At 75.9% G+C, this 57,481-nt stretch carries 51 protein-coding genes and 1 tRNA gene (1 of these 52 cut by a window edge); 18 read left to right on the top strand and 34 right to left on the bottom strand.

Annotated elements, in window-relative coordinates; all coding sequences use genetic code 11:
• From ACI798_RS12500 to ACI798_RS12490, 3 genes are all read left to right on the top strand, one after another.
• A protein-coding gene (locus tag ACI798_RS12500) for a hypothetical protein (RefSeq protein ID WP_457048046.1) crosses the window boundary here: on the top strand, positions 1-1,705 show its 3' portion. 1,118 nt of this gene lie to the left of the window's left edge; the window shows 1,705 of its 2,823 coding nt (coding positions 1,119-2,823); its start codon lies beyond the left edge, outside the window; it ends in the stop codon at positions 1,703-1,705.
• Complete coding sequence (locus tag ACI798_RS12495; protein WP_456942789.1) at positions 1,702-1,947, top strand: hypothetical protein; 246 nt, start codon at positions 1,702-1,704, stop codon at positions 1,945-1,947. The genes ACI798_RS12500 and ACI798_RS12495 overlap by 4 nt, the downstream gene beginning before the upstream one ends.
• 159 nt (positions 1,948-2,106) lie before the next feature.
• The gene (locus ACI798_RS12490) at positions 2,107-3,027 is read left to right on the top strand and encodes a hypothetical protein (RefSeq protein ID WP_457048045.1); all 921 of its coding nucleotides are present in this window, start codon (positions 2,107-2,109) and stop codon (positions 3,025-3,027) included.
• Positions 3,028-3,107: 80 nt separating this feature from the next.
• On the opposite strand, the gene ACI798_RS12485 is transcribed toward ACI798_RS12490, so the two are convergent.
• The 4 genes from ACI798_RS12485 to ACI798_RS12470 all read right to left on the bottom strand — a co-directional run bounded on the left by ACI798_RS12485 (position 3,108) and on the right by ACI798_RS12470 (position 6,971).
• On the bottom strand, positions 3,108-4,403 hold the full coding sequence (locus tag ACI798_RS12485; RefSeq protein ID WP_456942791.1) for a PhoH family protein: 1,296 nt from the start codon (positions 4,401-4,403) through the stop codon (positions 3,108-3,110).
• Between the two features lie 266 nt (positions 4,404-4,669).
• Positions 4,670-4,957 (bottom strand): hypothetical protein, encoded by a 288-nt coding sequence (locus tag ACI798_RS12480; RefSeq protein ID WP_456942792.1) that lies wholly within the window; start codon positions 4,955-4,957, stop codon positions 4,670-4,672.
• Between the two features lie 3 nt (positions 4,958-4,960).
• Complete coding sequence (locus ACI798_RS12475) at positions 4,961-6,178, bottom strand: DUF885 domain-containing protein (protein WP_456942793.1); 1,218 nt, start codon at positions 6,176-6,178, stop codon at positions 4,961-4,963.
• Between the two features lie 13 nt (positions 6,179-6,191).
• Positions 6,192-6,971, bottom strand: a complete 780-nt coding sequence (locus tag ACI798_RS12470; RefSeq protein ID WP_387987873.1) for an isoprenyl transferase — start codon at positions 6,969-6,971, stop codon at positions 6,192-6,194.
• Positions 6,972-7,109: 138 nt separating this feature from the next.
• Here ACI798_RS12470 and trhA point away from each other — a divergent pair, with 138 nt between their 5' ends.
• Positions 7,110-7,922, top strand: coding sequence for a PAQR family membrane homeostasis protein TrhA (trhA, locus tag ACI798_RS12465; RefSeq protein ID WP_456942794.1), 813 nt, complete (start codon positions 7,110-7,112; stop codon positions 7,920-7,922).
• Between the two features lie 89 nt (positions 7,923-8,011).
• Here the strand turns inward: trhA and ACI798_RS12460 are convergent, their stop codons facing one another.
• The 4 genes from ACI798_RS12460 to ACI798_RS12445 are packed head-to-tail and all read right to left on the bottom strand — an operon-like array spanning position 8,012 to position 12,630.
• Positions 8,012-9,262 carry a geranylgeranyl reductase family protein gene (locus ACI798_RS12460; RefSeq protein ID WP_457048044.1) on the bottom strand — a complete coding sequence of 417 codons (1,251 nt, stop codon included), beginning with the start codon at positions 9,260-9,262 and terminating at the stop codon, positions 8,012-8,014.
• Between the two features lie 30 nt (positions 9,263-9,292).
• Entirely contained in the window at positions 9,293-9,952 is a 660-nt protein-coding gene (locus tag ACI798_RS12455) for a maleylpyruvate isomerase N-terminal domain-containing protein (RefSeq protein WP_456942796.1), read from the bottom strand.
• Positions 9,953-9,972: 20 nt separating this feature from the next.
• Positions 9,973-10,575, bottom strand: coding sequence for a hypothetical protein (locus ACI798_RS12450; RefSeq protein ID WP_456942797.1), 603 nt, complete (start codon positions 10,573-10,575; stop codon positions 9,973-9,975).
• A 57-nt stretch (positions 10,576-10,632) separates the two neighbouring features.
• Positions 10,633-12,630, bottom strand: coding sequence for a thioredoxin domain-containing protein (locus ACI798_RS12445; RefSeq protein ID WP_457048043.1), 1,998 nt, complete (start codon positions 12,628-12,630; stop codon positions 10,633-10,635).
• Positions 12,631-12,833: 203 nt separating this feature from the next.
• On the opposite strand from ACI798_RS12445, the gene ACI798_RS12440 reads away from it, so the two are divergent.
• On the top strand, positions 12,834-13,388 hold the full coding sequence (locus ACI798_RS12440; RefSeq protein WP_456942799.1) for an AMIN-like domain-containing (lipo)protein: 555 nt from the start codon (positions 12,834-12,836) through the stop codon (positions 13,386-13,388).
• 48 nt (positions 13,389-13,436) lie between these two features.
• Here the strand turns inward: ACI798_RS12440 and ACI798_RS12435 are convergent, their stop codons facing one another.
• Together ACI798_RS12435 and mca are read right to left on the bottom strand one after the other, a co-directional pair.
• A complete protein-coding gene (locus ACI798_RS12435; protein WP_456942800.1) occupies positions 13,437-13,799 on the bottom strand; it encodes a hypothetical protein in 363 nt (120 codons plus the stop codon).
• Positions 13,796-14,683 carry a mycothiol conjugate amidase Mca gene (mca, locus tag ACI798_RS12430; protein WP_456942801.1) on the bottom strand — a complete coding sequence of 296 codons (888 nt, stop codon included), beginning with the start codon at positions 14,681-14,683 and terminating at the stop codon, positions 13,796-13,798. Before mca ends, ACI798_RS12435 begins: the two co-directional genes overlap by 4 nt.
• 219 nt (positions 14,684-14,902) lie before the next feature.
• Here mca and greA point away from each other — a divergent pair, with 219 nt between their 5' ends.
• Complete coding sequence (greA, locus tag ACI798_RS12425; protein WP_110907602.1) at positions 14,903-15,403, top strand: transcription elongation factor GreA; 501 nt, start codon at positions 14,903-14,905, stop codon at positions 15,401-15,403.
• A gap of 14 nt (positions 15,404-15,417) precedes the next feature.
• Complete coding sequence (locus ACI798_RS12420; protein WP_336032853.1) at positions 15,418-15,738, top strand: RNHCP domain-containing protein; 321 nt, start codon at positions 15,418-15,420, stop codon at positions 15,736-15,738.
• 85 nt (positions 15,739-15,823) lie between these two features.
• Here ACI798_RS12420 and ACI798_RS12415 read toward each other — a convergent pair whose 3' ends face one another.
• From ACI798_RS12415 to ilvA, 4 genes are all read right to left on the bottom strand, one after another.
• Positions 15,824-17,881 carry a M3 family metallopeptidase gene (locus tag ACI798_RS12415; RefSeq protein WP_457048042.1) on the bottom strand — a complete coding sequence of 686 codons (2,058 nt, stop codon included), beginning with the start codon at positions 17,879-17,881 and terminating at the stop codon, positions 15,824-15,826.
• A 91-nt stretch (positions 17,882-17,972) separates the two neighbouring features.
• Complete coding sequence (locus tag ACI798_RS12410) at positions 17,973-18,782, bottom strand: ABC transporter permease (RefSeq protein WP_456943292.1); 810 nt, start codon at positions 18,780-18,782, stop codon at positions 17,973-17,975.
• The gene (locus ACI798_RS12405; protein ID WP_456943293.1) at positions 18,779-19,783 is read right to left on the bottom strand and encodes an ATP-binding cassette domain-containing protein; all 1,005 of its coding nucleotides are present in this window, start codon (positions 19,781-19,783) and stop codon (positions 18,779-18,781) included. Before ACI798_RS12405 ends, ACI798_RS12410 begins: the two co-directional genes overlap by 4 nt.
• Before the next feature lie 147 nt (positions 19,784-19,930).
• On the bottom strand, positions 19,931-21,145 hold the full coding sequence (gene ilvA, locus ACI798_RS12400) for a threonine ammonia-lyase (RefSeq protein WP_456943294.1): 1,215 nt from the start codon (positions 21,143-21,145) through the stop codon (positions 19,931-19,933).
• A gap of 86 nt (positions 21,146-21,231) precedes the next feature.
• On the opposite strand from ilvA, the gene ACI798_RS12395 reads away from it, so the two are divergent.
• From ACI798_RS12395 to ACI798_RS12380, 4 genes are read left to right on the top strand one after another with little or no spacing between them, the layout of a single operon-like run.
• Positions 21,232-22,695 carry a sigma 54-interacting transcriptional regulator gene (locus ACI798_RS12395; protein ID WP_456943295.1) on the top strand — a complete coding sequence of 488 codons (1,464 nt, stop codon included), beginning with the start codon at positions 21,232-21,234 and terminating at the stop codon, positions 22,693-22,695.
• 2 nt (positions 22,696-22,697) lie between these two features.
• The gene (locus ACI798_RS12390) at positions 22,698-24,686 is read left to right on the top strand and encodes a VWA domain-containing protein (RefSeq protein WP_456943296.1); all 1,989 of its coding nucleotides are present in this window, start codon (positions 22,698-22,700) and stop codon (positions 24,684-24,686) included.
• Positions 24,687-24,744: 58 nt separating this feature from the next.
• The gene (locus ACI798_RS12385; protein ID WP_457048041.1) at positions 24,745-25,269 is read left to right on the top strand and encodes a hypothetical protein; all 525 of its coding nucleotides are present in this window, start codon (positions 24,745-24,747) and stop codon (positions 25,267-25,269) included.
• Positions 25,266-25,715, top strand: coding sequence for a GNAT family N-acetyltransferase (locus ACI798_RS12380; RefSeq protein WP_457048040.1), 450 nt, complete (start codon positions 25,266-25,268; stop codon positions 25,713-25,715). The genes ACI798_RS12385 and ACI798_RS12380 overlap by 4 nt, the downstream gene beginning before the upstream one ends.
• Positions 25,716-25,760: 45 nt before the next feature.
• Here ACI798_RS12380 and ACI798_RS12375 read toward each other — a convergent pair whose 3' ends face one another.
• Positions 25,761-27,134: a DUF2252 domain-containing protein gene (locus ACI798_RS12375; protein WP_456943299.1), complete on the bottom strand. Its 1,374-nt coding sequence runs from the start codon at positions 27,132-27,134 to the stop codon at positions 25,761-25,763.
• Positions 27,135-27,175: 41 nt separating this feature from the next.
• Between ACI798_RS12375 and ACI798_RS12370 the strand changes: the two genes are divergently transcribed.
• Together ACI798_RS12370 and ACI798_RS12365 are read left to right on the top strand one after the other, a co-directional pair.
• Positions 27,176-28,216 (top strand): SGNH/GDSL hydrolase family protein, encoded by a 1,041-nt coding sequence (locus tag ACI798_RS12370; RefSeq protein ID WP_457048039.1) that lies wholly within the window; start codon positions 27,176-27,178, stop codon positions 28,214-28,216.
• 134 nt (positions 28,217-28,350) lie between these two features.
• On the top strand, positions 28,351-29,571 hold the full coding sequence (locus ACI798_RS12365) for an acetyl-CoA C-acetyltransferase (RefSeq protein WP_457048038.1): 1,221 nt from the start codon (positions 28,351-28,353) through the stop codon (positions 29,569-29,571).
• A 73-nt stretch (positions 29,572-29,644) separates the two neighbouring features.
• Here the strand turns inward: ACI798_RS12365 and ACI798_RS12360 are convergent, their stop codons facing one another.
• The 5 genes from ACI798_RS12360 to ACI798_RS12340 form a co-directional block, all read right to left on the bottom strand.
• The gene (locus tag ACI798_RS12360; RefSeq protein ID WP_457048037.1) at positions 29,645-30,901 is read right to left on the bottom strand and encodes an epoxide hydrolase family protein; all 1,257 of its coding nucleotides are present in this window, start codon (positions 30,899-30,901) and stop codon (positions 29,645-29,647) included.
• A gap of 174 nt (positions 30,902-31,075) precedes the next feature.
• Positions 31,076-31,969 carry a Bax inhibitor-1/YccA family protein gene (locus tag ACI798_RS12355; protein WP_457048036.1) on the bottom strand — a complete coding sequence of 298 codons (894 nt, stop codon included), beginning with the start codon at positions 31,967-31,969 and terminating at the stop codon, positions 31,076-31,078.
• 186 nt (positions 31,970-32,155) lie between these two features.
• Complete coding sequence (locus tag ACI798_RS12350; protein WP_456943304.1) at positions 32,156-33,745, bottom strand: M28 family peptidase; 1,590 nt, start codon at positions 33,743-33,745, stop codon at positions 32,156-32,158.
• Positions 33,746-33,888: 143 nt separating this feature from the next.
• Positions 33,889-33,962, bottom strand: a tRNA-Leu gene (locus ACI798_RS12345).
• A 65-nt stretch (positions 33,963-34,027) separates the two neighbouring features.
• Positions 34,028-34,792, bottom strand: a complete 765-nt coding sequence (locus ACI798_RS12340; protein ID WP_456943305.1) for a uracil-DNA glycosylase — start codon at positions 34,790-34,792, stop codon at positions 34,028-34,030.
• A gap of 63 nt (positions 34,793-34,855) precedes the next feature.
• Between ACI798_RS12340 and ACI798_RS12335 the strand changes: the two genes are divergently transcribed.
• Positions 34,856-35,149: a DUF4235 domain-containing protein gene (locus ACI798_RS12335; RefSeq protein ID WP_456943306.1), complete on the top strand. Its 294-nt coding sequence runs from the start codon at positions 34,856-34,858 to the stop codon at positions 35,147-35,149.
• 3 nt (positions 35,150-35,152) lie between these two features.
• Here the strand turns inward: ACI798_RS12335 and ACI798_RS12330 are convergent, their stop codons facing one another.
• The 4 genes from ACI798_RS12330 to eno are packed head-to-tail and all read right to left on the bottom strand — an operon-like array spanning position 35,153 to position 38,499.
• Entirely contained in the window at positions 35,153-36,103 is a 951-nt protein-coding gene (locus ACI798_RS12330; RefSeq protein ID WP_456943307.1) for a Ppx/GppA phosphatase family protein, read from the bottom strand.
• A complete protein-coding gene (locus ACI798_RS12325; protein WP_456943308.1) occupies positions 36,100-36,630 on the bottom strand; it encodes a DUF501 domain-containing protein in 531 nt (176 codons plus the stop codon). The genes ACI798_RS12330 and ACI798_RS12325 overlap by 4 nt, the downstream gene beginning before the upstream one ends.
• A gap of 44 nt (positions 36,631-36,674) precedes the next feature.
• Positions 36,675-37,214, bottom strand: a complete 540-nt coding sequence (locus ACI798_RS12320) for an FtsB family cell division protein (RefSeq protein WP_457048035.1) — start codon at positions 37,212-37,214, stop codon at positions 36,675-36,677.
• A gap of 4 nt (positions 37,215-37,218) precedes the next feature.
• Positions 37,219-38,499, bottom strand: coding sequence for a phosphopyruvate hydratase (gene eno, locus ACI798_RS12315; protein WP_457048034.1), 1,281 nt, complete (start codon positions 38,497-38,499; stop codon positions 37,219-37,221).
• 163 nt (positions 38,500-38,662) lie between these two features.
• On the opposite strand from eno, the gene ACI798_RS12310 reads away from it, so the two are divergent.
• Entirely contained in the window at positions 38,663-39,343 is a 681-nt protein-coding gene (locus ACI798_RS12310) for a hypothetical protein (protein ID WP_456943311.1), read from the top strand.
• On the opposite strand, the gene ACI798_RS12305 is transcribed toward ACI798_RS12310, so the two are convergent.
• From ACI798_RS12305 to ACI798_RS12270, 8 genes are all read right to left on the bottom strand, one after another.
• On the bottom strand, positions 39,340-40,239 hold the full coding sequence (locus tag ACI798_RS12305; RefSeq protein WP_456943312.1) for a MazG family protein: 900 nt from the start codon (positions 40,237-40,239) through the stop codon (positions 39,340-39,342). The genes ACI798_RS12310 and ACI798_RS12305 overlap by 4 nt on opposite strands.
• Before the next feature lie 4 nt (positions 40,240-40,243).
• Entirely contained in the window at positions 40,244-41,242 is a 999-nt protein-coding gene (locus ACI798_RS12300; RefSeq protein WP_457048033.1) for a SurA N-terminal domain-containing protein, read from the bottom strand.
• Between the two features lie 47 nt (positions 41,243-41,289).
• Complete coding sequence (mfd, locus tag ACI798_RS12295) at positions 41,290-44,847, bottom strand: transcription-repair coupling factor (RefSeq protein ID WP_457048032.1); 3,558 nt, start codon at positions 44,845-44,847, stop codon at positions 41,290-41,292.
• A 69-nt stretch (positions 44,848-44,916) separates the two neighbouring features.
• Positions 44,917-46,299 carry a Gfo/Idh/MocA family protein gene (locus ACI798_RS12290; protein ID WP_456943315.1) on the bottom strand — a complete coding sequence of 461 codons (1,383 nt, stop codon included), beginning with the start codon at positions 46,297-46,299 and terminating at the stop codon, positions 44,917-44,919.
• Complete coding sequence (locus ACI798_RS12285) at positions 46,296-47,384, bottom strand: Gfo/Idh/MocA family oxidoreductase (protein WP_457048031.1); 1,089 nt, start codon at positions 47,382-47,384, stop codon at positions 46,296-46,298. The genes ACI798_RS12290 and ACI798_RS12285 overlap by 4 nt, the downstream gene beginning before the upstream one ends.
• Before the next feature lie 106 nt (positions 47,385-47,490).
• The gene (locus tag ACI798_RS12280) at positions 47,491-47,937 is read right to left on the bottom strand and encodes an adenylyltransferase/cytidyltransferase family protein (protein WP_456943317.1); all 447 of its coding nucleotides are present in this window, start codon (positions 47,935-47,937) and stop codon (positions 47,491-47,493) included.
• Positions 47,938-47,976: 39 nt separating this feature from the next.
• A complete protein-coding gene (locus ACI798_RS12275; protein ID WP_457048095.1) occupies positions 47,977-48,744 on the bottom strand; it encodes an arsenate reductase/protein-tyrosine-phosphatase family protein in 768 nt (255 codons plus the stop codon).
• A gap of 35 nt (positions 48,745-48,779) precedes the next feature.
• Entirely contained in the window at positions 48,780-50,189 is a 1,410-nt protein-coding gene (locus ACI798_RS12270) for a polysaccharide biosynthesis tyrosine autokinase (RefSeq protein WP_457048030.1), read from the bottom strand.
• Positions 50,190-50,457: 268 nt separating this feature from the next.
• Here ACI798_RS12270 and ACI798_RS12265 point away from each other — a divergent pair, with 268 nt between their 5' ends.
• The 3 genes from ACI798_RS12265 to ACI798_RS12255 are packed head-to-tail and all read left to right on the top strand — an operon-like array spanning position 50,458 to position 54,180.
• Positions 50,458-51,717, top strand: a complete 1,260-nt coding sequence (locus tag ACI798_RS12265) for an O-antigen ligase family protein (protein ID WP_457048029.1) — start codon at positions 50,458-50,460, stop codon at positions 51,715-51,717.
• Positions 51,714-52,700 (top strand): glycosyltransferase family 2 protein, encoded by a 987-nt coding sequence (locus ACI798_RS12260; RefSeq protein WP_457048028.1) that lies wholly within the window; start codon positions 51,714-51,716, stop codon positions 52,698-52,700. Before ACI798_RS12265 ends, ACI798_RS12260 begins: the two co-directional genes overlap by 4 nt.
• Positions 52,684-54,180 (top strand): lipopolysaccharide biosynthesis protein, encoded by a 1,497-nt coding sequence (locus ACI798_RS12255; protein WP_457048027.1) that lies wholly within the window; start codon positions 52,684-52,686, stop codon positions 54,178-54,180. The genes ACI798_RS12260 and ACI798_RS12255 overlap by 17 nt, the downstream gene beginning before the upstream one ends.
• Positions 54,181-54,195: 15 nt before the next feature.
• On the opposite strand, the gene ACI798_RS12250 is transcribed toward ACI798_RS12255, so the two are convergent.
• Positions 54,196-55,236: a glycosyltransferase family 2 protein gene (locus ACI798_RS12250; protein WP_456943323.1), complete on the bottom strand. Its 1,041-nt coding sequence runs from the start codon at positions 55,234-55,236 to the stop codon at positions 54,196-54,198.
• A gap of 36 nt (positions 55,237-55,272) precedes the next feature.
• Complete coding sequence (locus tag ACI798_RS12245; protein ID WP_457048026.1) at positions 55,273-57,336, bottom strand: glycosyltransferase; 2,064 nt, start codon at positions 57,334-57,336, stop codon at positions 55,273-55,275.
• Positions 57,337-57,481 lie beyond the last annotated feature (145 nt).

Here is a 57,481-nt window from a genome sequence, read left to right as displayed (position 1 = left end):
CGCCGCCGAGCCCGTCGCCGAGCCCGTCGCCGAGGTCGTCGCCGAGGCGGCCGCCGTCGAGGAGCCCGCCGTCGAGGAGCCCCCGGCGGCAGACGGGGACACCGAGGACCCTGCGGACACCGAGGACCCTGCGGACACCGAGGACCCTGCGGACACCGAGGACCCTGCGGACACCGAGGACCCTGCGGACACCGAGGACCCTGCGGAGACCGCGGACGAGGACTCCCTCCTCACCGAGCTGCTCGGCCCGGATCTGGACGAGAGCGCCGCCGACGAGGGCGCCGCCGAGGACGCCGCCGTCGAGGACGCCGCCGTCGAGGCGCCCGTCGCCCTCGCCCTCGCGGCGGAGGACGAGCCGGTCACCGACGTGCTGCCGGCCGTCGTCGCCGAGCCGATCGAGGTGCCGGCGCCCCAGCCGGTGGCCGCCTGGGCCGACCGGGACCTCACCGGCCCGGTCACCGGGCGCGAGGAGGCCATCGCCGAGGTGCTGCGCGCGGCCCTCGCCCACGACACCCCGGACGACGCGCTCACCGACATCCTCCGCGGCGTGCTCGCCGGCGCCTCCACCCAGGGCGGCGTGCACCGCGGCCGCCCGCCGGTCCCGGCGCCGTCGCAGCGCGTGGACCAGGAGCCGGGCTGGGTCGACGCCGCGGCCGAGTCCGACGAGTGGGAGGCCGGGGAGGCGGTGCTCGCGCCGACCGCCAGCGACCCCGCCCCGCTGCCGCTCGACTCCACCGCCGTCCTGCCCCCGCTGTCGCTGCTGCCGCCGCCCACCCCCGGCGCCGAGCTGGCCGTGCCGCGGCTGCTCGGGCGCCCGCCGGTGCCGCCGGCGCGCCGCCTGCCGCCGGTGCCCGGTCAGGCCGTCGCCCGCGTGGCCGCCCCCGCGCCGGGCCTGGCGACCGTCACCCGCCTGCCCGTCGACGCCCGCGCCGGCCGCGGCTGGACGCCGACCCGTGTCGTCGTGCCGTCGGTGCGCGAGGCCGGCGCGGTGCCGTCGGGCCGCGGCTGGGTCGACCCGCGGATGGTCGAGGCCGCCGGCACCGTCGCCCGGCTGCGCGCGCTCGGCGTGCCGGAGGACCTGCTCGGTGCGGGCTTCCCCGCCGAGGTCGCGCAGTCCGGCACCTACGCGGCGCTGACCCGGGCGCTCGGCGCGGCGCTGCCCGCGGCGCCGTCGGCCCCGGCCGGTGCCGGCGAGGTGCTGCTGGTCGTCGGGCCCGGCGTCGAGACGCTCGCCGCCGCGCGCTCGCTGGCCGCGACCATGCGGCTCGACGCCGACCGGCTGCAGTGGGCCACCCGCGGCGACCTCGCCGCGCTCGCGCCCCAGTCCAGCCGGATCACCTCGGTCGACACCGCGATCGCACGCAAGCAGGAGGCCGCCGCCGCGGGGACGCCGACCGTCGTCGCGGTGGACGCCCCGATGCGCGCCGGGGGCCGGACGTGGCTCGAGCAGGTCATGGCGATCTTCTCGCCGGTCGCGGTCTGGGCCGTCGTCGAGGCGACCCGCAAGCCCGAGGACGTGGGTCCGTGGCTGGACGCGCTGCCCCGCGTCGACGCGCTCGTCGTCCAGGACACCGACCTGACCGCCGACCCCGCGGCCGTGCTGGGTCGGACGACCGTGCCCGTGGCGCTCCTCGACGGCGTGCGGGCGACCGCGCACCGCTGGGCCTCGCTGCTGTGCGAGCGGCTGGAGACCGCTGAGGCATGAGCCCGCTGCGCTGGGACGTCCTCGCGGCGGGGCTCGTGCTGGCCCTGCCGGTGCTCGCGCTGTACCTGCGCGGCGACTTCACCCTCGACGACGTCGTCACCCGGCTGCCCTGGTGCCTGCTCGCCGGCTGGGGCGCCGTGGCGCTGCTGCGCTACGCCGCGACGCCGCGGACCCGCCCGGACCGGCAGCGCGCGTCCCGGACGCCGGCGCTCCCCGACGAGGGGCCCACCTCCGCCGCCTGACCCACTCCTGCTCCTGGGGCGTCGTCCGGACTCCCGGGGTCCTGCAGCACCCCGGCACCGCGAGGAACGCCCCAGGAGCGGCCGTCCACGACCCAGTGCGTCCTCCACCACCGGGAGCGGTGAACCCTGCCGGACGGGTGAGGACGCCACGGTCGCTCGGTGACCGACGTGCCGCCCCGCCTGCTCCTCCGCCGCGACGCGCTCGACGAGGGCTCCACCGACGACGAACTCGGCCGCCTGGCCCGGCGCCGTGAGTGGACCCGCCTGCGGCGCGGCGCCTACCTCGACGGCGCCGCGCCGGATGCCGCGACGACCCGCCACCGTCTCCTGGTGACGGCGACACTCGGACAGCTCCGGCGGCCGGCGGTCGTCAGCCACCAGTCGGCGGCGGTCCTGCTCGGCATGCCGCTTCGGGGCGTGCCGCTGAGCCGGGTGCACGTCACCCGGCGGCCGCCGGCGTGGAACGGCGCCGGTCGCGTCCTGTTCGTCCACGTCGGGCACCTGGACGACGACGAGGTCGTGGATGTCCGCGGCGTTCCCGTCACCTCGCCGGCCCGGACCGCCGTCGACCTCGCCCGGACGCTGCCTCTCGAGCCGGCCGTCGTCGTGCTCGACGCAGCGTTGCACACCGGACTCTGCACCGCGGCCGCGCTGGCCGACGCCCTGGGCCGGTGCCGCGGCCGGCCGGGCGCCCGGCCGGCCGCCCGCGCCGTCCGGTTCGCCGACGGCCGCAGCGAGAGCGTCAGGGACAGCCGCAGCAGGGTGGTGCTGCACGCCCTCGGTCCGGGCCCCAGCGGCCTGCAGTTCCCGGTGCGGACGGCGGAAGGCGTCCTCCTCGGCCGCACCGACTTCGCGTGGGAGCCCGAACGGCTGCTCGGGGAGTTCGACGGGCGGGTCGAGTTCGAGCGGCCGCTCCGGCCGGGTCAGGACCCGGGCGACGCCGTGTTCGAGGAGAAACGCCGCGAGGACGCCATCCGCGACGAGGGCTGGGGCGTCGTCCGCTGGACCTGGGAGGACGTGCAGGACCGGACCCGGCTGGGTGCACGCATCCGGCGAGCACTCGTCCGCGGCGGAGGGTGAGCCCTCCTGGGGTGTTCTCCGTGCTCGAGGGGTGTTGCCGGACCCCAGGAGGACGGAGAACACCCAGGAGGGGCCCGCCGTCAGAGCTCGAGGTCCTCCAGCATCTCGGTGACCAGGGCGGCGATCGGCGAGCGCTCGGACCGGGTCAGCGTCACGTGCGCGAACAGCGGGTGCCCCTTGAGCTGCTCGACCACCGCGGCGACGCCGTCGTGCCGGCCGACCCGCAGGTTGTCCCGCTGCGCGACGTCGTGGGTGAGCACCACCCGCGACCCGCTGCCCAGCCGCGACAGCACGGTCAGCAGCACGCCGCGCTCCAGCGACTGCGCCTCGTCGACGATCACGAACGAGTCGTGCAGCGAGCGGCCGCGGATGTGGGTCAGCGGCAGCACCTCGATGAGGTCGCGCGCGGCGATCTCGTCAAGGACCTCCGTGGACACCAGCGCGCCGAGGGTGTCGTAGACCGCCTGCGCCCAGGGCGACATCTTCTCGCCCTCGCTGCCGGGCAGGTACCCGAGCTCCTGCCCGCCGACGGCGTACAGCGGCCGGAAGATCACGACCTTCTTGTGCGCCCGCCGCTCCATCACCGACTCCAGCCCCGCGCACAGCGCCAGCGCCGACTTGCCGGTGCCCGCCCGCCCGCCGAGCGAGACGATCCCGATCTCGGGGTCCAGCAGCAGGTCCAGCGCCACCCGCTGCTCGGCCGAGCGCCCGTGCAGCCCGAACGCCTCGCGGTCGCCGCGCACCAGCCGCACCTGCTTGTCCGGGGTCACCCGCCCCAGCGCCGACCCGCGCGAGCTCAGCAGCACCAGACCGGTGTGCGCGGGCAGCTCCGCGGCGGCCGGCACGTACACCTCGCCGGTGTCGTAGAGGCCCGACAGCTCGGCGTCGTCCAGCGACAGCTCGGCCATGCCGGTCCAGCCCTCGTCGACGGCGTCCAGCGCGCGGTACTCGTCGGTCTCCAGGCCGACGGCCGCCGCCTTGACCCGCAGCGGCACGTCCTTGGTGACCAGGCAGACGTCGCGGCCCTCGGCCCGCAGGTTCAGCGCGACCACCATGATCCGGCTGTCGTTGCTGTCGTTGCGGAAGCCGGCCGGGAGCACCGCGGCGTCGCTGTGGTTGAGCTCGACGTGCAGCGTGCCGCCGTCCTCCCCCACCGGGACCGGTGCGTCGAGCCGGCCGTGGGTGACCCGCAGGTCGTCGAGCAGCCGCAGCGCCTGGCGGGCGAACCAGCCGAGCTCCGGGTGGTGCCGCTTGTCCTCGAGCTCCCCGATGACGACCAGCGGGAGCACCACGTCGGCATCGCCGAAGCGCAGCAGCGCGCGGGGGTCGGACAGGAGGACGGAGGTGTCGAGGACGTACGTGCGGCGAGTGGTCACGGGTCGTCTCCCCTGGGGCGCGAGACCGCGCCCCGGCTCGAAGGTGGCCGGGCCCCGGCACAGGGGCCGGGTACCGGCCCCCCTGGTCGACGAGAACGTCAGCACCAACCGGGCCTCCCGTGGACGGCGAGGCGGGCCCGTCGTCCACCCCGGACGGTAGAGCTCCGGACCGACAGGAGCGCGCGGTCGCAGCACGCCGAAACGCACTGTTCACCCGATGGGGTCCCACCCGTACCGCCCGTCCCAGGGACGACCGGGCCCACGGCTCAGTACGGCTCGCGCCCCCGCGCGTCCGGGGGCCGGGGCAGCGGGCGCGACACCGGCAGCTCCCACGTGGGCGGCGGGCCGCCGTGCCCGGGCACGTCCCAGGCCTCCTCCCGCCGTCCCCGGCGCGGCCGGACCGCCACCCCCGCCCACAGCACCGGGACCAGCAGCACCGGCCACTGGACGGCGAGGTCGCCGATCCACAGCAGCCCGGCGAGCAGGAGCACGAACAGCCAACCCGCCGTCCACAGGCCGAGGGCGCGGGCCTCCCGGGGGTCGCGGCGGGGCACCGGTCAGGCGTCCGAGAGCTCGGCGGTGACGACGGCGGGGGTCAGCGGCTCGTCGAGCAGGCGCACGAAGCGGTCGGCGACGTCCTGGCCGGCCGGGCGGGCGCCGAGCCAGCGGTGCAGCAGGTCGTAGCCCTCGACGTAGGTGGTGATGTAGGCCCGCCACAGCGGGTGGGTGAGGAACCGCAGCTGCTGGCGGGCGCGGTCGGAGCTGACCAGCGACCAGCGCTGGATGTAGGCGGCGACCTCGTCGGCGTCGGTGCCGCGGTCGTGCAGCAGCACGGCGGCGTCCTGGCGCACCCGGTTCAGGGGGGCTGCGGCCGCGGCGATCCGCTCGGCGAGGTGCCCGTCGAAGCGCAGCCCCAGGTCGCCGAGCACCTCGGCCGACCACGGCCCCCAGCCGTCGCCGACGGCGGCGTCGACGCCGAGGTCGGCCAGCCCCTCGGCCATCAGGCACTCGGGGGTGTTGACGAGGAACACCGTGTGCTCCAGGTGGCCGGCCCGCTCGACCAGCCCGCGCTCCTTGCGGCAGTGCTCGGTGTGGTGGCCGGGGTAGGACTCGTGCGCCACCAGGTGCACCAGCTGGCTGAGCCGGTGCGGCAGGTCGGCGTTGATCGCCACCCGCGAGCGGAAGTCGCCCTCGTAGTAGTTGAAGCCCGACCACGGCTTGTCAGTGACCACCTCGTAGCGCACCGTCTCGGCCTCGGGCAGCCCGTACCGGCCGCGGACCCGGTCGCGCAGCGCGCTGGACAGCGCGTGCACCGCGGCCTCCAGCCGCTGCGGCGGGCACTCCTCGCGGCGGCGGTGCGCGGCGTAGCGCTCCGCCAGCGACCCCTCGCCGGGCAGCAGGGCGTCGAGCTCGGCGTGCGCGGCGGCGTAGGCGGCCGGGTCGCCGAGGGTGAGGTCGACCTGGAAGTAGCTGCGCACCTCGTCGAGGAAGCCCACCGGCTCGCCGCTCATCTTCCGGGCGCTGCACTCCAGGCCGGTGAGCTGGCCGCGGAGGAACGCGGCGCGGTCGGCCGGGAGCACGGTCGAGTCCAGCTCCCGCAGCAGCGCCCGGGCCTGGTCGCGCAGGCCCTGCGGCGTCGGCGCCGGCTCGCTCTCCACCCCGGCGCGGATCCGCTTCTCGCCGGTGTAGGCGTCGACGAAGCCGGACTCCAGCCGGTCGAACCGCAGCCCCAGCCGCACGTACTCGAGGGGGACGTCGACCGCACCGGCTGCCATGGGCCCGAGTCTGTCACCCACCGAAACGGCGGTGCCGCGCCGCGTAGGCCCGCAGCGCGCGCAGGAAGTCCACCCGGCGGAAGTCGGGCCAGTAGACGTCGGTGAAGTAGAACTCCGAGTGCGCCGTCTGCCAGAGCAGGAAACCCGACAGGCGCTGCTCGCCGCTGGTGCGGATGACCAGGTCCGGGTCGGGCTGGCCGCGGGTGTAGAGGTGCTCGGCGATGTGCTCGACGTCGAGCACCTCGACCAGCTCGTCCAGCGACGTCCCGCGGCTCGCGTGCTCGGCCAGCAGCGAGCGGACGGCGTCGGCGATCTCCCGGCGGCCGCCGTAGCCGACGGCGAGGTTCACCGTCGCGCCCGGCCGGTCGCGGGTGGTCTCCTCGGCCTCCTTGAGCACGGTGACCGTCTCGGGCGGCAGCAGGCCCAGGGCGCCGACCGGGTGCAGCTGCCACCGGCGGTCCGGCGCCGACAGGTCCTCGACGACGCCCTCGATGATCCGCAGCAGCGGCGTCAGCTCCGGCTCGGGCCGGGACAGGTTGTCGGTGGAGAGCAGGAAGAGGGTGACCACCTCGACGCCGGCCTCGTCGCACCAGGCGAGGAAGGAGGCGATGCGGTCGGCGCCGCGGCGGTGCCCGGCGTTCGGGTCGAGCAGCCCGGTGGCCCGCGCCCAGCGGCGGTTGCCGTCGATGATCGCGCCCACGTGCCGGGGGACGTCGGCGCCCACCAGCTGCCGGGCCAGGCGACGCTCGTACATCTGCGTCAGGACGTCGCGGACCCACTGACGCGCCCCCACGGAGCCACACCCTAGGCGCCCCGGGACACCGTCGTTCCGCTGGCTCCCGGGCAGCGCGCCGCCCCTCCGGGAGGCTGCCCGGGGAACTCACGGGTCTCTGGCGGTGCAGGCGCACCTACGCCTCCGTAACCTCGGTGCGTGACCTCTGCTGCCGACGAACTGGAGCCGGTCCGGGTAGAGGCCGACGGAGCCGAGATCGAGGCCCCGCACGGCCCTGCCCTCGCCACCGTCCTCGAGGAGGGCGAGCGGGTCGAGCACACCTGGACCGCCGCGGACTTCGCCGACGGGGACTGGGAGCATCCCGACACCCGGCCGCGGCTGCGCGGCTGGCTGCACCTGTTCGCGTTCTTCGGCGCGATCGCCGCCGGCGCCGTCCTCGTGCCGCTGGGCTCGGTGCTCGGCGCCCGCGCCGGCTTCTCGGTCGCCGTCTACTGCCTGACCATCTGCGGCCTGTTCGGCATCAGCGCGCTCTACCACCGGCGCCGCTGGTCACCGCGCGGCTGGAAGGTCATGAAGCGGCTCGACCACTCGATGATCTTCCTGTTCATCGCGGGCACGTACACGCCGTTCTCGCTGCTCGCCGTCGACCAGCCGCTGGGCTACTGGGTCCTCGGCGGCGTCTGGGCAGGTGCGCTGGCCGGCGTCTGCCTCAAGCTCACCTGGCCGACGGCGCCGCGCTGGGTGGGCGTGCCGCTCTACGTGGGCCTGGGCTGGGTGGCCGTCTTCATCCTCACCGACATCCTGCACATCGCGGGCGTGACCTCGCTGGTGCTGCTGGCGGTGGGCGGCGTGCTCTACACCGTCGGCGGCGTGGCCTACGCGATCAAGAAGCCGAACCCGTGGCCGGGCGTCTTCGGGTACCACGAGGTCTTCCACGCGATGACCGTCGTGGCCGCCATCTGCCACTACATCGCCGTCTACTTCGCGATGTACAACTCCCCGTTCGTCTGACCTCCGGTCAGACACCGCGGCCAGGTGCCGTGCCCCTGTCGCGCTGAACCCTTCCCCGTCCGACGTCGGGGACCCCTCCGGGCCCCCGCTCAGGCGAACAGGGGGCGGTCGTCGAAGCGGCGTGAGACCCGGCCGGCCGCGCGCCAGGCCCGGGCGACGACGTCGCGGTCGGCGTCGGTGACCAGGTTGCCCATCACCCGCAGCGCCACGGTCATCAGCGCCCGCGAGCGCATGCCGACCGGCCCCGCCGCGGGCAGCAGCCGCGGCAACGTCAGCAGCCCGGCCAGGCGGCGGGCGACGGAGAACGCCTCGCCGTAGTGCCGGCGCAGGGTGACCGGCCAGGCCTCCGACCAGTCCTTCTCCTCCAACAGGCCGGCCAGCGTGCGCCCGGTCTCCAGGCCGTAGTCGATGCCCTCGCCGTTGAGCGGGTTGACGCAGCCGGCGGCGTCGCCGACCAGCGCCCAGTTCCGCCCCGCGACGCCGGACACCGCCCCGCCCATCGGCAGCAGCGCCGAGGCCGGCGCGTGCACCGGGCCGTCCAGCTGCCAGTCCTCGCGGCGGGCGGTGGCGTACGTGTCGAGCAGCGCCCGGAGCTGCACGCCGGCCGGTCGGCGCGCGGTGGCCAGCGTGCCGACGCCGATGTTCACCTGCCCGGACGCCGCCCCCAAGGGGAACACCCAGCCGTAGCCGGACAGCAGCGCCCCGTCGGCGTCGCGCAGCTCCAGGTGCGAGGAGATCCACTCGTCGTCGCTGCGCCCGGAGGCGACGTAGCCGCGGGCGGCGACGCCGTAGGCGGTGTCGCGGTGCCACTGGCGGCCCAGCACCCGGCCCAGCGGCGAGCGGGCGCCGTCGGCGACGACCAGCCGCTCGCAGCGCACCGTCGTCCGCTCCCCGGCGACGTCGAGGACCACGCCGGTCACCCGGTCGCCGTCGCGCTCGACGTCGACCGCCCGCGCGCCCTCCAGCGGCGTGGCGCCGCCGGCCAGCGCGACGTCGCGGACGCGCGCGTCGAGCTCGGTGCGCGGCACCGCGCTCCCGTGGTCCGGGAAGGCGCCGCCCGGCCAGGGCAGCTCCCACACCCGCCCGAACCCGGCGGCGCGCAGGCCGCGGTTGCGGGCGCGGGAGCGGGCCCAGTCGCCGAGGCCGAGGTGGTCGAGCTCGGCGACCGCGCGGGGGGTCAGCCCGTCGCCGCAGGTCTTGTCGCGCGGGAAGACGGCGGCGTCGGCGAGCAGCACGTCACGGCCGGTGCGCGCGGCCCACGCGGCCGCGGCCGAGCCCGCCGGCCCGGCCCCCACCACGAGGACGTCGGTCGCGGCGGGGACGGCGGCAGCTGCTGGCACGCCCTCCAGTGTCCCCGACCTGCGGAAGGGCTAGCCGAACAGGGGGAACCGGGCGGCCGCGCCTCCCAGCGCGGCGCGGTCGGCGTCGGTCAGCGGCTCCCGGCCGGTGCCCCGGCGGACGGCGGTGGCGTCGTCCCACCCCGGCGGCAGCGGGCCGCCGAGCAGGCCCTCCAGCACCCGGCGCACCTCGGCCAGCGCCGCGGGCCCGGGTCCGGGACGGTCGAGGGCGGCCACCAGGTCCAGGTGGTGGACGGCGGCCTCGACGGTGAGCGTGGACAGCAGGTCGGCCACGGTCATGACGGCACCCTGGGTGCGCACCAGGTCGCCGTCGGCCACCCGCCCGGCGGCCACGAGCACGGCCGCCGCGGCCTCGGCGTGGCTGCGCTGCACCGCCGCGAACCCGCCGTGCAGGCTGGCCGCGGCGCGGGTGGCCCACAGGCCGTCCTCGTCGTCGGGCGCCGGCGGGCGCCACGAGCGCCAGTAGTCCACCGCGCTCGTGTCCGCCGGGCCGCCCGCCGGGGTGGCCAGCGCGACCAGCGCCCGGCGGGCGTCCTGCAGCAGGTGGTGGGTCAGGTCGACGACCGCCCAGCCGGTGCAGCCGGTCGGCGCCCACCCCTCGGCGCGGGTGAGCGTGAGCAGCACCCGGGTGAGGTCCTCGTACGCGGTGTGCAGCAGCTCCCGTGGGCCCACCCGGGCAGCGTGGCAGAGGTCTACACCTCCGGCCCGCGGGCGCGGACCTCCTCCACCGACGCCATGGCGTCGCGCAGCTCGGTCAGCCAGGCGTCGGCGTGCTGCCCGACCAGCCGCACGGCCCACACCAGCGCCTCCGAGCGGGAGCGGGCGACGCCTGCGTCGACGAGCGTGTCGAGCACCAGCCGCTCGGGCTGGCGCAGCCGGGTCATCACCGGCACCGAGGCGTTGGTGAACACCTCGCGGACGTCGCCGCACGAGGCGCCCCAGGCCACCGAGCGGCCGTAGCGCTCCTGGGCGGCGTCGGCGATGGCCATCCGCTGCCCGCGGGTGTCCTCGCGGAAGCGGGCGATCCGGCCGGCGCGGGCGGCGGTCGGGTCGCCCTCGCCGGCGTCGGGCTCGGCGAGCGGGCCGACGACGGTGATCTCGTCCCGGTCGACCGTGATGTCGGCCGGACCGGTGAACCAGCCGTCGGGCAGCCGCCCGGCGAACCAGCCGGCGACCTCGGCGCGGTCGACCGGCGGGGTGTCGCCCCCGCGGCCGCCCGGGCCGCGGCGGCGCCAGCCGGGGGCGCCCATGCGGGCGAAGGGCGAGTCGGCGAAGCGGTGGTGGTGTCCGTGCACGACGGCCTCCAACGGTGCGGTGCTTACGGGATTACACGGTAAGACCGCATACCGGCGTCAGGAAGGGGCCATCGCTGCGCTGAGAGCGGACACGTCCGTGACCGGCGCGGAACAGACGAAGCCCCGGCACACGTAGGCGGCGGGGCGCCCGCCGACGGCCGGCCGGTCGGCCAGCAGCGGCACCCGGGGGGCGTCGGGCTCCCCCACCACGACGACGGCGCCCGGGCTGGTCGAGGCGCGCGCGGCCGCGGCGAGCTCGTCCCGCTCCGGCCCGGCCGGCCCGCTGACGGCGACCTCGAGCGGCCCGGCGAGCAGCGCCTCCCCCACCGCCGCGGCCCAGCCGGCGGCCCGCGGCGCCCGGCGCACCAGCAGGCCGAGCTGCCCGATCGCGGCCTCGCCGAGCTCGCGGTGCCGCGGCGACCCGGCCAGCGCCGCGTACGTGACGAACGCCCCCGCGGCTGCGGCCACCCCGGCCGGCGTCGGCCCGTCCGCGGGATCGAACGGGCGGTGCACCAGCGGCTCGGCGTCGGCGGCGGTGTCGTGCCACCCGTCGGCGTCCAGGAACTGCTCCGCGACGACGTCGAGCAGGTCGCCCGCCCACTCCAGCCACCGGCCCTCGCCGGTGGCCTGGTGCAGCGCGAGCAGCCCCTCGGCGAGGTCGCCGTGGTCCTCGAGCACCGCGGCCGGCGCCCCGGCGACGCCGTCCCGCGAGGCCCGCCGCAGCCGCCCGTCCACCCAGTGCACGCCGGCGAGCAGCTCCGCCACGCGTCGGGCGGCGTCCACCGACATGGGGGTGCTGGTGAGGACGCCGTGCTCGGCCAGTGCGGCGATCGCCAGCCCGTTCCAGGCGGTGACCACCTTGTCGTCGCGGGCCGGCTGCGGGCGCCGGGCGCGGGCGGCCAGCAGCCGCTCGCGCACGGGGGCGAGGCGGGCGGGGTCGTCGGGGTCGCGGAGCAGCTGCAGCGTGGAGGTGCCGTGCTCGAACGTGCCGCGTCCGGTCACCCCGAACAGCTCCGCCGCCCAGCGGCCGTCGTCGTCGCCGAGCACCTCGGTCAGCTGCGCCGGCGTCCACACGTAGGTCAGGCCCTCGACGCCGTCGGTGTCGGCGTCCAGCGCGCTGGCGAGTCCGCCCTCGGGCGTGCCGAGGTCGCGGACGAGGAAGGCGGCGGTCGCGTCGGCCACGCGCCGCGCCCAGTCCTCCCCCGTGGCCCGCCACAGGTGCAGGTACAGGCGCAGGAGCAGGGCGTTGTCGTAGAGCATCTTCTCGAAGTGCGGCACCACCCAGCGTTCGTCGACCGAGTAGCGGGCGAAGCCGCCGGCCAGCTGGTCGTGGATGCCGCCGCGGGCCATCGCCTCCAGGGTGCGGCGGGCCACCTCCAGCGACCGGGCGTCCCCGCTGCGGGCGGCGTGCCGGAGCAGGAACTCCAGCAGCATCGACGGGGGGAACTTCGGCGCGCCGCCGAACCCGCCGTGCCGGTCGTCGTGGTCGGCGGCGACCGCGGCCGCGGCGGCGTCGAGGTCGGCGGCCGACAGCGCCGTGGGCGGGCCGAGGTCCAGGCGGCGGGAGATGCCCTCGGCGATCCGGGTGCCGGCCTCCTCGAGCTGGTCGCGGCGCTGGGTCCAGGCCTCGGAGACGGCGGTGAGCACCTGCCGGAACGCGGGCATGCCGCCGGCGGGGCGCGGCGGGTAGTAGGTGCCGCAGTAGAACGGCCGCCCGTCCGGGGTGGTGAAGACGGTCATCGGCCAGCCGCCGGAGCCGGTGAGCGCCTGGGTGGCGGTCATGTAGACGCTGTCGACGTCGGGCCGCTCCTCCCGGTCGACCTTGACGCACACGAACCCGGCGTTCATCTGCGCCGCGGTCGCCTCGTCCTCGAACGACTCGTGGGCCATCACGTGGCACCAGTGGCAGGCGGCGTACCCGACGCTCACCAGCACCGGGACGTCCCGCTCGCGGGCCTCGGCGAAGGCCTCCTCACCCCACTCGCGCCAGTCGACCGGGTTGTCCGCGTGCTGCAGCAGATAGGGGCTGGTGGCGGTGGCGAGGCGGTTCGACACGGCTCGGGGATACCCATCGTCACCCCGCGGCAACGGGAAGGCGATGTGCCACCTCGTGTCGCCCCCACAGGGCAGTTTCCTGTCACTTGTGCACAGCGGAAGACCCCTCAGATCGACGTCCGTGGGCGATCCGGGCCATGGTCTGCACGCGGTCGTCGGCGCATCCTCACCTCGTCCGCATCCCCCTGACCCGGGAGCCCGCCATGAGCACCACCCGCACCCGCGCCGCCGTCGTCCTGGCCGCCGCCACGGCCACCCTCGGCGTCGCCCTGCCGTCCGCCTCCGCCGCCTCCTGCAGCACGGCGTGGGGCTCCCTGCCGGAGGCCGTCGCGGACCGCGGCGGCGGCACCCTCGACGACGTCCGCACCGGCCGGCACGACTGCTACGACCGGCTGGTCCTGGACCTCGACGGGATCGACGCCGCCGACGTCGGCCACGACGTCCGGTACGTGCCCCGGGTCGTGCAGGACGGCTCGGGCCGGCCGGTGCCGCTGCGCGGTGCCGCCGACCTGCAGGTCGTCGTCCACACCCCCGGGTACACCGACGCCGGGGCGGCGACCTACGACCCGCGGAACGACGCCGAGGCCGTCGCCGTGGGCGGGTACCGCACCTTCCGGCAGGTCGCCTGGGCCGGCTCGTTCGAGGGCAGCAGCACCGTCGGGCTGGGCGTGCGCGCCCGCCTGCCGTTCCGCGTGCTGGTCCTCGACGGCCCCGGCGACGGCTCGCGCCTCGTCGTCGACGTCGCACACACCTGGTGAGCACCGCGGCCGGGCCGGACCGCCCCCGGCCCGGCCGGCCCGCCGGCGTCAGTGCGCCGGCGGGTCCGTCCGGTCGTCGCGCTCGGGGCCGCTGCGCTTGGGGCCCTCGATGGCGCGGGGCGCGCGGCGCAGGTCGTCGAGCAGGTCCTGACCGGGCCGGCGCGGCGGGTCGACCAGCTCCGCCGGGGTGTCGGGGACGACGACCTGCGGCTCCCGGTCCTCCGGCTCGAAGCTGCGCGGGATCCGCTTGAGGTGCCGGTTCATCGACCGGACCAGCAGGAAGACGGCGAGCAGCAGGACGAGGGTGAGGAACAGGCCGAACGGGCCGGACTTGCCGACGTCCTCGGGCAGCTGCTCCTCGGCGGCCAGCACCGCCCCGGTCAGCGCACCGCCCAGCAGCCCGGTGGTCACGGGACCGGCACCTCGCTGCGGATGCCGGCGAACAGGTCGTCCTCCGGCAGCGCCGAGTCGACCAGCGAGCGGGCCAGCTCGTAGTCCTCGGTCGGCCACACCCGCTGCTGCAGGTCCATGGGGCAGGCGAACCAGCGGCCGTCCGGGTCGATCTGGGTGGCGTGCGCGATCAGCGCGGCGTCCCGCACCGGGAAGTACTCCGCGCACGGCACGCGGGTGGTGACGCGGTGGCTCGTGTCCCGCTCCGGGTCCCAGTTCGCCAGCCACTCGGCGTAGGGCGACTCGGCGCCGGTCTCGAGCATCGCCTCGTGCAGCGCCCGCGTCCGGGTCAGCGTGAAGCCCATGTGGTAGTAGAGCTTGCTCGGCTGCCAGGGCTCGCCCAGCTCGGGGTAGCGCTCCGGGTCGCCGGCCGCCTCGAAGGCGTGCACCGAGATCTCGTGCGTCTTGATGTGGTCGGGGTGCGGGTAGCCGCCGCGCTCGTCGTAGGTGAGCACGACCTGCGGCCGGAACCGGCGGATCAGCGCCACCAGCGGCGCCGCCGCCTCCTCGGTGGGGACCAGCGCGAAGCAGCCCTCGGGCAGCGGCGGCAGCGGGTCGCCCTCGGGCAGGCCGGAGTCGACGAACCCGAGGAACTCCTGCTGGACACCCAGGATCTCGCGGGCGCGCGCCATCTCCTCGACGCGCAGCTGCGGCAGGCGCTCCCAGATCTCCGGACGGTCCAGCGACGGGTTCAGCACCGAGCCGCGCTCACCGCCGGTGCAGGTCGCCACCATCACCTCGACGCCCTCGGCGACGTACTTGGCCATCGTCGCCGCGCCCTTGCTCGACTCGTCGTCGGGATGGGCGTGGACGGCGAGCAGGCGCAACGGGTGGGCGTCGGTCACCTCCCCAGTGTCCCCCGGCGCGCCGACGGATCGCCGCCGACCGGTCCCCCGGAGGGCCGGATGTGGTGCCTGTCACGGTGCGGTCCGGTACCGTCCGCTCCCCGACAGGGAGCGCATCAGGTCCCTGCACGGGCCACCCGGCCGGTGTTAGCTTGGCCGGATCGACGTCGTCGCCTCCCGACCGGGACGCGGCCCCCGAGCTGTGCAGGAGTACCCCGCGTGACCACCCCCACTGAGAACGAGCAGGGCATCTGGCTGACCCAGGAGGCCCACGACCGGCTGAAGGCCGAGCTCGACCAGTTGGTGGCCGGCCGGCCCGCCATGGCCGCCGAGATCAACGCCCGCCGCGAGGAGGGCGACCTCAAGGAGAACGGCGGTTACCACGCCGCCAAGGAGGAGCAGGGCAAGCAGGAGGGCCGGATCCGGCAGCTGACCGACCTGCTCCGCAAGGCGCGCGTGGGCGAGCCGCCGACGACGGCCACCACCGCCGAGCTCGGCACGGTCATCACCATCCGCTTCCAGGGCGACGACGAGACCGAGAAGTTCCTGCTCGGCTCCCGCGAGATCGCGGGCACCACCGACCTCGCCGTCTACTCGCCGGAGTCGGCGATGGGCTCGGCGATCCTCGGCGCGAAGCCGGGCACCTCGGTCACCTACCAGGCGCCCAACGGCCGCGACATCACCGTCGAGGTCGTCGCCGTCGAGCCGTTCGTCCCCTGACCCGGCCCCGCGTCGTGGCCCGCTCCCGGCGGGCGGAGAACACCGGCTTCGTCTGCGTGCACTGCGCCGCCGACGTCCCCGCGAACACCGACGGGCACTACCGCAACCACTGCCCGGTGTGCCTGTGGTCGCTGCACGTCGACGACCTGCCCGGCGACCGGGCCAGCGAGTGCCGGCAGCCGATGGAGCCGATCGGCCTGGTCGAGAAGTCCGGCAAGGGCTGGCAGGTGGTGCACCGCTGCACGGCGTGCGGCCACCGCCAGCCCAACCGGCTCGTCCGCGACGGCGACGCCCCCGACGACCTGGACCTGGTCCTCTCGCTCCCCTGGTTGTGACGCCGCCGCTCCTGGGGTGCTCCTCGCGGTCCAGGGGTCCTGCAGGATCCCCGGAGGACGAGGAACGCCCCAGGAGCAGGCGCCGTCAGGCCGGCGCGAGGCCGCGGCGGCGGAGCAGGGGCGCCGGGTCGGCGTCGCGGCCGCGGACGGCGCGGAAGGCCTCCAGCGGGTCCACCGAGCCGCCGCGGGACAGCAGCCGCTCGCGGAAGACGTCGCCGTTCTCCCGCCGCAGGCCGCCGTTCTCGCGGAACCACTCGACGGTGTCGGCGTCGAGCACCTCCGACCAGATGTAGGAGTAGTAGCCCGCCGCGTAGCCGCCGGCGAAGACGTGCTGGAAGTACGTCGTCCGGTAGCGCGGCGGGACCAGGTCGGAGGCGACGCCGGCCGCCTCGAGCGCCCGCCGCTCGAACTCCGCCGGGTCGTCGATCTCGGTCTCCGGGGTGATCCGGTGCCAGGCCTGGTCCAGCAGCGTCGCGGCGAGGTACTCCAGCGTCGCGAAGCCCTCGCCCCACAGCCGGGCGGCGTCGAGCGCCTCGACGGCGGACGACGGCAGCGGCTCCCCCGTCTCGACGTGCCGCGCGTAGTGCGCGAGCACCTCCGGCCACAGCGCCCACATCTCGTTGACCTGGCTCGGGAACTCGACGAAGTCCCGCGGCACCGCGGTCCCGGCGAAGCGCGGGTAGGTCACCGCGGAGCTCAGCCCGTGCAGCGCGTGGCCGAACTCGTGGAAGAGCGTGTCGACCTCGTCGAGGGTGAGCAGCGTCGGCCGGCCCTCGGGCGCGCGGGCCACGTTGAGGTTGTTGACGACGACCGGCCGGGTGCCGAGCAGCCGCGACTGGGTGACGAACGAACTCATCCAGGCCCCGCCGCGCTTGCCCTCGCGCGCCGTGAAGTCGCCGAGGTACAGGCCGACCGCCTCGCCGTCGGGACCGCTGACCTCCCACACGCGGACGTCGGGGTGGTAGCCGGCGAGGTCCGGGCGGGGACTGAACCGGAGGCCGTAGAGCAGCTCCGCGGCCCGGAAGACGCCGTCGACGAGCACCCGGTCCAGCTCGAACCACGACCGCAGCGCCGCGGTGTCGACCGAGTACCGCTCGGCGCGCACCCGCTCGCTGTAGAAGGCCCAGTCCCAGGGCGCCAGCTCGGCGATGCCGTCGCGGGCGGCGGCCTCGGCCAGCACCGCGGCCTCGGCCCGCGCGTTCGCCGTCGAGGGGCCGACCATCGAGGAGAGCATCGCGTCGACGGCGTCGGTGCTGCCGGCGGTCTGGTCGGCGAGCACCAGGTCGGCGTGGGTGGCGAAGCCGAGCAGCCGCGCCCGCTCGGCGCGCAGCCGGGCGATCCGCGCGGCCACCGGCCCGTTGTCGTGCTCGCCTGACGACGCGCGGGTCACCGACGCCTCGAACACGCGGCGGCGCAGCTCCCGGTCGCGCAGCTTGGCCAGCACCGGCTGGCCGGTGGGCAGCAGCAGCGGCAGCACGTACCCGTCGAGGCCGCGGTCGGCGGCGGCGCGGGCCGCGGCGGCGACCTCCTCCTCGGAGAGCCCGTCGAGCTCGGCGGGGTCGGCCACCCGGACGGCGGCGGCCTCGGTGGCCAGCTGCAGGTTCTGCCCGAACCGCGTGGACAGCTCCGACAGCTCGCGGTTCAGCTCCGACAGCCGGGCGCGGCCGGCCTCGTCGAGGCGGGCGCCGGCCAGCACCCGGTCGAGGTGGTGCCGCTCCACCAGCCGGACCGCCTCGGGGTCGAGCCCGGCCTCGTGGCGGGCGGCGTGGACGGCGTCGACGCGGGCGAACAGTCCGGGGTCCAGCCGCAGCGCGTCGGCGTGCGCGGCCTCCAGCGGCGCGAGCTCCCGCTCGATCTCCCGCAGCCGCGGCGTGGACAGCGACGAGGACAGGTTGCCGAACACCGCCTCGGCCCGGCGCAGCAGCGCGCCGGAGCGCTCGAGGGCCTCGATCGTGTTCGCGAAGGTCGGCGGCTCGGCCGAGCCGGTGATCGCGGCGATCTCGGCGCGCTGCTCGGCCATCCCGGCCAGCACCGCCTGGCGGCAGTGCTCGAGCGTGATGTCGGCGAACGGCGGCAGCCCGTACGGCAGCGGCGACTCGGCGAACAGCGGGTTGGACACGGCGGGGGCGGTCTCGGCGCTCATCACCGTCCATCCTGCGCCGCGCCGCACGAGGTCTGTACGCCGGTGGCCCAGGACCGAGGAGGTCCTGGGCCACCGGGGTACGACGGTCGCTCTACCGGGACGCGGTGCGCTGGTAGAGGCGGACCGACAGCGGCACGAACACCGCGAGGATGACCGCCGTCCAGATCAGCGTGTAGAGCACCGGGTTCTGCAGCGGCCACGCGTCGGGCACCGGGTAGCCGGCGGGCACGTTGCCGAACAGCTCCCGCGCGGCCAGCGTCACCGACGAGACGGGGTTCCACTCGGCGAAGGTGCGCAGCACCGCCGGGAAGGTCTCCAGCGGCACGAACGTGTTGGCGATGAACGTCAGCGGGAAGATCACGATGAAGCTGGCGTTGTTCACCACCTCCGGCGTGCGGACCAGCAGCCCGACCACCGCCATCAGCCACGAGATCGCGTAGGCGAACACCAGCAGCACGAGGAACCCGCCCACCGCCTCGCCGAACGAGGAGTTGATCCGCCAGCCGACCACCAGGCCGGTCAGCGCCATCACCGTGATCGAGATGACGTTGAGCCCGGAGTCGGCGATGGTGCGCCCGACCAGCACCGCCGACCGCGACATCGGCAGCGACCGGAACCGGTCGATCAGCCCCTTCTGCAGGTCCTCGGCGATGCTCGCGCCGGTGACGGTGGAGCCGAAGACGACGGTCTGCGCGAAGATCCCCGGCAGCAGGAACTCCGCGTAGCTGATGCCCGGCGGCAGCCCGCCGATCGCGCCGCCGAACACGTAGCGGAACAGCACCACGAACATGATCGGCGACAGCGTCGCGAACACGATCAGGTCGGGCACCCGCTTGACCTTGATCAGGTTGCGCTTGGTGATGACGACGCTGTCGGACAGCGTCGCGGACAGCGAGGTCATCGCACGCCTCCCGCGGGGACCGGCTCGGCCGGGGTCTGGTCGGTGGTGCCGGCGTCCTCGCCCTCGGCGGCGTGACCGGTCAGCGCCAGGAACACGTCGTCGAGATCGGGGCGGCGCAGCCCGACGTCGAAGATGTCGGCGGTGTGGCCGTCGAGCCGGCGCAGCGCGTCGGCCAGGACCTCCGCGCCACCGCTGACGGGGATGCTCAGCCGGCGCGCCTGCTCGTCGACGTGCGGCTCGTCGACCGCCAGCGGCCGCAGCCGCGCCACCATCTCCGGCAGGGCGCCCGCGTCGGTGACCGCGAACTCCAGCCGCTGCCCGCCGACCTGCGCCTTGAGCTCGTCGGCCGTGCCGCGCGCGATCGCCCGGCCGCGGTCGATGACCACCATCCCGTCGGCCAGCCGGTCGGCCTCCTCCAGGTACTGGGTGGTGAGCAGGATCGTCGTCCCGCCGTCGGCGAGGTCGGCGATGAACTCCCACATCGCCAGCCGGCTGCGCGGGTCGAGGCCGGTGGTGGGCTCGTCCAGGAAGAGCACCCGCGGCCGGGCGATGAGCGAGGCGGCGATGTCCAGCCGCCGGCGCATGCCGCCGGAGTAGGTCTTCGCCGGCCGGTTCGCGGCGTCGGTGAGGTCGAACCGCTCGAGCAGCTCCCCCGCGCGGGCCCGCGACTCCCGCTTCCCCAGCCGGTACAGCCGGCCGACCATCTCCAGGTTCTCGAACCCGGTCAGGTACTCGTCGACCGCGGCGTACTGCCCGGTCAGCCCGATGAGCGAGCGCACCCGGTCCGGCTCGCGGACGACGTCGACCCCGGCCACCTCCGCGCGCCCGCCGTCGGGCTGCAGCAGCGTGGTCAGGATGCGGACGACGGTCGTCTTGCCCGCGCCGTTGGGCCCGAGCAGGCCGAGCACCGTGCCCTCGGGAACGGCGAGGTCCACCCCCGCCAGCGCCGTGTTCGACCCGAAGCGCTTCTGCAGTCCCTCGACGAGGATCGCGTCGTTCATGACAGGGAAACTAGGTGTGAGCACCGACACTTCCCGAGTCCTTTTCGCGGTCCGCGAACGACCCGACGCCTGCTGTTCTCTCCCACGACACCTCTCCTCGTCCGGCGGTCCCGGAGGGGAGACCGCCGGACCCGGGAGAAGTGAGCGCTAGGCCTCCGCGACGGCGAAACCGGCCTGCTCGAGCGCGGTGACGACGGTGCGCGCGTGGTCCGGGCCGCGCGTCTCGAGGACGACGAACACCTCGACCTGCCCGAGGTCCAGGCGGGTCGCCGTCCGCTCGTGCTCGACCTCGAGCACGTTGGCGCCGGCCTCGGCGAGGACGGCGAGCACCCCGGCCAGCGACCCCGGCCGGTCGGGGACGGCCAGCCGCAGCCGCAGGTACCGGCCCGCGGCGGCCATGCCGTGCTGGACCACCTTCATCATCAGCACCGGGTCGACGTTGCCGCCGGACACGACGGCGACGACCGGCGGCCGGAACGCCTCCGGCTCGGCCATCACCGCCGCGACCGCGGCCACCCCCGCCGGCTCGACGACGAGCTTGGCCCGCTCCAGGCAGAACAGCAGCGCGCGGGAGAGGTCCTCCTCCCCCACCGTGCGCACGTCGTCGACCAGGTCGCGGACGTGCGCGAGCGTGAGGTCGCTGGGTGCGCCCACGGCGATGCCGTCGGCCATCGTGGAGACCCCGGTCAGCGCCACCGGCCGCCCGGCGGCCAGCGACCCCGGGAACGCGGCGGCGCCGGCCGCCTGCACCGCCACGACCTGCGCCTCCGGCCGCCGCTCCCGGACCGCGGCCGCGATCCCGGACACCAGCCCGCCGCCCCCGGTGCAGACGACGACGGTGGCGACGTCGGGGCACTGCTCGATCAGCTCCAGCCCGACCGTCCCCTGCCCCGCGATCACGTCGGGGTGGTCGAACGGGTGGATGAACACCGCCCCGGTCGCCTCGGCGTGCTCGACGGCGGCCGCCAGCGCCGCGGTGAGGTCGGCCCCGACCAGCCGCGCGTCGGCGCCGTAGCCGCGGGTGGCCGCCACCTTCGGCAGCGGCGCGGACTCGGGCATGAACACCGTGGCCCGGACGCCGAGCATCCGGGCGGCCAGCGCCACCCCCTGCGCGTGGTTGCCGGCGCTGGCGGCGACGACCCCGCGGGCCCGCTCCTCCGCGGTCAGCCGGGACAGCCGCACGTAGGCGCCGCGGAACTTGAACGAGCCGGTGTGCTGCAGGTTCTCGCACTTGAGGTGCACCGGGCCGCCGACCCGCTCGGCCAGCGCCCGCGAGTGCTCCAGCGGCGTGCGCCGGGCGACCCCGTCCAGCAGCCCGGCGGCGGCGACGACGTCGGCTCCGGTGACCAGCTCCGCTCCCATGCCCCTGATCCTCGCAGGGAGGACGATCACGTCCGGCCCGACGCAGCCGCTCCCGCATCGTCCCTGGTCGTCGTACCGTGGCTGAGGTGACGGACGTCGCCCCAGCGCAGACCCCACCCGCACCCACGACCCTCGGCGAGCTCCGTGCCAGCGGAGCCGTCGCCCGGCCGGTCAAGGCCGAGATCCGCGCCAACCTGCTCGCCCGCCTGGGCGCCGGCGAGCCCACCCTCCCGGGCATCGTCGGCTTCGAGGACACCGTCGTCCCCGAGGTCGAGCGGGCCCTCATCGCCGGCCACGACCTCGTCCTGCTGGGCGAGCGCGGCCAGGGCAAGACCCGCCTCATCCGCACCCTCGTCGGCCTGCTCGACGAGTGGACCCCGGTCCTCGTCGGCAGCGAGCTCAACGAGCACCCGCTGCACCCGATCAGCGTGTGGGCGCACCGCCAGATCGCCGAGCACGGCGACGACACACCGGTCGGCTGGCTGCACCGCAGCGAGCGCTTCGGCGAGAAGCTGGCCACCCCCGACACCAGCGTGGGCGACCTCATCGGCGACGTCGACCCGATCAAGGTGGCCGAGGGTCGCACCCTGGGCGACCCGGAGACGGTCCACTACGGCCTGGTCCCGCGCACCAACCGCGGCATCTTCAGCGTCAACGAGCTGCCCGACCTCGCCGAGCGGATCCAGGTCGCGCTGCTCAACGTGCTCGAGGAGCGCGACATCCAGATCCGCGGCTACCGGGTGCGGCTGCCGCTGGACCTGCTGCTCGTGGCCAGCGCCAACCCGGAGGACTACACCAACCGCGGGCGGATCATCACCCCGCTCAAGGACCGCTTCGGCGCGGAGGTGCGCACCCACTACCCGATCGAGCTCGCCGACGAGATCCGGCTGCTGGAGCAGGAGGCGCGGACCAGCGGCCTCGGCGCCCCGAGCGGGCACGACGCGTTCGACGCGCCCGTCGTCCCCCAGCACCTGGTCGAGATCATCGCCCGGTTCACCCGGCTGGTCCGCGAGTCCAGCCACGTCGACCAGCGCTCCGGCGTCAGCGCCCGGTTCGCCATCGCCGGGCTGGAGACCGTCGCCGCCTCCGCCGTCCGCCGGGCCGCGATCGCCGGGGAGACGCGGCCGGTGGCCCGGGTGGTCGACCTGCCGGGCGTCGTCCCGGCCAGCCGCGGCAAGGTCGAGTTCGCCGACGCCGGCAGCGACCCCGACGACGACCGGGAGCTGGAGGTGCTGGAGCACCTGCTGCGGCAGGCGACCGCGCAGACCTTCCGCGCCCGCTGCGGCGGGCTGGACCTGACCGGCCTGCAGGAGCACTTCACCGGCGGGGAGACCGTCGAGTCCGGCGAGCTGGTGCCGGGCGCGGCGCTGCTGGGCCAGCTGGGCACCATCCCGCGGCTGGCCGAGCTGCTGGGCCGCCTCGGGGTGCCGGAGGGCGAGGAGTCCGCCGAGCAGGCGGCCGCGGCGGTCGAGTTCGCCCTCGAGGGGCTGTACCTCACCCGCCGGCTGGCCAAGGACACCGACGGCACCCGCACGGTGTACGGGGCCTGACGGTGGTCCGCCCACGCCCCGGCAAGGGGTACCGGTACGGCCGCTGGCGGGGCGGGCCCGACCCGCTGGCCCCGCCCTACGACCTGGGCAGCGCCGTCGACGAGATCGGCGACTCGGTGCTCGGCGGCAGCGGCGTCCGCGAGGCGCTGCGGGAGCTGCTGCGCCGCGGGATGGACGGCCGGCGCGGCCTCGACGAGCTGCGCCGCTCCGTGCGGGACCGGCTGCGCCAGGCCCGCACCGCCGGCCGGATGGACGGCACGCTGCAGGAGGTCCGGGAGCTGCTCGACCGGGCACTCGCGGCCGAGCGCCGGGAGCTGTTCCCCGACCCCGACGACCTGGCCCGGCTCAAGGAGGCCGAGCTCGACGCGCTGCCCCAGGACACCGCGGGCGCGGTCCGGGCGCTCAAGGAGTACGACTGGGCCTCGGCCGAGGCCCGGCAGACCTACGACCAGATCCAGGACCTGCTGCGGCGGGAGGTGCTCGACAGCTCCTTCGCCAACATGAAGCAGGCGCTGCAGAACGCCACCGAGCAGGACGTGCAGGCGGTCAAGGACATGGTCGCCGACCTGTCGCAGCTGGTGGACGCGCACAACCGCGGTGAGGACACCGAGGAGCGCTTCCGCGAGTTCATGGACAAGCACGGGCAGTTCTTCCCGGACGACCCGCAGTCGGTGGACGAGCTGATCGACTCCCTCGCCCGCCGGGCCGCCGCGCAGGAGCGGATGATGGCCGGCCTGTCCCCCGAGCAGCGGGCGGAGCTGGCCGACCTGATGGCGCAGACCATGTCCGACCTGGGGCTGGCCAGCGAGATGGCCCACCTGCAGGACGCGCTGCGCCAGGCCCGCCCCGACCTGCCGTGGGGGCAGCGCGGCCAGGTGCCCGACGGCGAGCAGGGCCTCGGCCTCGGCGACGCCACCAGCGCCGTCGCGGAGCTGGCCGACCTCGAGGCGCTGTCCAACCAGCTCTCGCAGGGCTACGCCGGCGCCTCGCTGGCCGACGTCGACGAGGAGCTGCTCGAGCAGGCGCTGGGCCGGGAGGCCGTCGACGACCTCGCGGCGCTGCGGCAGATGGAGCGCGAGCTGGAGCGGCAGGGCTACCTCAACCGCTCCGACGGCAAGCTGGAGCTCTCGCCGAAGGCGGTGCGCCGGCTGGGCGCGACCGCGCTGCGGCGGGTGTTCGCGAAGCTCGACGCCACCGGCCGCGGCGAGCACGACGTCGCCGACGCCGGCGCCGCCGGGGAGCTCACCGGCAGCTCGCGGGAGTGGCAGTTCGGCGACGAGCAGCCGCTCGACGTCGTCCGCACGGTCCGGAACGCGGTGCTGCGCACCGCCGGCGACCCGCACGGGGACGGCGACCGGCGGGTCCGCATCGCCGTCGAGGACTTCGAGGTCGTGGAGACCGAGCGGCGCACCGGCGCCGCGGTCGCGCTGCTGGTCGACCTGTCCTACTCGATGGCGCTGCGCGGCACGTGGGGCGCGGCCAAGTCGACGGCGATGGCGCTGCACTCGCTGGTGACCACGCGCTTCCCGCAGGACGCGATCCAGATCATCGGGTTCTCGTCGACCGCGCAGGTGCTCAAGCCGGAGACGCTGGCCGAGCTGAGCGTGGACACCCTGCAGGGCACCAACCTGCAGCACGGGCTGATCCTCGCCCGCCGGTTCCTGGCCCGGCACCGGGACGCCGAGCCGGTGGTCCTGGTGGTCACCGACGGCGAGCCGACGGCGCACCTGGAGGAGGACGGCACGCCGTACTTCTGCTGGCCGCCGATGCCCGAGACGATCGCGCGGACCGTCGCCGAGGTGGAGCGGGTCGCCCGGTCCGGCGCGACGCTCAACGTGTTCGCGCTCGACCCCGAGCCCAGCCTGGTGCACTTCGTCCACGACATCACCGCGCGCGCCGGCGGCCGGGTCTTCACGCCCGACAGCGAGCGGCTCGGCGAGTACGTCGTCGCGGACTACCTGCGCACCCGCCGGGGACGCCGGGCCCGCTGAGCCGGCCGGTACCGGCCACCGGGACGGGTGGCCGGTACCCGCCGGTTAGCGTGGGGCCGTGACGCGACTGCTCCGCGCCGGCCTGCTCACCGCCGCCGGCTGCCTGCTGATCGCCGGCTGCGGAGGCGGGGACGACGGCGGCTCGTCGGCGTCGTCGTCCTCCTCGGGCGCGGCCACCACCACGTCGTCCGCCTCGTCGTCCGCGCCGTCGTCGTCCGCGCCGCCCGACGCGGCGGCCTTCTGCGCCGATGCCACGCCGGTGGTCACCCGGCTGAGCTCCGCCCTCGAGGCGGCCGAGAGCCAGGGCGTCGCGGCCCTGCCCCCTCTGCTCGACCAGGCCGTCACCGCCTTCGACGGGGTGACCGCCCCCGCGGAGGTCGCCGCCGACTGGCAGGCGGTCCGCGACGGGGTGGCGCAGCTGCGCGACCAGGTGGGCGCGATCGACCCGGACAGCCCCGACGCCGGGGCGCAGGTGGACGCCGCCGTCGCCGCCGTGGAGGGCTCGGCGGCCGGGCCGGCGCTGTCGCGCGTCGGCACCTACTACCAGCAGAACTGCGGCACCCCGGCCGCGCCCACGAGTTGACCGTCACGGTCGAGGAGGTCGGCGTCGACGTCGTCCTGCCGCTGCGCAGCGCCGTCCTGCGCGGCGGCGGGCCGGCCGCGATGCCCGGCGACGACGACCCCGCGACCGTGCACCTGGCCGCCCGGACCGCCGACGGGCGGGTGGTCGGCGTCGTCCGGCTGTCCCCCGCGCCCTGCCCGTGGCGGCCGGCCCGGGCGCCGTGGCAGCTGCGCGGCATGGCCACCGACCCCGCCGTGCGGGGCGCCGGGGCCGGCCGCGCCCTGGTCGCGGCGAGCCGGGAGCTGCTCGCCGCGCGGGACGCGGACCTGCTGTGGTGCAACGCCCGCGTCCCCGCGGCCGGCTTCTACGAGCGGATGGGCTTCCGCGTGGTGACCGAGCCGTTCGACGTCGCGGGCATCGGCCCGCACGTCGGCATGCTCACCGCGCTCGGCTCGCACGAGGCATAGGGAGCTCTCCCCGCGTCCTGGCGACCAGGACACGGGGAACGCTCCCTATGCCTCGTGGAGCCGGAGCGGGTGGGCGCCGCTCGAGCTGATCCCGGGGATGCGCCCGGCGCGGAAGGCGTCGACGAACAGCCGGTGGTCCTCCTGCGTCCGCCGCGCGTAGGAGTGCGCGAAGTCGACCAGGTCGGCGACGAACTCCTCGCGCCGGCCGCCGACCATCGCCGACACCGCCTCCTCGGTCTGGAAGTCGACCAGCGTGTGGTCGCTGTCGACGTCGCCGACGCAGTGCATCTTCGCCGTCGCCCGGCCGAGCTGGGCCACGACCGGGGCGATCTCCTCGGGCTCGGTGAGGTCGTCCCAGTCTAGGTCCACCTCGTAGGGCGAGAGCTCCTGGACGACGAAGCCGACGCCGTCGATCTCGGTGTGGCCGAGGAACTGCGAGGCGTTGGCCTGCAGCGCCCGCTGGCTGACCGCGGTGCGGTGCCCGTGGTGCTCGAAGTAGGAGCGGATCCGCTCGTCGCGGACGATCCGGCTGGGCGCGGCCACGTTGCCCTGCTTGAGCGAGAGGACGACGTCGTTCTCCAGCGCCTGGTCGTAGCCCTCGAGCAGCACGTTGTAGGCGGGCAGGCCGGCGCTGCCGATGCCGAAGCCGCCGGTGCCGATGACGTCCTTGACGTCGTAGGCGACGTCGCGGCGGCGCACCGGCGGGACGACGGTCTCCCGCCAGCGGTCCAGTGCGGCGAGCACCCGGTCGCGCTCGGCGTCGTCGAGCCGGCGGGTGCGGCCGCCGTCGGTGAACCGCCGCCGGTACCCCTCGACGACGGTCATCCGGTCCAGCAGCGAGGCCCGGGTGCGGGTGGTCGTCTCGAGGATCGCCTCGCGGACGGCGCCCTCGGTGTTCGCGGTGGTCAGCGCGAACGACCGGTCGTCGTCGGAGCGGCGGAACGCCTCGACCTGGTCCAGGTAGGCGCCGAGGTAGGTGCCGACCAGCTCGCCGATGACGTCGTCGCCGAGCGCCTTGCTCCACGCCAGCAGCGCGAAGCTGGCGGCGAACCGGCGCAGGTCCCAGGTGACCGAGCCGACGTAGGCCTCGTCGAAGTCGTTGACGTCGAACACGATCCGCCCGGCGCCGTCCATGTAGGTGCCGAAGTTCTCCGCGTGCAGGTCGCCCTGGATCCACACCCGGCTGGTCCGCTCGTCGCACCAGGGGTCCTCGAGGCGGTCCATGTCGGCGTAGAAGAGGCAGGCGCTGCCGCGGTAGAACGCGAAGGGGCCGGCGGCCATCTTGCGGAACTTGGTCCGGAAGGCGTCGGCGTCGGCCGCCATCAGCTCGGAGAAGGCCTCGACCAGGACGTCGACGATCAGCTGCGAGCGGTCACCGGGGGCTCCCTCGGGGGCCCCCCGTCGGGGGGATTCGGGCACGGGGGGCACCGTAGAGGCCGACTAGCCTGCAGGACAGACGGTTGCGCGGCGCGACGATCGGGGTGGCGGTGACGAGGGCGAGCAGGGCGCGACGGCTGGCGGCCGGCGCCGCCTACGGCGGCGGCGGGCTGGGCCTGGCCGGGGCCGGCCTGCTCGGGCTGCTGCGCCTCCAGGCCCTCGCGGCCCGCCGGAGGGTCGAGGCACGGACGTCGAAGCAGGACCCGCCCTCCGGGAACGGCGTCTACGGCCGGCGCCGCGGCAGGCCGATCGTGTTCACCGTGCTCGGCGACTCCAGCGCCGTCGGCCTGGGCGTCACCCGCGCCGCCGAGACCCCGGGCGTGCTGCTCGCCGCCGCGCTGACCGAGCTCGCCGAGCGGCCCGTGCGGCTGGTCCGGGTGGCGGTCTCCGGCGCCGAGTCCTGCGAGCTGGACCCGCAGGTGGAATCCGCGCTGGCCGAGAAGCCGGACGTCGCGCTGATCATGATCGGCGCCAACGACGTCACCACCCGCACCCGCCCGTCGGTCTCGGTGCGCCACCTGGCCGACGCGGTGCGGCGGCTGCGCGAGGCGGGCGCGCAGGTCGTCGTCGGCACCTGCCCCGACCTCGGGACGATCCGGCCGATCGGGCAGCCGCTGCGGCTGCTGGCCCGGCGGTGGAGCCGGCAGCTGGCCGCGGCGCAGACGATCGCCGTCGTGGAGGCCGGCGGGCGGACGGTGTCGCTCGGCTCGGTGCTCGGGCCGAGCTTCGCCCAGGACCGCTCGCTGTTCAGCGTCGACGAGTTCCACCCCAGCGCGGCCGGATACGCGCAGGCCGCCGCGGTCATCCTCCCCGCGCTCGCCGACGCCATCGGCGTCTGGCCGGCCCGGGCCGAGCGCGGGCGGCTGCGCCGCACCTCGGTGCGCCCGGTGGCGCAGGCCGCGGCGCGGGCCGCCGGCCGACCGGGCACCGAGGTCCGGGCCACCGAGGTCCGCGGCTCGAGCACCGGCCCGCTGGGCACCTGGGCGCGGCTGCTGCGCCGCCGGCCCACTGACCTGCCCAGTCCCGAGGAGCTCGGGGAGGCCGCGGAGGTCACCGTCGGCTGAGCGCCGAGTGACCCGCAACACAGCGGCGCTCTGTTCCCGGCGCACCCGCGACCGGCCGCGTACCCAGGGGTAGTTTCCGGGGTGACCCGACACCCGGCACCCCCGGCCGGGAGCCCCTCACCGTGGAGGACCCCATGCCCGAAGCCGTCATCGTCGCGACCGCGCGCTCCCCCATCGGGCGTGCGTTCAAGGGGTCGCTCAAGGACCTGCGTCCCGACGACCTGACCGCCACCATCGTCCGCGCGGCGCTGGACAAGGTCCCCGCCCTGGACCCGACCGACATCGACGACCTGATCCTCGGCTGCGGTCTGCCCGGCGGCGAGCAGGGCCACAACATGGGCCGCGTCGTCAGCGTGCTCCTCGGCATGGACCACCTGCCGGGCACCACGATCACCCGCTACTGCTCGTCGTCGCTGCAGACGACCCGCATGGCCATGCACGCGATCAAGGCCGGCGAGGGCGACGTGTTCGTCTCCGCCGGCGTCGAGATGGTCTCCCGCTTCGTGAAGGGCAACAGCGACTCGCTGCCCGACACCCACAACCCGGTCTTCACCGACGCCGAGGCGCGCGTGGCCAAGACCGCCGAGAGCGGCGCCGACTCGTGGACCGACCCGCGGGAGAACGGCGAGATCCCCGACGTCTACATCGCCATGGGGCAGACCGCCGAGAACCTGGCGCTGCTCAAGGACGTCTCCCGGCAGGAGATGGACGAGTTCGCCGTCCGCAGCCAGAACCTGGCCGAGAAGGCCATCGCCGAGGGCTTCTGGGAGCGGGAGATCACCCCGGTCACCACCCCCGACGGCACGGTCGTCAGCAAGGACGACGGCCCGCGTCCCGGCACCACCCTGGAGGGCATCTCCGGCCTCAAGCCGGTCTTCCGCCCCGACGGCCGGGTCACCGCCGGCAACGCCTGCCCGCTCAACGACGGCGCCGCCGCGGTCGTCGTCATGAGCGACACCAAGGCCCGCGACCTCGGCCTCACCCCGTTGGCCCGCATCGTCTCCACCGCGGTCACCGGCCTGTCCCCGGAGATCATGGGCTACGGCCCGGTCGACGCCTCGAAGCTCGCCCTGCAGCGGGCGGGCATGACCATCGACGACATCGACCTCGTCGAGATCAACGAGGCCTTCGCCGCGCAGGTCATCCCGAGCTACCGGGACCTGGGCATCGACATCGACAAGCTGAACGTGCACGGCGGCGCGATCGCCGTCGGCCACCCCTTCGGCATGACCGGCGCCCGCATCACCGGCACGCTGCTCAACGGCCTGCAGACCAAGGACAAGACGTTCGGCCTGGAGACCATGTGCGTCGGTGGCGGCATGGGCATGGCGATGGTGCTGGAGCGCCTCTCCTGACCCGAGCCCGCGGCACGTCACGGCGGCCCGGTCCCCGCGAGGGGGCCGGGCCGCCGTCGTCTCCGCTGGGGGATCAGCCGCGCAGCGGGCGGAACGCGGCGCGGACCTCGGCCGTGAACAGCTCGGGCTCCTCCCAGGCGGCGAAGTGCCCGCCGCGGTCGACCTCGTTGAAGTAGCTGAGGGTCGGGTAGCTCCGCTCGGCCCAGCTGCGCGGTGTCCGCCAGATCTCACCGGGGAACGTGGTGAAGCCGACCGGGACCGAGACCTCCGGGGGCGCCTGGCCGGCGGCGGCCGCCGGGGCGTCGGGGCCGTAGCTCTCCCAGTACGACCGGGCCGCCGAGGCGCCGGTGCCGGTCAGCCAGTACAGCGTGACGTTGTCCAGCACGTGGTCGCGGGTGAGGTTGCCGGTGGGCCGCCCGTCGGTGAAGGCGCGGGCCATCTTGTAGTAGGAGTCCGTGTCGTGGTCGAGCATCCAGGCCGCCAGGGCGACGGGTGAGTCGAGCAGCCCGTAGCCGATCGTCTGCGGCCGGGTGGCCTGCTCGAGGAAGTAGGCGGAGCCGCTGGACCGGAAGGTGGCGATCGCGGCGAGAGCCGCCCTCTCCTGCTCGGTGTCGCCCGGCAACGGACTGCCCAGTGCGGTCACGAGCAGGTTGAGGTGGATGCCGAGCAGCCCCTCGGGCGCCTGCCGGCCCATCGCGTCGGTCACGCCGGCGCCCACGTCGCCGCCCTGGGCCACGTAGCGGGAGTACCCGAGGCGGCGCATCAGCTCCGCCCAGGCCCGTCCGACGCGGGCGACGTCCCAGCCGAGCTCCCGCGGCTCGGCGGAGAAGCCGTAGCCGGGCAGGGACGGCAGCACGAGGTGGAAGGCGTCCTCGGCGCGGCCGCCGTGCGCCGTCGGGTCGGTGAGCGGGCCGACGGTCTCGAGCAGCTCGACGACCGAGCCCGGCCAGCCGTGCGTCATGACCAGCGGCAGCGCGTCCTCGTGCCGCGAGCGCACGTGCAGGAAGTGGACCTCCACCCCGTCGATCTCGGTGGTGAACTGCGGGAGCGCGTTGATCCGCGCCTCGCACGCGCGCCAGTCGAAGTCGGTGAGCCAGTGGCGCACGAGGGCCTGCACCGTCGCCAGCTGCACGCCCTGCGACCGGTCCCCGACCAGCTCCGCGGTCGGCCAGCGGGTCGCGGCGACGCGCCGGCGCAGGTCCAGCAGCTCCGCCTCCGGGACGGCGATCCGGAACGGGCGGATCGCGGTGCGGTCGCCCTCGGCGGTGGTGCGCGGCTGGGGCACGGCCCCGGGGACGGCGACGGTGGTCGGGTCGGTGGGAGCGGACATCGAGGCCTCCTGGCGCCGGGCTGGGAGAGAGCCCGGTCGTGGGGCCCTCCTCCCCAGCCCAGACGGGGCCACCCGGTCCCGCATCGTCCGTGGCGGACGATGCGGCGCCCGACCCCGGAGACGCCGGTGGCCCGGCCCCCCGAGGGGGACCGGGCCACCGGGACGTGCTGCGGGTCAGTTGTCCTGGAAGTAGGACAGCAGCCGCAGGATCTCCAGGTACAGCCAGACGACCGTGACGAGCAGGCCGAAGGCGATGTACCAGGCGAACTTGGCCGGGGCGCCGCGGCGGATCGCCTGGTCGGCCATGTCGAAGTCAAGCAGCAGCGAGAAGGCCGCCACACCGATCACGACGAGGCTGAAGACGATGGCCAGCGGGCCGCCGTCACGCAGGCCCAGGCCGCCCGGGACGAAGAACGACACGAGCAGGTTGACCAGGACCAGGGCCAGGACGCCGAACAGCGCGCCGACGATCCAGCGGGTCAGCTTGGGAGTGACCCGGATGGCGCCGGTCTTGTAGACGACGAGCATGCCGGCGAAGACACCGAAGGTGCCGATCACCGCCTGGATCACGATCCCGGGGTAGATCGTGTTGAAGGCCTCGCTGATGGCGCCGAGCGCGACACCGTAGAGCGCGCCGTAGGCCAGGGTCGCCGCCGGGTTGGCGATCTGCTTGAAGCTGATCACCAGGCCCAGGACGAAGGCCACGAGCACCGCGGGCAGAGCCACACCCCACGCGGCCTGGCCGGGCAGCGCCCAGACGGCGGCCGCGGCGAGGACGGTGACGAGGAACGACAGGCCCGTCTTCTGGACGACGTCGTCCATCGTCATGTAACGGGTGGCCGGCGGGCCGTACGGGCCGGCGGGGGCCGGGGCGCCGTAACCCTGCGGGGCGCCGTAGCCCTGCGGCGCGCCGTAGGGCTGGCCGTACTGCTGACCGGGAGCGGCGTAGCCCTGCTGGCCGTACTGCTGGCCGGAGCCGGGAGCGCCGTAGCCCTGGCCGTACGGCTGGCCACCGCCGGACGCGGCGTTGGCGAAGCCCCGGCCGAAGACGGGGTTGGAGCTGGGCATCGTCATCTCCTCGAGGTGACTGGTCGGTCGGTGGGCTGCTGCTGCGCACCCCACTCGGTGCATACAACGCCGCAGGTGGCCTCGGCGTTCCTGACCCTGCCAGTACCCCCTACCGGGTGGGAAGACGCGCCGGGGGCGCGGCACCGTGCGGTGCCGCGCCCCCGGGTCGTGCTGGGGAAGCTGGGGTCAGGCCTCGACCCCGCCGTGGTCGTGGCCGGCGTGGAGGCCACCGCCACCGGCCTGCTCGTCTCGCTCGACGCGGTACTCGCGGGCGTTCGGGTCGCCCTCGTACGTGCCACCGGGCACCGCCTGGCCGGCCACCCCGTTCACCCGCGAGGTGTCGTAGGCGAGGGTGAGCACGGCGTAGGCGACGGCGTCGGAGTTCTGGTCGAGCGCCTTCTCGTCGACGTTGGTGATGTCGTCCCCGGCCGCGTGGTAGTTCGGGTCGTAGGCGACGTCGGCCTCACCGCCGTAGAGCGGGACCTGGTACTCCTCCTTGAGCACCTCCGCCCCGGTGAACAGGCCGCCCGACGGGATGTCGGCGCCGATGAACGCCTGGTAGTCGCTGCGGCCGCTGAACTCGGTGCCCTCGTAGTACAGGCCCTGCGACTCGTAGAAGTCCTCGAAGACGTACTCGATCTGGTCCGAGCCGTCGGGCACCGCCACCGGCGCCTCGAAGCTCGACTGGTCGCCGTCGTAGATGAAGCGGGCGAAATTCGGCGAACCGATCATGTCGAAGTTCAGGTAGAGCGCGAGGTCCTCCACCTGCGCCTCGTCGAGCTGGGAGACGTAGTGGGTCGAGCCGACCAGGCCGGACTCCTCGGCGCCCCACCAGGCGAACCGGATCGTGTTGGTCGGCTTGACCTTGGCCAGGTTCTCCGCCACCTCGATCAGACCGGCGCTGCCCGAGCCGTTGTCGTTGATGCCCGGCCCCTCGGTGACGGAGTCGAGGTGCGCGCCGGCCATGACGACGTTGTCCGAGGTGCGGCCGGGCAGCTCCGCGATGACGTTCTCACTGGTCTGAGGTGTGTTCTCGGTCTGGATGGAGATGCTCAACGTCTGACCGACGAGGGTCGGGCCGGTGTTCTGCGAGACGTCGAGCGCCGGGATGCCCACGGGGGACCCGAGGGTGCCGCCGATGAGGGTGTCGCCGCCGGTGTTGTTGTAGATGACGACAGCGGCAGCGCCGGCCGCCTCCGCGTTCGCGGCCTTCACGCCGAAGGCGCACCCACCACGCTGGATGACCGCCACCTGACCGGCGACGTCGACGCCCTCGAAGGCGCCCGCGTCACAGCCGGGGCCGAGCGCACCACCGGTGACGGCGACGCCGGTGCCGGTCACGGTCCCGCCGCCGGAGTACTCCATGTCGGAGAAGGCGGTCCCGTACTCCTGGGCGGCACCCCCGACGGTGAAGGTCGGCGTCCCGATCAGCCTGTACAGCGTGAAGTCGAACGACTGACGGGTGACCGTCCAGCCGGCCGCCGTGAGTCGGTCCTCCACGTAGTCGGCCGAGGCGGTGTAGCCGGGGGTGCCCGAGGCGCGCGTGTCCCCGTGGGCGTCGGCGATGGCCTGGAAGGCCTCCAGGTGCTCCATGACGCCGTCGAGCGTCACGCACTCGGTCAACTTCGCGACGGTGTTGTTGTTCCGGTGGTCGCAGCTGTTCCCGCCGGCGGCGCCGGCGGGGAGTGCAGCGACGACGCTCCCGGCCAGCGCGAGCGCGCCGGCGCTGCCGATCACCGCGAGGCGGGACCGGCGGGACGGACGGACCTGGGTCATGGACGACTTCCCCTCGAACGTCGGAGTGAGCTCCGTTGCTCACGGGGGGTAACCCTGTCAAAACCGTCACGGGTGACGTCAAGCCCTGGATTTCCTCGCCCACATGCGCTATGTGGCCGGAAGAGCTGCGGTTCCGGACGCGGTGCCCCCGGTGGGACTCGAACCCACACTGCGACCCTTTTAAGGGGCCTGCCTCTGCCGATTGGGCCACGGGGGCGGGCACGCAGCGGACGGCTGCCCGGCGCCGCCCAGCCTAGGGTCGCCCTCCGCCGGCGCTGCGGCTCAGCCGGTCCCGGCGAGCTCGGTGGCGCGGGACAGGACGGCGTCCAGCATCGGCTCGGTCAGCCGGCCGGTGAACGTGTTCTGCTGGCTGACGTGGTAGCTGCCGAGCAGCGTCAGCGGCCCCCGCGGCCCCTGCAGCGTCACCTCCACGCCGTGGCCGAACGCCGGCCGCGGGCGGGGCAGGGCGTACCCGGCATCGGCGAGGACCGGCCACAGCGCCGTCCAGCCGAACCCGCCGAGGACGACCACCACCCGCAGGTCCGGCAGCAACGCCAGCTCGCGCGCCAGCCACGGCGAGCAGGTGTCGCGCTCGGCCGGCGTCGGCGCGTTGTCCGGGGGCGCGCAGCGGACCGCGGCGGCCACCCGCACGCCGGTGAGCTCCAGGCCGTCCCCGACGTGGGTCGACGTCGGCTGGCTGGCCAGGCCGGCCCGCCACAGCGCGGCGAAGATCCAGTCGCCGCTGCGGTCGCCGGTGAAGACCCGCCCGGTGCGGTTGCCGCCGTGCGCGGCCGGCGCCAGCCCGACGACGGCGATCCGCGCGTCGGCGGGCCCCAGGCCCGGCACCGGGCGGCCCCAGTAGTCCTGGTCGCGGAACGAGGCGCGCTTGACGCGGGCCACCTCCTCGCGCCAGGTCACCAGCCGCGGACAGGCCCGGCAGCCCGAGATCCGGGCGTCCAGGACGGCGAGGTCGCGGGCCGCGCGCGCCGACCGGGCGACCCCCGCCGGCGTCCGCGTGACCGGGAACCCCTGCGCGTCGACCGCCACCCGCCCAGTGGACCACCCGCCCGGGGACGCGCGGGCCGCGGGGGCGCCAGGCATGATCACCCCATGGCCCGCAAGCAGAAGGCGCCGCTGACCTGGAAGCTCCTCGGCACGGGGACGGCCACCGTGTCGGGGATCGCCGTCCGCAAGCTCACCGACGCCGCCTGGTACGCGGCCCGTGGCACGACCCCGCCGAAGAACCCGGCCGCGCCCGGGGTCTCCTGGCCCGATGCGCTGGCCTGGGCCGCGTTCTCCGGGCTGGCGGTCGCGGCCGGCCGGCTGCTGGCCGCCCGCGGCGCCGCCACGGCCTACCAGCAGCTGACCGGCAAGCTCCCGCCCGGCGTCAACGAGGCCGGCTGAGGTTCACCCCCGGGCGAGCCCGAGGGCGATGCCGTCGAGGATGTCGTGCTCGCTGACGACGACCTCGTCGAGCGCGAACGCGTCCATGACCACCCGCAGCACCAGGGCGCCGGCGCCGATGACGTCGACCCTGCCCGGGTGCATGACCGGGTACGCGGCCCGCCGCTCCCGGGTGGCGGTGAGCAGCCCAGCGGTGACCGAGCGGACCGCCGAGACGGGGATGCGCGAGCCGTGGATGGCCTCGGCGTCGTAGGCGGGCAGCCGCAGCGCGAGCGCGGCCACCGTGGTCACCGAGCCGGCCAGGCCGACCAGCGTGACCGCCTCCCCCACCGGCACCGCGGCGGCCACCTCGGCCAGCGCCGCGCGGATGTCCGCCTCGGTGGCGCCGATCTCGTCCGCCGTCGGCGGGTCGCCGTGCAGGTGCCGCTCGGTGAGCCGCACGCAGCCGATGTCGACCGAGCGCGCGGCACGCACCCCGGCGGCGTCGCCGAGGACGAACTCCGTCGACCCGCCGCCGATGTCGACCACCAGGTGCGGCGGGCGCGGCGGCGGGCCGCCGTGCGCGGCGGCCGCGGCCCCGAGGGAGGCGGTGGCGCCGAGGAAGGACAGCCGCGCCTCCTCGTCGCCCGGGACGACGTCCGGCGGCTGGCCGAGCGTGGCCAGCACCATCGCCTCGAAGTCGGCCCGGTTGGCGGCGTCGCGGGTGGCGCTGGTGGCCACCATCCGCACCGCGGTGGCGCCGAGGTCGCGGGCCTGGGCGGCGTACTCGGCGAGCACCACGCGGGTGCGCTCGATCGCCTCGGGGGCGAGCCGGCCGGTGGCGTCCACGCCCTGGCCCAGCCGCACGACCTCCATGCGGCGCAGCAGGTCGGTGTGCGCGCCCTCGGGCGGCACGTCGGCGACCAGCAGGCGGATGGAGTTGGTGCCGCAGTCGATCGCGGCCACGCGGGTCACGGCCGCTCCTCCGGCTGGGCGCAGGGGCCGGCGGCCCACCACTCCCCCATCCCGGCCACCGCGCGGTCGCCGATCGGGTTCACACCCGGCCCCGCGGCCAGCGCGTGGCCGGCCAGGGCGTGCAGGCACTTGACCCGGTCGGGCATGCCGCCGGCGGTGTTGCGGGTGGGCAGCTCGCCGAGGGCGTCGCGCTCGGCCAGGTACGCCTCGTGCGCCGCCCGGTAGGCCGCGGCGAGGTCGGCGTCGGTGCCGAGGTCGTCCTGCCACTCGCGCATGCGCCCGGTGGACTCCAGCCGGCTGGCGGCCGCCGACGCCCGCGGGCAGGTCAGGTAGTACAGCGTGGGGAACGGCGTGCCGTCCTCCAGCCGCGGCGAGGTCTGGACGACGTCGGGCTGGCCGCACGGGCAGCGGTGCGCGACCGCCCGCACCGCGCGCGGCGGCCGGCCCAGCTGCCGGGCGACGACCTCGCGCTCCTCCGGCGTGATCGGCTCGTGCACCCGGCGTCCCGGGGTGGTCGGGGTGGTCACCGGACGAGTCTGCGGCACCACGTCGGCGGGCCCGACGGCACCCCTCAGCCGTCGGCGTCGGCCACCGAGCCGAGCAGCTCCTCGTACCAGGGCCGCGGCGCGGCGTCGACGGCGTCGGGCAGCGTGCCGGCGTCGCCCTCGGCCGCCTCGCCGTCGACCACGACGACCAGCCGGTCGCCGGGCAGCACGTAGGCCAGCCGCTCGCGGGCCTCGCGGGCGGTCCAGGCCGGGTCGGCCTGGCGCTCGAGCTCGGCCTGCAGGTCGGCGATGCGCTCGTCGTAGGCGGTGCTCTCCGCGGCCAGCCGGGCGATCTCGGCGCGGCCGTCCAGCCACTGCCGCACCGGCCCGGCCAGCGTCAGCGACAGCAGCAGGAGCAGCCCGACGAACACCACGGTCCGGCCGGTGAACAGCGGCCGGCGGGCCGCCGCGGGACGCGCGGGCGTCCGCGGCGGCGTGCGCCGGCCGGGACGGCGGGCGTCGGGACGGCTGCCGGCGCCCGACCGCGTCCCGGCCGGGACCGGCCGGGACGCCGCGTGCGACAGCGGGCGGCCGGTCGACCGCCGCCGCCCCGAGCCGACGCTCACCGGGTCAGGAGGTCCGCAGGCGCGGGAAGGCCGCCGCGCCGGCGTAGCGCGCGGCGTCGTCGAGCTCCTCCTCGATGCGCAGCAGCTGGTTGTACTTGGCCACCCGCTCGCTGCGCGCCGGGGCGCCGGTCTTGATCTGCCCGCAGTCGGTGGCGACGGCGAGGTCGGCGATCGTGGTGTCCTCGGTCTCGCCCGAGCGGTGGCTCATCATGCAGCGGTAGCCGTTGCGGTGCGCCAGGTTCACGGCGTCGAGGGTCTCGGTGAGCGTGCCGATCTGGTTGACCTTCACCAGCAGCGCGTTCGCGGCCTTCCGCTCGATCCCGTCGGCGAGGCGGGCCGGGTTGGTGACGAACAGATCGTCGCCGACCAGCTGCACGCGCTCGCCGAGCGCGGCGGTCAGCGCGATCCAGCCGTCCCAGTCCTCCTCCGACAGCGGGTCCTCGATCGAGACGATCGGGTAGGCGTCGACCAGCTCGCGGTAGTAGTCGGTGAGGAACTCCGCCGGGCGGGTCTGGCCCTCGAACTCGTAGCCGCCGTCGGTGTGGAACTCGGTGGCGGCGACGTCGAGCGCGAGCGCGACGTCCGTGCCGAGCGCGTAGCCGGCCTTCTCCACCGCCTCGGCGATCAGGTCGAGCGCGGCGCGGTTGTTCGGCAGGTCGGGGGCGAAGCCGCCCTCGTCGCCGAGGCCGGTGGACAGGCCGCGGCCCTTCAGCACCGACTTCAGCGCGTGGTAGGTCTCCGTGCCGACGGCGAGGGCCTCGGCGAAGGTCGCCGCGCCGATCGGGGCGACCATGAACTCCTGCACGTCGACGTTGCTGTCGGCGTGGGCGCCGCCGTTGAGGATGTTCATCATCGGCACCGGCAGCAGGTGCGACGAGGGGCCGCCGACGTAGCGGAACAGCGGCAGGCCGGTGGACTCGGCGGCGGCGCGGGCGACGGCGAGGCTGACGCCGAGGACGGCGTTGGCGCCCAGCCGCGACTTGTCCGGCGTGCCGTCGAGGTCGAGCAGGCGCTGGTCGACCAGCCGCTGCTCGGTGGCCTCGTAGCCGACCAGCTCGGGGCCGATGACGTCGAGGACGCCGTCGACGGCCTTGGTGACGCCCTTGCCGCCGTAGCGCTCGCCGCCGTCACGCAGTTCCACCGCCTCGAAGGCGCCGGTGGAGGCGCCGCTCGGGACCGCGGCCCGGGCTATCGTCCCGTCGTCGAGGGCGACCTCGACCTCCACGGTGGGGTTCCCGCGCGAGTCCAGGATCTCCCGCGCGCCTACGGCATCGATGCTCGGCACGGGGAGCAGCCTAGCGAGGCGAGCGGGGCTCGCCCGTCCGACCGCGACACGCGGTCGCGGCTCCTGTCACGGAGCGGTCACGGTGCGGGAGCGGCGGAACCGGTCCGGCGATAACCTGGGAGGTGGCGGGCGTCTCCCCACGCCTGTGCCGTCGGAGGACCCGATGACCGAGCGCCAGCAGCAGCGACCCCCCGGGTACGGCGCCGGAGCCGCGCCCCCACCACCCCCCGGGGACGCGGACGCCGGGACGGGTCCGTCCATCCTCGGGTTCGCGACGGATCCCGCCGAGGACGACGACGCCGGGGACGTGGAGCCGGTCCCGGACGGCACGGAGGTGGCCGGGGTGGCGGTCCACCCCGGCGGGCTGGTCTACGTGCGGCACCCCGACGTCGCCGGCGGGGTGCTCCTGCTGCTGGCCGGGGTGGCCGCCGCGGCGAGCGCGTGGCTGCCGTGGGAGCGGGGCGGGGAGACCACCGGCCTGGACCTGGTGGTGCGTGCGGTCGGCGCGGCCCGGGACGGGGTCGCCGAGCTCGGGCGCACCGGCCTGTGGCAGCCGGCGGCGGTCGCGGCCGGCGGTGCCCTGCTCGTCGTCCTCGGGCTGCTGCTGCTCCGCCCCGCGCGGGGCCACCGGGTGTCCGGGGTGCTCGCGCTGCTGGTCGCGCTGGGCGTGGCCGCCGCGGTCGCCGGGCGGCTGGTCGACGCCGGCTGGGACGCCGCCTCGCTCGGGCCGGGCGTCTGGTGCGCCGCCGCGGTCGCCGGGCTCGGGGTGCTCGGCGCGCTGAAGGCCATGCTCACCGCGCCGCGGGTCACCACCGCGCCGGCCGGGCGGCTCCTCGTCGGCTAGCCGCGGCGGCGGGCCTCGGCGTCGAGCTCGCCGGCGTAGCGGCGGACCGCCTCGCGCAGCGCGTCCTCGGCGTCCCAGCCGCGCTGCGCGGCCGCGGCGACGACGGCCAGCAGCCGCTCCCCCAGCTCCTCCGGCGACGCGGAGCCCAGCTCGGCCGGCTCCGGCGTCGGGAACCCGGCCCGGGCGGCCCGCCGCACCAGCGCCGTCCCCCACGCGGTGGCCGGCTGCGAGCGCGAGACGCCCTCGGTGGGCGAGCGGCGCTGCTTCTCCGCCTTCTTGATCTCCTCCCAGCCCGCCTCGACCCCGGCCACGTCGCGCGGGCCGGCGTCGCCGAACACGTGCGGGTGCCGGCGGACCAGCTTCTCGACCAGGTCGCGGGCCACGTCGTCGACGTCGAACCGCCGGTCCGGGCCGGCCTCGGCGGCGACGCGGGCGTGGAAGACGACCTGCAGCAGCACGTCGCCGAGCTCCTCGCGCATCGCGGCCGCGTCGTCGTCCACGATGGCGTCGTAGGCCTCGTGCGCCTCCTCGAGCAGGTAGCCGCGCAGCGAGGAGTGGGTCTGCTCGGCGTCCCAGGGGCAGCCGCCGGGCGAGCGCAGCCGGTCCATCACCGCGACGACGTCGAGCAGGTGGGCGCCGGGCGGCTCGGGGGCGCCGTCGAGCACCGGCCGCCCGGCCACGTCCTCCCCGGGGGCCGCGAGGCAGGCGACGTCGCCGTCGAGGGCGGCGGCGTCGGTGGCGTCGGCGACCTGCCACCCGGCGGCGCGCAGCGCGTCGGCGGTGGCCGCCGCGCCGGGCAGCGCGGCGATCCGGCGCCCGGCCAGCGCGGCCCAGCCGGCCGGGCCGAGCAGGCCCGGCAGCCGCGGGCTGACCGTGACGACGACGGCCGGGGGCACCGGGTCAGCCCTCGCCGGTGGGAGCCGGGGTCGCGGCACCGGCGTCGTCGAGCAGGTCGACGACGCCGCCCTCGGCCTCCTGCACGGTGTCCTGGTCGCCGAACTCGCCGTAGCGCGGGTTGACGGTGACGCCGACGTCGTCGCGGACCTCGTCGACCACCGCCGCGCCGGCCTCCTCGGCGCCCTGGGCGGCCTCGTCCTCCAGCTGCGGGCGGACCTCCTCGAACGACGGCGTCGTCCGCTGCCCGACGAAGGCGACCACCACGCCCGGCACGTCGCCGACGGTGGTGCTGAAGCCGGTGTTCGGCGCGGCGGCGGCCACACCCTCGGTCAGCGGCGCGGGGACGTCGGCGACGCCGGTCGGCTGGAGCGCGGGCAGGGTGATCTCGCCCGGGTACCGCGCCGCGACCGCCGGGTAGGAGGTGGGGGCGGCGGCCAGCTCGGCGAGGACGGCGTCGGCGGTGGCCTGGTCGGGGACGGCGAAGTAGCCGAGCTCCACCTGCTCCAGGCTGCCGCGGACCTCCTCGTACCGGGCGCGCAGCGCGGCCTCGTCGGTGCCGGGGTCCTCCCCCGCGGCGACGCCGAGCTCCCGGCGCAGCAGCTGCTGCCGGGCGCTCTCCCGGATGTCCGCGCGCGAGTAGCCCTGCGACGCCGCCTGCGCGTACAGCTCCTCCTCGTCGCGGCCGGCGAGCGCGGTCTCGATGAACCCGCTGACGTCGGCGTCGGTGACCTCGACGTCGCTGCGCCGCGCCGCCTCGGCGTAGAGCTCCTGGCGCACGAGCTGGGTGAGCACCTGGCGGGTGTAGTCGGTGCCGCCGCCCCCGACGGCCTCGGCGATCGCGGGGTCGGCCAGCCGCTCGTCGACCGCGGCCTGCAGCTCGGCCACGGTCACCTGCTCGTCCCCGACGTAGGCGGCGACGGTGGGCGAGGTCCGGCAGCCGGTCACCGTGACGGCGGCGGCCACGAGCCCGAGGGCGACGGCGGCGGGACGGCGGGTGCGCACGCCCGGAGACTCCCACACCGGCTGTGACGACCGTCGCAGGCGGCGGCTCAGGCGGCGACCGGCTGCTCGATGACCGCCTTCAGCAGCGAGTGCAGGTGCTCGAGCAGCGCGACGTCGCGCAGCGGGGTGCGCCGGTCGGGGCCGACCGGGACCTTGAGCGACACCGTCTGGACGGCGGTCTTGTACGTGGCGCCGTCGGCCAGCCGGGCCAGCCGCATCTGCTGCGACTCCCGCAGCGGGACCGGCGAGACCCGGATCGCGCGGCCCTGCAGCGACACCTCGGTGATGCCCAGCTGCCGCATCGCCGCGCGGAAGCGGGCGACGGCGAGCAGGTTGAGCACCGGCGCCGGCGGGGCGCCGTACCGGTCGGTGAGCTCGTCGAGCACGGCCTGCGCCTGGTCGTCGTCCTGCACCGAGGCGACCTTGCGGTAGGCCTCCATGCGCAGCCGCTCGCCGGGCACGTAGTCGTGCGGCAGGTGCGCGTCGACCGGCAGGTCCACCCGCACCTCGAGCGGCTCGGCCGGCGCCTCCTCGCCGCTGACCTGCGCCTTGTAGTCGGCGACCGCCTCGCCGACCAGCCGCACGTAGAGGTCGAAGCCGACCCCGGCGATGTGCCCGGACTGCTCGCCGCCGAGCAGGTTGCCCGCGCCGCGGATCTCGAGGTCCTTCATCGCCACGGCCATGCCGGCGCCGAGGTCGGTGTTGTGCGCGATCGTCGTCAGCCGGTCGACCGAGGTCTCGGTCAGCGGCCGCGAGGGGTCGTAGGTGAAGTAGGCGTAGGCGCGCTCGCGGCCGCGGCCGACGCGGCCGCGGATCTGGTGCAGCTGGGAGAGGCCGAAGGTGTCGGCGCGGTCGACGATCAGGGTGTTGGCGTTGGGGATGTCCAGGCCGGACTCGACGATCGTCGTCGCGACCAGGACGTCGTACTCCTTCTCCCAGAAGCCGACCATGATCCGCTCGAGCTCGTGCTCCTTCATCTGGCCGTGGCCGACGGCCACGCGGGCCTCGGGCACCAGCCGGCGGATCTTCGCCGCGGCCTTGTCGATCGACTGCACCCGGTTGTGGATGACGAAGACCTGGCCGTCGCGCAGCAGCTCGCGGCGGATGGCGGCGGCCATCTGCTTGTCGTCCCAGGCGCCGACGTAGGTGAGCACCGGGTGCCGCTCCTCCGGCGGCGTGAGGATGGTCGACATCTCGCGGATGCCGGTCAGGCTCATCTCCAGCGTGCGCGGGATCGGGGTGGCCGACATCGACAGGACGTCGACCGCCGTCCGCATCGTCTTCAGGTACTCCTTGTGCTCGACACCGAAGCGCTGCTCCTCGTCGACGACGACCAGCCCGAGGTCCTTGAACCGGGTGGTCGGCTGCAGCAGCCGGTGGGTGCCGACCAGCACGTCGACCTCCCCCCGCGCCAGCTCCTCGAGGACCTGCCGCGACTCGGCGTCGGACTGGAACCGCGAGAGCACCTTCACGGTGACCGGGAACTGGGCCATCCGCTCGGAGAACGTCTTGAAGTGCTGGTTGGCCAGCAGCGTCGTCGGCACCAGGACGGCGACCTGCTTGCCGTCCTGCACGGCCTTGAACGCGGCGCGGACGGCGATCTCGGTCTTCCCGTAGCCGACGTCGCCGCAGATGATCCGGTCCATCGGGACCGGGTTCTGCATGTCCGCCTTGACCTCGTCGATCGCGGCGAGCTGGTCGGGGGTCTCCTGGAACGGGAAGGCGTCCTCGAGCTCGCGCTGCCAGACGGTGTCGGGGCCGAAGGCGTGCCCCGTCGTCGCCATCCGGGCGGAGTACAGCCGGATCAGCTCGGCGGCGATCTGCTTGACCGCCCGGCGGGCCTGCCCCTTGGTCTTGGCCCAGTCCGCGCCGCCGAGCTTGGACAGCGCCGGCTGCTCCCCGCCGACGTAGCGGGTGAGCTGGTCGAGGGAGTCGGTGGGCACGAACAGCCGGTCCGGCGGCTGGTTCCGCTTGCTCGGCGCGTACTCGACGATCAGGTAGTCGCGCTGGCCGCCGTGCACGGTGCGGCTGACCATCTCGACGTAGCGGCCGATGCCGTGCTGCTCGTGGACGACGAGGTCGCCGGGCTGCAGCTGCACCAGGTCGACGGCGTTGCGGCGGCGCGCGGGCATCTTCACCGCGTCGCGCATGGTGGTGCCGCGCTGGCCGGTGAGGTCGTGCTCGGTGACCAGCGCCAGCCCCACGCCGGGCAGCGCGAAGCCGGACTCCAGGTTGCCCTGGGTGATCGAGGTCAGGCTCGCCTCGGGCGCGGACTCGAGGCCGGGCACCAGCCGCACGCCGAGGTCGGCGGCGCCGAACTGGTCGGCGGCGCGCTGGGCCGGGCCGGGGCCGGCGAAGGTGACCACGACCCGCCAGCCGTCGCGGGTCCAGTCGCGGATCGTCCCGACGGCGCGGTCGAGGTCGCCGGAGAACCGCTCGACGGTGCTCGCCTGCAGGGTCACCGACGACTCGTCGTCGACGTCGAGCGTGAACGCGCCGGTGGTCCACCAGGGCAGGCCGCGGCCGCGGGCGGCGGTCTCGACGTCGGCCAGCTCGCGGAACGACGACGCGCCCAGGTCCAGCGGCGCCTCGCCGGCCTCGGCGGCGGTGGCCCAGGACGCGGCGAGGAACTCCTCGGCGGTGCGCACCAGGTCCGCGGCGCGGCTGCGGACCCGCTCGGGGTCGGCGACCAGCACGTGCGTGCCGGCCGGCAGGAGGTCGGTGAGCAGCTGCATGGCCCCACCCTGCTGGTCACCCGCCCCACCGACCCCGACGAGCGCGGGCGTCAGCGACTCCATCCCCTCGACGGCGATGCCCTCGGCGAGCTTGCCGAGCATCTCGGCCAGCCCCGGGTGCTCGGCCGCCAGCTCGGCGGCGCGGGCGCGGACGGCGTCGGTGAGCAGCAGCTCGCGGCACGGCGGGGCCCACAGCCGCTCGGGGCGCTCGTCGAGGGAACGCTGGTCGGCGGCGGAGAAGTAGCGCAGCTCGTCGACCTCGTCGCCCCAGAACTCCACGCGCACCGGGTGCGGCTCGGTGGGCGGGAAGACGTCGAGCAGGCCGCCGCGGACGGCGAACTCGCCGCGCTTCTCGACCAGCTCCACGCGGGTGTAGGCGGCGTCGGCCAGGGCGCGGGCGACGTCGTCGAGCTCGGCGGTGTCCCCCGCCTCGAGCTCCACCGGCACGAGGTCGCCGAGGCCGGGGGCCAGCGGCTGCAGCACGCTGCGCACCGGGGCGACGAGCACGTCGATCCCGGTCTCGCCGGGGTGGGTCAGCTCGCGCAGCACGGCCAGCCGGCGGCCGACGGTGTCCGCTCGCGGGGACAGCCGCTCGTGCGGCAGCGTCTCCCAGGACGGGAAGGTCTCGACGCGCCGGTCGGGCAGGAAGCAGCGCAGCAGGTCCGCGGCGGCGTCGGCGTCCCGCTCGCCGGCGGTGACCAGCAGGACCGGGACGCCGGCGCCGGGCTCCCGCGCGGCCAGGGCGGCGGCCACCAGCGGCTGCACCGGCGGCGGCGCGGTCACGGCGAGCTCGGCGGACCCGGCCGCGGCCACCACGCGCGCGACGCCGGGATCGGTGAGGACGACGTCGAGCACGCCGCGCAGGCTCACGGGGACTTCCTCCGGGATCGGTCGGCCCGCAGACGTGCCGCCGAGTGCGGCGCCGGGCCCCTGCCCAGGCTAGTCCGCCGCGGGGACACCTGCCCGGGCCGGACCGGGAGCGGCGACCGGCCGGGCGGCGGCGGGCCGGTGCGCGTGCATGCCCGTCAGCCGCCGGTCCAGCAGCGCCGACAGCAGGCGCTGGCGGGTCCCCGGGCCGAGGTCGAGCGCGTTGGCGCCGGCCACCTCCGGCCACGCGAGCGGCGCGAAGGTCGTCGTCATCTCCTGCGCGCCCCCGGACGTCCCCGCCGCCTGGATGGCCAGCGTCAGCTCCGTGAGGTGCAGGGTGAAGTCGTGCGGCGGCACGGACGCCCCGCCGGTGGCGATGCCCCGCGCCAGCTCGCTGATCCCCAGCACCTTGTCCTGCTGCCCGAGCTCGTACCGCCGCCACCGGCGCAGCGCCTCCCGCGGGGACGGCAGGCGGCGTCCGCGGCCGGCGTCCGCGGCCCCCTCCCGGCCGGCGAGCGTGACCAGCCCCAGCCGCGACCCGCCGACCCCGAGCAGCCACTGCAGGACCGAGTTGGTCCGGACGGAGATCGACTTGCGGGCGTTCAGCGTGACCGGGGTGAAGTGCTCCAGCCGGACCGGGCAGCGGTAGTTCCGGTAGGTGTCGGCGCTGAGCACGCCGCGGTTGCCGATGATCCGCATGCGGTGGTCCAGCGGCGCCGCGATCGAGCAGGTCAGCCGCCCCACCACCCCGCTGGCGAAGTCGAGGGCCGCCACCGAGAAGTCCGGCGTGTCCGCGGGCTCCAGCGGCTCGTCGGTCTTGTCGGGCACCACGCGCTTGGAGAAGGCCGTCACGGACCGGACCGGGCCGAACAGCGCGCACATCCAGGCGAGGTGGTAGGCGGCGTGCTCCCAGGTGCACCCCGCCTCGTACTCGTGCCGGTAGGGCCAGGGCGCCCCCGTCGCCGAGCGCCAGGTCTCGGGCTGCATCAGGTAGATCGGGTTGTCGTCGAACTCCGCGTAGACAAGCCGCACGTCCCCCACGGCGCCCCGGCCGACCGCGGTCCGCAGGGTCTGCACGGTGTCCGACAGCGGGTTCGACGGCGCGCACGCCAGCCGCAGCCCCCGGCGCTCGGCCAGGTCGACGAGCTCGCGGGCCCGCTCCAGGCTGGTCGTCAGCGGCTTCTCGGAGTAGACGTGCTTGCCCGCCTCCAGCGCCGCCCGCGTCACCTCGTCGTGGCTCGGGATGGACGTGAGGTTGACGACGATGTCGACCGTGGGGTCGGCGACGGCCTCGTCGGTGCCGGCGTAGAGCCGCAGTCCGTAGTGCGCGGCGACGGTCTCGGCGCGCGCCCGGTCGACGTCGGTGACCCCGGCGATCTCGAGCTCGGGATGCCTCGGCCAGGTGGCCATGTAGTGGTCGAACACGTAACCGCAGCCGACGATGGCGACCCTCATGCGACTCCTTCACGACTCGTGCGTCCCGTCCTCAGCCGGTCCATGAGCTCGACGACGTGGACGCTCTCGGACAGCGGCATCAGGGGGTGCTCCAGGAGCCCCTCCCCGATGGCCGACACCACCGCCTCGGCCTCGTGCGTGTAGCCGTTGGCCGTGTACGGGCGCGTCACCGCCCGGCCCCGCCGGCCCAGCGCGCGGCGCAGGGGGGCGGTGCGCTGCGCCACCTGGTGGAGGACGTGGCTGTCCTGCCACCCCGCGGGCAGGCGCCGGGCGCCGGACCGCGGTCCGGGGTACGGCGTGACCCGCAGCGAGGAGGGCCGGAAGAGGGGGCCCGCGACGTCGATGCGCCCGGCGGTCCCGAGGACCGTCATGTCGTTCGGCAGGCCGGTGACCAGGCTGGCGTACCACTGCGACACCGCGCCGCCGCGGTGCCGCGCGCCGGCCACGACGTCCTCGTCGACGCCGCTGGGGCCCGGCCGCGTCAGGCCGCTGATCTCGGTCACCTCGCCGAGGAGGTGGCAGGCGAGCGACAGGGGGTAGACGCCCCGCTGGAGCAGGGCGCCGCCACCCCGGCGCGGGTCGCGGTTGCTCGACGACGGCGACGGGTCGGGGGCGGCGAAGCTGCCCCGGAACGCCCGCGGCTCACCGATCTCCCCGGCCGCGACGATGCGCCGGACCTCACCCAGCAGCGGCACGAAGCGCGTCCACATCGCCTCCATCGCGAACACCCGGTGCTCGCGAGCGGCGTCGGCGATGCGGCGGGCCGAGGCGGCGTCGGTGCTGAACGGCTTCTCGACCAGCACCGGGATGCCCGCGCGCAGGCACATCAGCGCGTGCTCCTCGTGCACCGGCGCCGGGGTCGCGACGTAGACCGCGTCGACGTCGCCGGCCCGGACGATCCCGGCGTAGGTGTCGGGGCGCGCACCCACGCTCCCCGCGAAGGCGGCGGCCCGTGCCGGGTCGCGGGAGGCCACCCGGCCGACGCGCGTGGGGGTGCTGCTGCCGCGCAGCCCGGCGACGAACCGGTGGGCGACGTCTCCCGTCCCGAACACGCCCCACGTGAAGGCGCCGGACGGATCCGTCATCGTCTGCCCACACCTCCGGGTCGCACGGCCGAGCGGAACGACATCGTCGGGCACGTGGGGAGCCCTGCCAAGGGCTTGGACGACGGCCTCCAGGGGACGGGTCCGCTCAGGAGGTGAGCGCGGGAGCGGCAGCGCCGGTCTCGAGCGCGTGCAGCGCCCGGCGCAGCGCCGTGCTCGAGGTGTGCATCGTGTACGGGAAGTAGTGCACCGTCGCACCGACCGTGGCGAGGTCGCGCTCCAGCCGCTCGCCCTTGGGCGTCCCCCGCCAGTCGTCGCCCTTGAACAGGACGTCGAAGCGGACCGCCCGCCACGCCTCGAGCTTGTCCGGCACGACCTCGGCGTGGACGTCGTCGACGAAGCGGAGGCTGCGGACGATCTCCATCCGCTCGGCCAGGGGCACCACGGGCAGCCGGCCCTTGGTCTCCAGCAGCACCTCGTCGGCGACGACGCCGGCCACCAGCCGGTCGCAGTGCGCGGCCGCGCGGCGGAGCACGTTGAGGTGCCCGACGTGGAACAGGTCGTAGGCACCCGGCGCGTAGCCGATGACGGTCATGACTCCCCCAGGACGGCGACCGATGTCCCCGGCAGTCGATCAGGTCCGGTCACTCTGCGTCGTCCTCCGGACGGGTGGACCCGCCTCGGTTACGCCCGTTCGACGGACCCGGATGACGGTGCGTGACCACGGACGGGGGACCCCCCGACGGCACGCACCAGCCGGTCCACGGCGTCGCGGACGACGTCCAGGCACCCGGCGTAGGCCGCGGCGTCGCGGCGGTAGGGGTCGGGGACGTCGACGCCGGCCCGGGGGGGGGGGGGGGGGGGGGGGGGGGGGGGGGGGGGGGGGGGGGGGGGGGGGGGGGGGGGGGGGGGGGGGGGGGGGGGGGGGGGGGGGGGGGGGGGGGGGCGCGGCGCCCCCCCCCCCCCCCCCCCCCCCCCCCCCCCCCCCCCCCCCCCCGGCGGCCAGCCGCGGCAGCGCCCCGAGGCGGGCGCCCGGCCCGGCGGGGACGTCGGCCGGCCACCCAGCGGCGGCGACCGCCTCGGCGACGTCGGCGGCCTCGGTCAGCAGCAGGGTGCGCCGCAGGGCGGCCGGGACCGCAGTCACGACGGCCGAGCGGTGCTCGCGTGCCGCGGCGAGGACCAGGTCGGCCCGTCGCAGGTCCTCCGGCCGGAGGTCGCGGGCCACGAACCCGTCGGGGTCGACCCCGCCGTGGCGGAGCAGCTCCGCCATGGGCCCGTGCACGGGCCGGCCGGCGAGGGCACGCGTCCCCGCGCTGGTCACGGCGACGCCGGCACCCCGCAGGGCGGCGGCGAGCAGCAGCTGCGCCGCCGGTGACCGGCACACGTTGCCGGTGCAGACCACCAGCACGGACGTTCGGGACCCGGTCCCGTCCGTGGTCACCGCGCCGCGGGGACGGCGCCCACGCGTGGACCCGCGGAGGGCGCCGGTACGGGACCGTCGGGCTCCCCGAGCTGCTCGTACCCGTAGACGTCGGTGCGCGACCGCCGGACGTGGGTGAGCACCACCCCGACCACCCGGGCGTCGACCCGGCCCAGGAGGTCGAGTGCCTGGCGCAGCACGCCCCGGCGGGTGCGGGAGGCGTCGGCGACCACGAGGGTGCGTGCCGCTCCCCGGGCGAGGACGGCCGCGTCGGTGACCGGCAGCAGGGGCGCGGTGTCCACGACGACGACGTCGTGCCCGGCACCGAGCCGCTCCAGCACCTCGGTCATGGCCGGGGAGGCGAGCAGCTCGCTGGGGTTGGGCGGCAGGGCTCCGGCGGTGAGCACGTCGAGTCCCGTGGTGCCGTAGGGCTGCAGGACGTCCTCGACGTCGGCGTGGCCGATCAGGGCCGTCGTCAGGCCCACCGCGCCCTCGAGGTCGAAGGTCGTGGCCACGGAGGGCCGCCGCAGGTCGGCGTCGACGAGCGCGACCCGCGAGCCGGCCTCGGCCAGGGTGAGGGCGAGGTTCGCCGCGACGGTCGACTTCCCCTCCGCCGGCCGCGAGGACGTGACGAGCAGGGTCAGCGGCTGACCGGGCCGCGCGGCGAACTGCACCGCCGTGCGCAACGATCGGAAGGCCTCGGCGGGAGCGCTGCGCGGCGCGGTCGCGACGACGAGCTCGCGTCCCTTGTCCCCACCCGGGTTGTCGAGGGAGACCAGCAGCGGCAGGTCGGTGACGCGGGCGAGGTCCTCGGCCGTGCGCACGCGGGTGTCGGCGAGGTCGCGGACGAGTGCCGCGGCGACGCCGAGCACCAGCCCGGCGAGCAGCCCGACGGCGAGGTCCAGCGTGGTCCGCGGCGCAGCCGGGCTGCCCGGCGGGGTGGCGGGCGTGACGGTCGTGGCCTGCACGGTGGGCTGTCCCTCGGCGTTCACAGGTGCCAGCTCCCCGACCGTGGTGACCAGCTGGTCGGTCACGGCGTTGGCGAGCTCCGCGGCGCCCCCGGGCGTCGCGTCGTCGACGCTGACCTCGAGGACGACGGTGTCCGGGACCACCTCGGTGGAGACGCGTGCGGCCAGCTGCCGGGCGGTCGTGTCGAGGTCGAGCTCGTCGACGACCGGCTCGAGCACCGCGGGCGTGGTCGCGAGGACGGCGTAGGAGACGACCTGGTCCTGGGCGAACACCGATCCCTGCGCGAGGTCGTTGGCGGAGTTCCCGAAGCGCAGGGAGAAGAAGACGCTGCTGGTGGCGCGGTAGCTGGCCGCCGTGGTCATCGAGACCAGCGCCGCGAGGAGCAGGCCAGCCAGGGTGGCCGCGACCACCCACCGCCACCGGCGCCGCAGCATCTGCAGGTACTCGTGCAGGCTCATGCCTCTCCCCTCGTGCGTGCGTGGCTGTGTGCCGGTCCGGCCGCCGCCGCCGGACCGGTCGCCGGTGCCGGCCGCGGACCAGGTCGACCGGGAACGCCGCTGTCCGGGGGACGGTAGGTCGGGAGCCGCGCCCACCGGCTCCCCTGCCAGGCGGGCGTGACCCCATGAGGTGAGGTGCCCGCCACCCCGGCGGGCGGCCTGCCCCTTCCGGGTGGAGGCGACCGCCGGGTGCCCCGGTACGCCCGGCGAGCGCACGCAGACTGTCGCGGTGATCACGGGAGGAACCGGAGCGGCCGCCACCGCGGTCGGCGGGCGCCGCTCCCCCGTCCCCTGGTGCACCCGGCCCGGCCCCGTGCTGGTCGCCGTCCTCGGCGTGTGGACCGCCGTCCCGACCCTGGTCGCTCCGCCCAAGCTGACCTGGGCCCTGACCGCGGCCCTCCTCGCCCTCGTGGCTAACGCGCTGTGGTGGCACGCCCGGGCTGTCGGTCCGAGCGCACCGGTCGCGCTGCTTGCGGTCGTGCTCACCTGCGGTGTCCTGTCCTCCGTCCACCACGGGTCCCTGCTCTCCCTGACGGTCAGCGCCGCGACGGCGCTGCTGGTCGTGGGGTGCGCCTCGCTGGCCGCCCACTGCGACGCCGATGACGTCCGGCTGCTGGTCCGCGGGGTGGTGGTGGTCGCCCTCGCGCAGACGGCGGTGGCTCTCGCCGTCCTGCTGCTCGGGCTCCCGGCGCCGTGGGAGCAGCCGGGCGACACCGGCACCAACCCCCTCCTCCCCGGCCTCGGGGAGCGGCTGTCCGGGACGATGGCCCACCCTCTCCCCTTCGCCGCGCTCGCGGCCGTGGCAGCGGCGCTCTGTGCGACGCGGCTGTCCGCCTGGCCCCCGGCGGTGCGGATCGCGGCGGCCGCCGGGTGCTGCACCGGGGTGGCCCTGTCCGGCAGCCGCAGCGCCGTGCTGGCGCTGTGCGCGGCGGTGGTCGTCACGGTGCTGCTGCCGGGTGTCGCGCGGATCGGTCCGGTCGCGCGCACCGTCGCCGTCCTGGTACTCGTCGCCGCGGCGCTGCGCGTCGACGCCTCGCGGCTGACCGTCGTGTCCAGCCTGCAGGGCACCGGCTCGCTCACCCACCGGCTGGCGGCCTGGGAGGCCGCCAGCCGGCTCTCCGGACGACCGGCCGCCGAGGTGCTGTTCGGCAGCGGAGCCGGGTCCCTGCCGGACCTGTTCCGCGCGGGCTTCCTGCAGCTCGACGGCTTCTTCGCCGTCGACAACCAGCTCGTGGCCACCTACGCGGTCGCGGGCCTGACCGGCGTCCTGGCGCTCGTCATCGCCGTCGCGGCCGGCCTGTGGCGCGGTGACCGGGCCAGCAGGCCCGCCGCCCTCCTGTTGGTGCTGATGTTCGGTTCCTTCGACGTCCTCGAGTGGACCGCGACCACCGTGCTCGTGGCCGTGCTCGTGTGCCTCGGCACCGGCCGGCGGCCGGGCGACGACGCGGTCGCACCGGGACCGGCCCCCGACCCGACGAGGTGTACGTGACCGACGACCGCAACGACCCGCGCACCGTCATCGCGGTGCTCACCTACCGGCGCACCGAGCGCCTCCCGCGGCTGCTCGGCCGGCTGCGCGAGCAGGCCCACCGCGTCTCTCCGCCGGCCGAGGTGGTCGTCGTCGACAACGATCCGGACGCCGGTGCCGCCGAGGTGGTCCTCGGGGGGCGCGACCACGGCGTCCGGTACGTGCACGAGCCTCGCCCGGGCATCTCCGCGGCTCGCAACCGCGCCCTGGCCGAGGCGGGCACGGCCGACCTGCTCGTGTTCCTCGACGACGACGAGCTTCCCGGCCCGAGCTGGCTGACGTCCCTCGTGGACGCCTGGTCGGCCTGGCGGTGCGCCGCCGTCGCCGGGCCGGTGCCCGCCCGGCCCCTCGGCCCCGTGGACGCGTGGGTGGCCGGCTCCGGCGCCTTCGACCGGGTCCGCCGCCGCACCGGCACGGTGGTCCCAGGAGCCGGCGCGGGCAACCTGCTGCTCGACCTGCACCAGGTCCGGGCGCTCGGCCTCGCCTTCGACGAGCGGTTCGGCCTCACCGGCGGCGAGGACACGCTCCTGACCCACCAGCTGGTCCGCGCCGGCGCCGAGATCCGCTGGTGCGACGAGGCCGAGGCGGTCGAGGACGTCCCCGCCGAACGCCTCACACGCTCGTGGGTGCTGCGGCGTTGCCTCCGCTCCGGCAGCTCGTGGAGTCGCGCCGAGGTGCACGTGGCCGGGTCGGCACGCGCCCGGCTGTGGGTGCGCGCCCTCGTCGTCGCCCGGGCCGCCGTCCGGGTCGCGGCGGCGGCCCTGTCCCTGGCCGCTGCACGGCTGCGCCGCGACGTGGGTGCCCGCGCCCGGGCGGAGTCGGCCATCGCCAGTCAGGCCGGCGCGGTGGTGGGCGCCTTCGGGCACGTCCGGGAGGAGTACGCACGCCGACCGGCCGACGCCGCCACCAGGAAGGGAGGGCCGCGGCATGCCCTCGCCGGCTGAGACGGCCGCCGCACCGGCGGCCGCCCCGGCCGGGCTGGGGCGCACGGCCGCCCGGGGGGCGGGCGTCACGCTGGCCGTCCAGGTCGCCCGCATCCTCGTCCAGATGGCCTCCGTGGTGGTGCTCGCCCGGTTGCTCGCCCCGCGGGACTACGGCCTGTTCGCCGTCGGGCTCGTGGTCGTCGGACTCGGTGAGGTCGTGCGCGACCTCGGGCTCACCATGGCCGCCGTCCGCGCGCCGCAGCTGACCACCGCCCAGCGGGACGGCCTCTTCTGGATCAACACGGGTGCCGGCGCCCTGCTCGCGCTGGCGGCGGTGGTCTCCTCGGGCGGCATCGCAGCGGCCTTCGGCGAGCCGGAGGTCGAGACGGTCGTCCGGCTGCTCGCGGTCACGTTCGTGCTCAACGGCCTGTGCGCCCAGTACCGGGCCGGTCTCACCCGGGACCTGCGGTTCGGGACCGTGGCCGTCGGCGACCTCGTCGCGCAGGTCACGGGACTCGGGGCCGCGGTCACGGCCGCCGCGGCCGGGACGGGCTACTGGGCCCTCGTCGTGCAGCAGCTCGTCCAGGGTGCCGTCACCCTGCTCTGGGCGGTCACCGCCGCGCGCTGGCGCCCCGGACCGCCGCGCCGCGGCGTGGGCCTGCGCCCGTTCCTGCGCTTCGGCGGCGGGGTGGCCGCCACCCAGGTCGTGCACCACCTGAGCCAGAACCTCGACAACCTGGTGCTCGGGCTGCGTGCTGGCCCCGTGGACCTGGGGGTCTACAGCCGCGGGTTCCAGGTGTTGATGACCCCGCTCAACCAGCTGCGGTCCCCGGCCACCTCCGTCGCCGTCCCGGTGCTCGCCCGGTTGCAGGACGACCTGCCCCGCGCGTCGGACTACCTGCGCCGCGGACAGCTCGCTCTCGGGTACCCGCTGGTCGCCCTGATGGCGCTGACGGCGGGCACCGCCGTTCCCCTGGTCGACCTCCTGCTCGGGGACCGCTGGCACCGCGTCGCGCCGGTGCTGGCACTGCTCGCCGTGGCCGGGGGCGCCCAGACGCTGGCCATGGTCGGGTCCTGGGTCTACCTGTCCCGCGGGCTGTCCGCCGCCCTGCTGCGCTACACCCTGGGCACCCTGGCGCTCAAGGCCGCGTGCATCGGGATCGGCAGCACCTCCGGTGTGGTGGGCGTGGCCGCCGGTTACGCGTCGGCGGCTCTGCTCGAGTGGCCTCTGTCACTGTGGTGGCTGTCCCGGATCACAGTGCTGCCCGCCCGCTCCCTGCTCGGCGGCGCCCTGCGGATCGCCGTCTGCGGTGCCGCGGCCGGGCTGGCCGCGTCCGCGGCGGTGCACCTGGCGGCGGCGTGGCCCACGTTCGGGCAGGTGGTGGCGGGATCGCTCGCCGTTCTGGCGGCCTACGGCCTCACCGCGCTGGTGCCGGCGGTCCGCGACGACCTGGCCGTGGTGCTGACCTGGGGCAGGCAGATGGTGTCCCGCGGCCGCTGAGCCGCCGCCGGCCCCTCAGGCGGCGGAGGAGGACCGGCCGCGGGGACGCGGGCCGCGCCCCGGCGCCCACCCCAGGTGCCAGCGGCGTCCGCCGCGTGCGTACTCCTGGTAGACGACGCCCAGCGCGGCGGCGGCCATGCCGGCACCCCGCAGGAGCGCGCGCAGGCCGCGCGCCCGGTGCCGCGCGGAGCCGGTGAGCGCACCGGCGGACCAGCGCGCCGCGCCGCCGGCCACCCGCGCAGCGCCGCCCGCCAGGCCGCGGGCGCGCAGCCGCAGGCGGGCGGCCGCGCCCCCGGTCAGCCGCAGGTCGGTGAGCAGCGCGGTGTTGCCGTGGCTCCAGGCCCGCGCCAGGACCCAGCGGCGCGTCAGCCGCTCGGCCGGGACCTGGTCGACGACGACCGCCTCGTCGCACCACACCAGGCGGCGGCCGGCCCGTGACAGCGACCGGCTGAACAGCGTGTCCTCGCCCCCACCGAGGCCGAGGGCCGCCTCGAAGCGCAGTCCCGCCTCGCGCACCTGGTCGAGGTCGAGCAGCAGGTTGTTCGTCGCCGCGACGTCGACGGCGCTGCCGGTGGGCAGGCTGCGGCGGACGAAGAAGCCGCCGGCGAGGATCCACGGGTCCACCGGTCCGCGGTAGTCGGCGAGCACCCGTCCCGTGACCGCGGCGGCCCCGGTCCGCTCCCAGGTGTCCAGGAGCCGCGCCAGCCAGTCGGGGTGCGGTCGCTCGTCGTCGTCGATGAAGGCCAGGAGCCGGGAGCCGGCGGCCTCGTCGAGGGCCCGGTTGCGGACCGCCGCGATGCCCGGCGTCGGCTCGGCGGCGTACCGGAGCCCGGCGGACGGGACGACCAGCGGGCGTGCGCCGGCGTCCGGGTCGTTGTCGACGACGAGCACCTCGACGGCGTGCCGTCCCGCCGCGGTGACCTCCGCCGCCTGCTCCGCCAGCATCGGCAGGAGCTCGCGCAGGTGCGCAGGACGGCGGTAGGTGGGCACGGCGACCGTCACGCGCACCGGCCCGGCCGGCGTCGTCCGGTCCGCCGTGGACTGTGTGGCGGTCACGCCCGCGATCCCATCACCGCGGGTCTCCCGGGCGCCTCACCCTCGGGGGCGGGACGAGGCGCCGAAGGCCGGCACGACGGCCTCCGCCAGCCGTGCGCGGTAGGCCGCGGGAGCGTGCCGCCGAGCGGCTTCCTCCGCGTCGGCCAGGGCCGCCGCGCGCACCCGCGGCCAGTCGGCCACGAGCTGCTCGACGGCGCCCGCCCAGTCCGCCGGTCGCGCGGCGTCGAGTGCCCGGACGGCGGTGTAGCCCGCGGCGGCCTCCCGCAGGCCGCTGCTGTCGCTGACCAGCAGCGGCCGGGCGGCCAGGACCGCCTCCACCGCGGTGTTGCCGAAGGGCTCGTCGACGACCGAGGGCACGAGCACGACGTCGGAGGCGGCGACCACGTCCCAGATGTCGGGGCGGAAGCCGAGGAGGTCGACCCGGTCGGTGAGGCCGGCGTCCGCGATGCTCGCGCGCAGTTCCTCCTCGAACCACTCGTAGCCCTCGAACACCGAGCCGAGCAGGCCGAGCCGCGCGTCGACCCCCCGGGCGACGAGCTCCCGGAGGGCGGCGACGGCGACCTGCGGCCCCTTGCGCGGGGACAGCCGGCCGACGAACAGCAGCCGTACCGGCCCGTCGAGCCGTTCCCGCGCAGGAACCACCGCGCGCGGCCCGCGGACGGCGTTGTAGACGACCTCGGACCGACCGGTCAGCCCCGGTGCGACCTCGGTGAGCACCTCGAGACTGAACCGGCTGTTGACGACGACGCGGTCGGCCAGCGCGGGCGCCAGCGCGGTCACGTGCCGCAGCAGCCGGGCGGCGCCCCGCTCGGCCTCGTGCACGTGACAGACGACGGGCCGGCCGGTCAGCCGGGCGAGGACCACCCAGGACGGGATGGTCACCGTGTTGACGTAGACGCCGTCCCGGCCCGCGCGCAGCACGAGCCGCAGCGCCGGGAACAGGCCACGCACGGCGTCGCCGAGCAGCCGCCCCGCCCCCCGCGGCCGCAGGGCGGCCTTGCGCAGCACCGGCACCGGGCAGACGACGACGCGCACGCCGCGCGCGGTCAGCTCGTCGACCAGCGGCCCGTGACCCGGGACGGCGACTGTCACGTCGTGGCCGTCGGCGAGGCCCTCGACGCTCTCGAGCAGCACGCGGTCGGAGCCGTAGAGCTCGGCGCCGGGGTGCGCGACGAGGACCCGCGGACGCGGAGTCCGCCGTCGCGGGCGGAGGCCCACCAGGGCAGTCAGTGCGATGCCCAGCCCCGCGGCCGTCCCGCGCAGCACCTCCCAGGCCGGGCGCGGCGAGTGCAGGAGCTGGCGTCGGCCACCGCGCAGCAGGATCTCCCAGCTCACGGCCGGGGTGCGCGCGATCCACCGCAGCAGATCGGCGCGGGACAGGTGGGCCGCCCCGAAGGCCAGCCGGTTGCGCGTGTTGTAGCGGTAGTACAGGGGGGACTTCGCCCGGCCCCGCCGTCCCTGCGTGCCGCCCTCGTCGTGCACGGCCACCAGGTCCTCGCGGACCCGCAGCCGGCCACCCACGGCGAGCACCCGGTGACTGAGGTCGACGTCCTCCCAGTAGAGGAAGTACTCCTCGTCCAGGCCGCCGGTCCGGTCGACCAGCTCGGCCGACAGCACCACGCAGGCGCCGGTGAGCCACTCCTCGACCGGTCCGGTCGAGGCGGCGCGTCCACCTCGGGCGCCGGTGCGCCCGTCCTGCAGTCCAAGGGTGGAGCCGGCGAAGACGGTGCGCCCGGTGGAGTCGACGATCCGCGGCGCGAGCATGGTCCGCGGCTCGGCCAGACTGGCCCGCCGGAGCTCGTCGAGGACGTCCGGGCCGATGGAGGCGTCCGGGTTCAGCAGGCAGAAGGAGACGCAGCCGAGTTCGCGGGCCCGGGCGATGCCGGCGTTGCTCGCGACGCCGAAGCCGCGGTTGTCCGGCAGCGCCACCAGGTCCCAGCCCCGCTCCGCGGCGAGGGACCCCACCGCGGCCCGCTCGGCCGGGGTGCTGGCGTTGTCGACGACGACCACCCGCACCTCCGGTCCGAGCACGCGGGCGTCGGCGAGGTTGCGGCGCAGCAGGTCGCTGGACCCGTAGTTCACGACGACGACTCCCAGCACGCCGCGGACCGTAGCCCGGCCGTCGCCGGTCGGCCGACGTCCGCCGCCGGGGGGGGGGGGGGGGGGGGGGGGGGGGGGGGGGGGGGGGGGGGGGGGGGGGGGGCGGGGGGGGGGGGGGGGGGGGGGGGGGGGGCGCGGAGCCCGT

The organism is Geodermatophilus sp. SYSU D01045, from assembly GCF_054050295.1.
The sequence above is the reverse complement of the archived record's forward strand: the minus strand, read 5'-3'. Positions and strand labels throughout refer to the sequence as shown.

What these genes read in the sequence shown, in the direction of transcription:
- ACI798_RS12255 (WP_457048027.1), top strand. Translation starts at nt 52,684, where the DNA reads ATGCCCTCGCCGGCTGAGACGGCCGCCGCACCGGCGGCCGCCCCGGCC.
- ACI798_RS12270 (WP_457048030.1), bottom strand. Translation starts at nt 50,189, where the DNA reads ATGAGCCTGCACGAGTACCTGCAGATGCTGCGGCGCCGGTGGCGGTGG.
- ACI798_RS12310 (WP_456943311.1), top strand. Translation starts at nt 38,663, where the DNA reads ATGACCGAGCGCCAGCAGCAGCGACCCCCCGGGTACGGCGCCGGAGCC.
- ACI798_RS12290 (WP_456943315.1), bottom strand. Translation starts at nt 46,299, where the DNA reads ATGAGGGTCGCCATCGTCGGCTGCGGTTACGTGTTCGACCACTACATG.
- ACI798_RS12355 (WP_457048036.1), bottom strand. Translation starts at nt 31,969, where the DNA reads ATGCCCAGCTCCAACCCCGTCTTCGGCCGGGGCTTCGCCAACGCCGCG.
- ACI798_RS12495 (WP_456942789.1), top strand. Translation starts at nt 1,702, where the DNA reads ATGAGCCCGCTGCGCTGGGACGTCCTCGCGGCGGGGCTCGTGCTGGCC.
- ACI798_RS12350 (WP_456943304.1), bottom strand. Translation starts at nt 33,745, where the DNA reads ATGACCCAGGTCCGTCCGTCCCGCCGGTCCCGCCTCGCGGTGATCGGC.
- ACI798_RS12335 (WP_456943306.1), top strand. Translation starts at nt 34,856, where the DNA reads ATGGCCCGCAAGCAGAAGGCGCCGCTGACCTGGAAGCTCCTCGGCACG.
- ACI798_RS12415 (WP_457048042.1), bottom strand. Translation starts at nt 17,881, where the DNA reads ATGAGCGCCGAGACCGCCCCCGCCGTGTCCAACCCGCTGTTCGCCGAG.
- ACI798_RS12365 (WP_457048038.1), top strand. Translation starts at nt 28,351, where the DNA reads ATGCCCGAAGCCGTCATCGTCGCGACCGCGCGCTCCCCCATCGGGCGT.
- ACI798_RS12280 (WP_456943317.1), bottom strand. Translation starts at nt 47,937, where the DNA reads ATGACCGTCATCGGCTACGCGCCGGGTGCCTACGACCTGTTCCACGTC.
- ilvA (WP_456943294.1), bottom strand. Translation starts at nt 21,145, where the DNA reads ATGGGAGCGGAGCTGGTCACCGGAGCCGACGTCGTCGCCGCCGCCGGG.
- ACI798_RS12475 (WP_456942793.1), bottom strand. Translation starts at nt 6,178, where the DNA reads ATGGCAGCCGGTGCGGTCGACGTCCCCCTCGAGTACGTGCGGCTGGGG.
- ACI798_RS12360 (WP_457048037.1), bottom strand. Translation starts at nt 30,901, where the DNA reads ATGTCCGCTCCCACCGACCCGACCACCGTCGCCGTCCCCGGGGCCGTG.
- ACI798_RS12410 (WP_456943292.1), bottom strand. Translation starts at nt 18,782, where the DNA reads ATGACCTCGCTGTCCGCGACGCTGTCCGACAGCGTCGTCATCACCAAG.
- ACI798_RS12285 (WP_457048031.1), bottom strand. Translation starts at nt 47,384, where the DNA reads ATGACGGATCCGTCCGGCGCCTTCACGTGGGGCGTGTTCGGGACGGGA.
- ACI798_RS12405 (WP_456943293.1), bottom strand. Translation starts at nt 19,783, where the DNA reads ATGAACGACGCGATCCTCGTCGAGGGACTGCAGAAGCGCTTCGGGTCG.
- ACI798_RS12440 (WP_456942799.1), top strand. Translation starts at nt 12,834, where the DNA reads ATGAGCACCACCCGCACCCGCGCCGCCGTCGTCCTGGCCGCCGCCACG.